Origin of the sequence: Citrobacter sp. ANG330 (genome assembly GCF_047467925.1) — a bacterium.
GTDB lineage: Bacteria > Pseudomonadota > Gammaproteobacteria > Enterobacterales > Enterobacteriaceae > Citrobacter_A > Citrobacter_A amalonaticus_G.
Map to the genome: position 1 here is coordinate 399146 of NZ_JASJUI010000001.1, position 57223 is coordinate 456368.

General features: G+C 54.3%; 56 protein-coding genes (2 of these 56 cut by a window edge). 16 read left to right on the forward strand and 40 right to left on the reverse strand.

Annotated elements, in window-relative coordinates; translation table 11 throughout:
• Together copD and yobA are read right to left on the reverse strand one after the other, a co-directional pair.
• Positions 1-602, reverse strand: partial view of a copper homeostasis membrane protein CopD gene (copD, locus tag QNN88_RS02015; RefSeq protein WP_414238750.1) — the 5' portion only. Its footprint begins 271 nt before the window's first position; the window shows 602 of its 873 coding nt (coding positions 1-602); its start codon is at positions 600-602; the stop codon falls past the left edge of the window.
• 2 nt (positions 603-604) lie between these two features.
• Positions 605-979 carry a CopC domain-containing protein YobA gene (gene yobA, locus QNN88_RS02020; RefSeq protein ID WP_414238751.1) on the reverse strand — a complete coding sequence of 125 codons (375 nt, stop codon included), beginning with the start codon at positions 977-979 and terminating at the stop codon, positions 605-607.
• 137 nt (positions 980-1116) lie between these two features.
• Here yobA and QNN88_RS02025 point away from each other — a divergent pair, with 137 nt between their 5' ends.
• The 3 genes from QNN88_RS02025 (at position 1117) to exoX (ending at position 2799) form a co-directional block, all read left to right on the forward strand.
• A complete protein-coding gene (locus QNN88_RS02025) occupies positions 1117-1347 on the forward strand; it encodes a DNA polymerase III subunit theta (RefSeq protein ID WP_181680746.1) in 231 nt (76 codons plus the stop codon).
• Positions 1348-1456: 109 nt separating this feature from the next.
• Positions 1457-2113 (forward strand): carbon-nitrogen hydrolase family protein, encoded by a 657-nt coding sequence (locus tag QNN88_RS02030; protein WP_414238752.1) that lies wholly within the window; start codon positions 1457-1459, stop codon positions 2111-2113.
• 23 nt (positions 2114-2136) lie between these two features.
• A complete protein-coding gene (gene exoX / locus QNN88_RS02035) occupies positions 2137-2799 on the forward strand; it encodes an exodeoxyribonuclease X (protein WP_414238753.1) in 663 nt (220 codons plus the stop codon).
• On the opposite strand, the gene ptrB is transcribed toward exoX, so the two are convergent.
• The 4 genes from ptrB to yebG form a co-directional block, all read right to left on the reverse strand.
• Positions 2781-4856 carry an oligopeptidase B gene (gene ptrB, locus QNN88_RS02040; protein WP_414238754.1) on the reverse strand — a complete coding sequence of 692 codons (2076 nt, stop codon included), beginning with the start codon at positions 4854-4856 and terminating at the stop codon, positions 2781-2783. The genes exoX and ptrB overlap by 19 nt on opposite strands.
• Positions 4857-4944: 88 nt before the next feature.
• Positions 4945-5604, reverse strand: coding sequence for a tellurite resistance TerB family protein (locus QNN88_RS02045; RefSeq protein WP_414238755.1), 660 nt, complete (start codon positions 5602-5604; stop codon positions 4945-4947).
• Positions 5605-5698: 94 nt separating this feature from the next.
• Positions 5699-6052, reverse strand: coding sequence for a protein YebF (gene yebF / locus QNN88_RS02050; protein ID WP_414238756.1), 354 nt, complete (start codon positions 6050-6052; stop codon positions 5699-5701).
• Between the two features lie 72 nt (positions 6053-6124).
• Positions 6125-6415 carry a DNA damage-inducible protein YebG gene (gene yebG / locus QNN88_RS02055; RefSeq protein ID WP_414238757.1) on the reverse strand — a complete coding sequence of 97 codons (291 nt, stop codon included), beginning with the start codon at positions 6413-6415 and terminating at the stop codon, positions 6125-6127.
• A 131-nt stretch (positions 6416-6546) separates the two neighbouring features.
• Between yebG and purT the strand changes: the two genes are divergently transcribed.
• Positions 6547-7725, forward strand: a complete 1179-nt coding sequence (gene purT, locus QNN88_RS02060; RefSeq protein WP_414238758.1) for a formate-dependent phosphoribosylglycinamide formyltransferase — start codon at positions 6547-6549, stop codon at positions 7723-7725.
• A 105-nt stretch (positions 7726-7830) separates the two neighbouring features.
• Here the strand turns inward: purT and kdgA are convergent, their stop codons facing one another.
• The 3 genes from kdgA to zwf form a co-directional block, all read right to left on the reverse strand.
• Positions 7831-8472, reverse strand: a complete 642-nt coding sequence (gene kdgA, locus QNN88_RS02065) for a bifunctional 4-hydroxy-2-oxoglutarate aldolase/2-dehydro-3-deoxy-phosphogluconate aldolase (protein WP_414238759.1) — start codon at positions 8470-8472, stop codon at positions 7831-7833.
• Between the two features lie 35 nt (positions 8473-8507).
• Complete coding sequence (edd, locus tag QNN88_RS02070; RefSeq protein WP_414238760.1) at positions 8508-10319, reverse strand: phosphogluconate dehydratase; 1812 nt, start codon at positions 10317-10319, stop codon at positions 8508-8510.
• A 234-nt stretch (positions 10320-10553) separates the two neighbouring features.
• On the reverse strand, positions 10554-12029 hold the full coding sequence (zwf, locus tag QNN88_RS02075) for a glucose-6-phosphate dehydrogenase (protein ID WP_414238761.1): 1476 nt from the start codon (positions 12027-12029) through the stop codon (positions 10554-10556).
• Between the two features lie 330 nt (positions 12030-12359).
• Between zwf and QNN88_RS02080 the strand changes: the two genes are divergently transcribed.
• Together QNN88_RS02080 and pyk are read left to right on the forward strand one after the other, a co-directional pair.
• The gene (locus tag QNN88_RS02080) at positions 12360-13229 is read left to right on the forward strand and encodes a MurR/RpiR family transcriptional regulator (RefSeq protein WP_414238762.1); all 870 of its coding nucleotides are present in this window, start codon (positions 12360-12362) and stop codon (positions 13227-13229) included.
• 124 nt (positions 13230-13353) lie between these two features.
• Positions 13354-14796, forward strand: coding sequence for a pyruvate kinase (pyk, locus tag QNN88_RS02085; protein WP_414238763.1), 1443 nt, complete (start codon positions 13354-13356; stop codon positions 14794-14796).
• 43 nt (positions 14797-14839) lie between these two features.
• Here the strand turns inward: pyk and lpxM are convergent, their stop codons facing one another.
• The 3 genes from lpxM to znuA all read right to left on the reverse strand — a co-directional run bounded on the left by lpxM (position 14840) and on the right by znuA (position 18216).
• The gene (lpxM, locus tag QNN88_RS02090) at positions 14840-15811 is read right to left on the reverse strand and encodes a lauroyl-Kdo(2)-lipid IV(A) myristoyltransferase (protein WP_414238764.1); all 972 of its coding nucleotides are present in this window, start codon (positions 15809-15811) and stop codon (positions 14840-14842) included.
• Between the two features lie 122 nt (positions 15812-15933).
• Positions 15934-17256 carry a murein DD-endopeptidase MepM gene (mepM, locus tag QNN88_RS02095; protein WP_414238765.1) on the reverse strand — a complete coding sequence of 441 codons (1323 nt, stop codon included), beginning with the start codon at positions 17254-17256 and terminating at the stop codon, positions 15934-15936.
• Positions 17257-17271: 15 nt separating this feature from the next.
• A complete protein-coding gene (znuA, locus tag QNN88_RS02100; RefSeq protein ID WP_414238766.1) occupies positions 17272-18216 on the reverse strand; it encodes a zinc ABC transporter substrate-binding protein ZnuA in 945 nt (314 codons plus the stop codon).
• A gap of 78 nt (positions 18217-18294) precedes the next feature.
• Here znuA and znuC point away from each other — a divergent pair, with 78 nt between their 5' ends.
• Entirely contained in the window at positions 18295-19050 is a 756-nt protein-coding gene (gene znuC / locus QNN88_RS02105; RefSeq protein WP_414238767.1) for a zinc ABC transporter ATP-binding protein ZnuC, read from the forward strand.
• Complete coding sequence (gene znuB, locus QNN88_RS02110; RefSeq protein WP_414238768.1) at positions 19047-19832, forward strand: zinc ABC transporter permease subunit ZnuB; 786 nt, start codon at positions 19047-19049, stop codon at positions 19830-19832. Before znuC ends, znuB begins: the two co-directional genes overlap by 4 nt.
• A 646-nt stretch (positions 19833-20478) precedes the next feature.
• On the opposite strand, the gene ruvB is transcribed toward znuB, so the two are convergent.
• From ruvB to aspS, 6 genes are all read right to left on the reverse strand, one after another.
• Positions 20479-21489, reverse strand: a complete 1011-nt coding sequence (gene ruvB, locus QNN88_RS02115) for a Holliday junction branch migration DNA helicase RuvB (RefSeq protein WP_414238769.1) — start codon at positions 21487-21489, stop codon at positions 20479-20481.
• A gap of 8 nt (positions 21490-21497) precedes the next feature.
• Positions 21498-22109: a Holliday junction branch migration protein RuvA gene (gene ruvA, locus QNN88_RS02120; RefSeq protein ID WP_042318413.1), complete on the reverse strand. Its 612-nt coding sequence runs from the start codon at positions 22107-22109 to the stop codon at positions 21498-21500.
• A gap of 78 nt (positions 22110-22187) precedes the next feature.
• The gene (gene ruvC / locus QNN88_RS02125; RefSeq protein WP_000022509.1) at positions 22188-22709 is read right to left on the reverse strand and encodes a crossover junction endodeoxyribonuclease RuvC; all 522 of its coding nucleotides are present in this window, start codon (positions 22707-22709) and stop codon (positions 22188-22190) included.
• A gap of 34 nt (positions 22710-22743) precedes the next feature.
• Positions 22744-23487: a YebC/PmpR family DNA-binding transcriptional regulator gene (locus QNN88_RS02130; RefSeq protein ID WP_414238770.1), complete on the reverse strand. Its 744-nt coding sequence runs from the start codon at positions 23485-23487 to the stop codon at positions 22744-22746.
• Between the two features lie 27 nt (positions 23488-23514).
• A complete protein-coding gene (gene nudB / locus QNN88_RS02135; RefSeq protein WP_414238771.1) occupies positions 23515-23958 on the reverse strand; it encodes a dihydroneopterin triphosphate diphosphatase in 444 nt (147 codons plus the stop codon).
• Position 23959: 1 nt separating this feature from the next.
• Entirely contained in the window at positions 23960-25732 is a 1773-nt protein-coding gene (aspS, locus tag QNN88_RS02140) for an aspartate--tRNA ligase (protein ID WP_414238772.1), read from the reverse strand.
• 265 nt (positions 25733-25997) lie between these two features.
• Here aspS and QNN88_RS02145 point away from each other — a divergent pair, with 265 nt between their 5' ends.
• From QNN88_RS02145 to cmoB, 5 genes are read left to right on the forward strand one after another with little or no spacing between them, the layout of a single operon-like run.
• Positions 25998-26564: a hydrolase gene (locus QNN88_RS02145; RefSeq protein ID WP_414239335.1), complete on the forward strand. Its 567-nt coding sequence runs from the start codon at positions 25998-26000 to the stop codon at positions 26562-26564.
• Positions 26561-27379: a DUF72 domain-containing protein gene (locus QNN88_RS02150; RefSeq protein ID WP_414238773.1), complete on the forward strand. Its 819-nt coding sequence runs from the start codon at positions 26561-26563 to the stop codon at positions 27377-27379. The genes QNN88_RS02145 and QNN88_RS02150 overlap by 4 nt, the downstream gene beginning before the upstream one ends.
• Before the next feature lie 51 nt (positions 27380-27430).
• The gene (locus tag QNN88_RS02155; RefSeq protein ID WP_414238774.1) at positions 27431-27826 is read left to right on the forward strand and encodes an MAPEG family protein; all 396 of its coding nucleotides are present in this window, start codon (positions 27431-27433) and stop codon (positions 27824-27826) included.
• 40 nt (positions 27827-27866) lie between these two features.
• Positions 27867-28610, forward strand: a complete 744-nt coding sequence (cmoA, locus tag QNN88_RS02160; RefSeq protein WP_414238775.1) for a carboxy-S-adenosyl-L-methionine synthase CmoA — start codon at positions 27867-27869, stop codon at positions 28608-28610.
• The gene (gene cmoB, locus QNN88_RS02165) at positions 28607-29575 is read left to right on the forward strand and encodes a tRNA 5-methoxyuridine(34)/uridine 5-oxyacetic acid(34) synthase CmoB (RefSeq protein ID WP_414238776.1); all 969 of its coding nucleotides are present in this window, start codon (positions 28607-28609) and stop codon (positions 29573-29575) included. Before cmoA ends, cmoB begins: the two co-directional genes overlap by 4 nt.
• Positions 29576-29757: 182 nt before the next feature.
• Here cmoB and cutC read toward each other — a convergent pair whose 3' ends face one another.
• Complete coding sequence (gene cutC, locus QNN88_RS02170; protein ID WP_414238777.1) at positions 29758-30504, reverse strand: copper homeostasis protein CutC; 747 nt, start codon at positions 30502-30504, stop codon at positions 29758-29760.
• Between the two features lie 2 nt (positions 30505-30506).
• On the reverse strand, positions 30507-31076 hold the full coding sequence (locus tag QNN88_RS02175; RefSeq protein ID WP_414238778.1) for a VOC family protein: 570 nt from the start codon (positions 31074-31076) through the stop codon (positions 30507-30509).
• Between the two features lie 238 nt (positions 31077-31314).
• On the opposite strand from QNN88_RS02175, the gene argS reads away from it, so the two are divergent.
• Positions 31315-33048 carry an arginine--tRNA ligase gene (gene argS / locus QNN88_RS02180; protein ID WP_414238779.1) on the forward strand — a complete coding sequence of 578 codons (1734 nt, stop codon included), beginning with the start codon at positions 31315-31317 and terminating at the stop codon, positions 33046-33048.
• A gap of 166 nt (positions 33049-33214) precedes the next feature.
• On the opposite strand, the gene QNN88_RS02185 is transcribed toward argS, so the two are convergent.
• The 11 genes from QNN88_RS02185 to tar form a co-directional block, all read right to left on the reverse strand.
• The gene (locus QNN88_RS02185; protein ID WP_102601514.1) at positions 33215-34354 is read right to left on the reverse strand and encodes a glycoside hydrolase family 105 protein; all 1140 of its coding nucleotides are present in this window, start codon (positions 34352-34354) and stop codon (positions 33215-33217) included.
• A 4-nt stretch (positions 34355-34358) separates the two neighbouring features.
• Entirely contained in the window at positions 34359-35942 is a 1584-nt protein-coding gene (locus QNN88_RS02190; RefSeq protein ID WP_414238780.1) for an MFS transporter, read from the reverse strand.
• Positions 35943-36203: 261 nt separating this feature from the next.
• Entirely contained in the window at positions 36204-36596 is a 393-nt protein-coding gene (flhE, locus tag QNN88_RS02195; RefSeq protein WP_414238781.1) for a flagellar protein FlhE, read from the reverse strand.
• Positions 36596-38674, reverse strand: a complete 2079-nt coding sequence (gene flhA / locus QNN88_RS02200) for a flagellar biosynthesis protein FlhA (RefSeq protein WP_414238782.1) — start codon at positions 38672-38674, stop codon at positions 36596-36598. Before flhA ends, flhE begins: the two co-directional genes overlap by 1 nt.
• Positions 38667-39815, reverse strand: a complete 1149-nt coding sequence (flhB, locus tag QNN88_RS02205) for a flagellar biosynthesis protein FlhB (protein WP_414238783.1) — start codon at positions 39813-39815, stop codon at positions 38667-38669. The genes flhA and flhB overlap by 8 nt, the downstream gene beginning before the upstream one ends.
• A gap of 191 nt (positions 39816-40006) precedes the next feature.
• Positions 40007-40651, reverse strand: a complete 645-nt coding sequence (gene cheZ, locus QNN88_RS02210) for a protein phosphatase CheZ (RefSeq protein WP_043000339.1) — start codon at positions 40649-40651, stop codon at positions 40007-40009.
• 10 nt (positions 40652-40661) lie between these two features.
• Positions 40662-41051, reverse strand: a complete 390-nt coding sequence (cheY, locus tag QNN88_RS02215) for a chemotaxis response regulator CheY (protein ID WP_414238784.1) — start codon at positions 41049-41051, stop codon at positions 40662-40664.
• Positions 41052-41068: 17 nt separating this feature from the next.
• Positions 41069-42118, reverse strand: coding sequence for a protein-glutamate methylesterase/protein glutamine deamidase (gene cheB, locus QNN88_RS02220; protein ID WP_414238785.1), 1050 nt, complete (start codon positions 42116-42118; stop codon positions 41069-41071).
• Positions 42115-42981: a protein-glutamate O-methyltransferase CheR gene (gene cheR, locus QNN88_RS02225; RefSeq protein ID WP_414238786.1), complete on the reverse strand. Its 867-nt coding sequence runs from the start codon at positions 42979-42981 to the stop codon at positions 42115-42117. Before cheR ends, cheB begins: the two co-directional genes overlap by 4 nt.
• Before the next feature lie 19 nt (positions 42982-43000).
• Positions 43001-44602 carry a methyl-accepting chemotaxis protein IV gene (tap, locus tag QNN88_RS02230; protein ID WP_414238787.1) on the reverse strand — a complete coding sequence of 534 codons (1602 nt, stop codon included), beginning with the start codon at positions 44600-44602 and terminating at the stop codon, positions 43001-43003.
• Between the two features lie 44 nt (positions 44603-44646).
• The gene (tar, locus tag QNN88_RS02235) at positions 44647-46308 is read right to left on the reverse strand and encodes a methyl-accepting chemotaxis protein II (RefSeq protein ID WP_414238788.1); all 1662 of its coding nucleotides are present in this window, start codon (positions 46306-46308) and stop codon (positions 44647-44649) included.
• Between the two features lie 333 nt (positions 46309-46641).
• Here tar and QNN88_RS02240 point away from each other — a divergent pair, with 333 nt between their 5' ends.
• On the forward strand, positions 46642-47910 hold the full coding sequence (locus QNN88_RS02240) for a dicarboxylate/amino acid:cation symporter (RefSeq protein ID WP_414238789.1): 1269 nt from the start codon (positions 46642-46644) through the stop codon (positions 47908-47910).
• Positions 47911-48036: 126 nt separating this feature from the next.
• Here the strand turns inward: QNN88_RS02240 and cheW are convergent, their stop codons facing one another.
• The 6 genes from cheW to flhD form a co-directional block, all read right to left on the reverse strand.
• On the reverse strand, positions 48037-48540 hold the full coding sequence (gene cheW / locus QNN88_RS02245; RefSeq protein WP_414238790.1) for a chemotaxis protein CheW: 504 nt from the start codon (positions 48538-48540) through the stop codon (positions 48037-48039).
• A 21-nt stretch (positions 48541-48561) separates the two neighbouring features.
• Positions 48562-50577, reverse strand: coding sequence for a chemotaxis protein CheA (gene cheA, locus QNN88_RS02250; RefSeq protein ID WP_414239336.1), 2016 nt, complete (start codon positions 50575-50577; stop codon positions 48562-48564).
• A 10-nt stretch (positions 50578-50587) separates the two neighbouring features.
• On the reverse strand, positions 50588-51517 hold the full coding sequence (gene motB, locus QNN88_RS02255) for a flagellar motor protein MotB (protein WP_414238791.1): 930 nt from the start codon (positions 51515-51517) through the stop codon (positions 50588-50590).
• The gene (motA, locus tag QNN88_RS02260; protein WP_414238792.1) at positions 51514-52407 is read right to left on the reverse strand and encodes a flagellar motor stator protein MotA; all 894 of its coding nucleotides are present in this window, start codon (positions 52405-52407) and stop codon (positions 51514-51516) included. The genes motB and motA overlap by 4 nt, the downstream gene beginning before the upstream one ends.
• 125 nt (positions 52408-52532) lie before the next feature.
• Positions 52533-53111, reverse strand: a complete 579-nt coding sequence (gene flhC / locus QNN88_RS02265) for a flagellar transcriptional regulator FlhC (protein WP_414239337.1) — start codon at positions 53109-53111, stop codon at positions 52533-52535.
• 2 nt (positions 53112-53113) lie between these two features.
• Positions 53114-53464: a flagellar transcriptional regulator FlhD gene (gene flhD / locus QNN88_RS02270; protein ID WP_042318359.1), complete on the reverse strand. Its 351-nt coding sequence runs from the start codon at positions 53462-53464 to the stop codon at positions 53114-53116.
• A gap of 793 nt (positions 53465-54257) precedes the next feature.
• On the opposite strand from flhD, the gene uspC reads away from it, so the two are divergent.
• Positions 54258-54686: a universal stress protein UspC gene (gene uspC, locus QNN88_RS02275; RefSeq protein WP_414238793.1), complete on the forward strand. Its 429-nt coding sequence runs from the start codon at positions 54258-54260 to the stop codon at positions 54684-54686.
• Positions 54687-54703: 17 nt separating this feature from the next.
• Here uspC and otsA read toward each other — a convergent pair whose 3' ends face one another.
• From otsA to araH, 3 genes are all read right to left on the reverse strand, one after another.
• Positions 54704-56125 carry an alpha,alpha-trehalose-phosphate synthase gene (otsA, locus tag QNN88_RS02280; protein WP_414238794.1) on the reverse strand — a complete coding sequence of 474 codons (1422 nt, stop codon included), beginning with the start codon at positions 56123-56125 and terminating at the stop codon, positions 54704-54706.
• Positions 56100-56906: a trehalose-phosphatase gene (otsB, locus tag QNN88_RS02285; protein WP_414238795.1), complete on the reverse strand. Its 807-nt coding sequence runs from the start codon at positions 56904-56906 to the stop codon at positions 56100-56102. Before otsB ends, otsA begins: the two co-directional genes overlap by 26 nt.
• A 165-nt stretch (positions 56907-57071) precedes the next feature.
• Positions 57072-57223: the end of an arabinose ABC transporter permease AraH gene (gene araH, locus QNN88_RS02290; protein ID WP_414238796.1), read on the reverse strand. Its footprint extends 841 nt past the window's final position; 152 of the gene's 993 nt are visible here — the last part of the coding sequence; the start codon falls outside the window, past its right edge; it ends in the stop codon at positions 57072-57074.

The window sequence follows — 57223 nt, forward strand, 5'->3', positions numbered from 1 at the left end:
ACACCTGCTACGGCAAGATGCCCATAGCGGGAAAAACGCATCAGGGTGTAAACCGCCTGCTGCTGCCAACGTCCTCTCGCTATGCGCATGCAATAAATCACCGGTAACAGGCCACCAAACCAGGCTGCGGCGCAAATCAGATGCAGCGCATGGTTTGTCTGCTGCAGCGCACCGATAACGCCCGTGTGCAGTGTGGCATGTCCAATCCCCGTCAGCAGCGCAAACTGCGCGAGGGTTAAGAGCACGAAGAGTCGCGATAAATTGCGCGGCATCAGCAGTGCGGCAATTAGTGTCACCAGCGCCAGAACGATCTGCCAGAGCCACACTCCGCCAAATTGAGTTTGTAACACCGCTCTCCAGACAGACATGGAGATAACATCCTGCCAGCCGGAGCCCATGAGCCCCGCCTGGATCGCCAGCATCAGTAACGCACTCAGAAAACTCCATAGCGCAGCATGTTGTTGCAGGCGCAGGAAGCGTCTGCTCATCAAACGGCGGACAGATGCCGGCGCTAACCACGCCCCGTAGAGCGCAGAGCCGAACACCAGCATCAGAGCGGTAAAATGGATGAAACGGAGTGAAACCCAGGTCAGCGTCAGCATGTTTATCTCACGCTAAAGGTGTACTGCCCTTTGGTTTTGTGTCCATCGACGGAAACCACGTGCCAGTTCACCGTGTATTGACCCGGCTTCAGTGCTTCATCAAGCGGAACGATCAGTTGCTTCTTATCCTGCTCGTTACGTTTTGCCGGCCGGGTTTTAATTCCCTCTTGTTTTGGACCAGTAATCGTCGCCCCGCTGAATCCGGGCTCGATACCTTCAGAGAAATTGAGGGTCAGCGCCTGCGGTGCGGCAGACACCTCAGCATCAGCGGCCGGATATTGATGTGTCAAATGCGCATGCGCCCACACCGTCGGGGCTGCCAGAACGGATGCGAGGAGAAGGAGCGTATTGCGAACAGTACGTGCAGGAGAAACCATATTAACTATTCCTTTTTGTTATGCCTTATTTTTAGAGGATAACCTTCTATAATGTTCGAGTCGAGAATCATCAATTGCGGCTTGCCATTATGGCGGACTCTTAGTAACTTTTGCGCGCTAAACAGGAGGAGAAGCCCATGCATAAAAATCTGGCTCAACTTGAGCAAGCGGAGATGGACAAGGTAAACGTGGACCTGGCCGCCGCCGGCGTGGCGTTTAAAGAGCGCTACAACATGCCTGTCGTCGCCGAAGTGGTAGAGCGCGAACAACCTGAACACCTGCGTGAATGGTTTCGCGAACGTCTGATCGCCCATCGACTGGCCTCCGTATCATTGTCACGTCTACCCTACGAGCCAAAACCGAAATAACATCTTTGATGTAAAGTTACATATCCTTACATATTGCCTGCTACAGTATAAGTCGATTCTTATTCTATGATTTAAGGACGATTGTAGACACTATGAAAAGGAAGTCATTATGTCACTCTGGAAAATAGCTGCCGCGCAGTACGAACCACTAAAAGCCTCGTTTGATGCACACATAGCTCACCATCTCAATTTCATAAACGCGGCAGCCCGGCAAAAATGCGAACTCCTGGTTTTTCCCTCACTCTCCTTACTCGGTTGTATCAACGACCCACAATCATTGCCCGCGCCGCCGGATCCGAGCCTGTTACAGCCGTTGTCTTATGCTGCAACGACGCATCGCATGACGATCATTGCGGGTCTGCCGGTCGAACATAACAACCGGTTTGTTAAAGGAATCGCCGTCTTTGCGCCGGGAATGACCGCGCCGCGCATGTTTCATCATAGCCACGGTGCCTGTCTTGGCGAAGATTTGAAAACCATCAGTGTGGTGGATGAACAGCCGGATGCGCTCGATCTGGCTCCTGAGTATTCTCTCTTTACCACCAGCCAGAGTGTGGGAGAACCCGAGTTGCTAAGCTCTACCTCGCGATTACAGCGCTTCTCACATAAATTTGCGATTGCGGTTTTGATGGCCAATGCGCGGGGAAGTAGCGCATTATGGGATGAAAACGGGCAGTTGATTGTCCGCGCCGACTGCGGTTCGCTGTTATTAACGGGACAGCGCACGGCACAGGGTTGGCAAGGTGATATCATTCCATTACGCTAATCGTTTTCGGTCAGGAGTGTTACATGCTGCGCATCATCGATACAGAGACCTGTGGCCTGCAGGGCGGGATTGTGGAGATCGCCTCTGTCGATGTGGTTGACGGTAAAATTGTCAATCCCATGAGTCATCTGGTACGTCCTGATCGCCCTATTTCACCGCAGGCGATGGCCATTCATCGTATTACCGAAGCGATGGTAGCCGATAAGCCGTGGATCGAAGAGGTCATCCCGCATTATTACGGCAGCGAATGGTACGTGGCACACAATGCCAGTTTTGACCGCCGTGTGCTCCCCGACATGCCCGGTGAGTGGATTTGCACCATGAAGCTCTCCCGTCGACTCTGGCCGGGAATTAAATACAGCAACATGGCGCTGTATAAGTCACGTAAGTTGAATGTACAGACCCCAGCGGGACTGCATCACCACCGTGCTTTATATGATTGCTACATCACCGCCGCGCTGCTCATCGATATTATGAACACCTCCGGCTGGTCGGCGGAACAGATGGCCGATATCACCGGCCGCCCGGCGCTATTGTCCACCTTCACCTTCGGGAAATATCGTGGAAAAGCGGTATCGGAAGTGGCTGAACGCGATCCGGGCTACCTGCGCTGGTTATTCAATAATCTGGACAGTATGAGCCCGGAGCTGCGCTTAACGCTGAAACATTATCTGGATAACGCGTAGTGTTGCCCCTGCCCTGGCAATGTTCCCTGCGCCAGGGCAATCAAAAATGCAAATTCCAGCGCGACGCCCTCATACGATTTAAAACGACCCGATTTACCGCCATGCCCGGAATCCATGTCAGTGCAAAGCAACAGCAGGTTGTCATCGGTCTTCAGTTCGCGCAATTTTGCCACCCATTTTGCGGGTTCCCAGTACTGAACCTGTGAGTCATGTAGCCCCGTGGTCACCAGAAGATGCGGGTAGGCCTGCGCGATGACGTTATCGTACGGGCTGTAGCTTTTCATGTAAGTGTAATACTGCGGATCTTTGGGATTCCCCCACTCCTCAAACTCCCCGGTCGTCAGCGGAATCGACTCATCCAGCATGGTCGTCACGACATCAACAAAAGGCACCTGGGCAATCACCCCATGAAACAGGTCGGGACGCTCATTGATGGCCACGCCCATTAACATTCCACCCGCGCTGCCGCCCATGGCGTACAGATGTGAAGGCGAGCCGTACCCCTGCTCGATTAGCGCATCGCAGGCATCAAGAAAATCATTAAAAGTGTTACGTTTTTTGAGGAACTTGCCCTCTTCGTACCAGTGCTGGCCCAATTCTCCACCGCCGCGCACATGAACAATGGCATAGACGAATCCGCGATCCAGCAGACTTAATCGGCTACTGCTGAAATCGGCATCCATGCAGGAACCATAGGAACCATAGCCGTACACCAGCAGTGGATTTTGCCCCTTACGGAAGTATTTCTGGTGATAAACCAGTGATACCGGAACCTCGACGCCATCACGGGCGGTGATCCACAGGTGTTCACTACGATACTGGCTGGCATCAAAGCCCGCCACTTCGGTCTGTTTGATGACGCGTCGCTCGCCAGTGTCCATATCCAGCTCAAACAAAGTATCGGGAGTGGTCATCGACGAATAGCCATAACGCAAACGGGACGTTTCTGGCTCCGGATTGTACGCAAGCCAGGTGACATAGGCGGGATCATCAAACGCAATCCCCACCACTTCCCGCGTTTTGCGATTGATTTGCCGCAGGCTGGTCAGCCCGCGCTGGCGTTCTTCCACCACCAGCCAGTCGGTGAAAAGTGTAAAGCCTTCTAGCATGATGCTTTCTCGCGCCGGAATCAGCGTTTCCCACTTCTTTTCATCACGCACGCGGGTGCGATATAAGCCGAAGTTTTTTCCGTCGCGATTAGAGCGCAGATAAAATTTTTGCTGATAGTGATCCAGGCTGTATTCGTGGTCTTTACGGCGAGGCAGGAAAATGAGCGGTTCAGCATCAGCCATTTCGGCATCCAGCAACAGGACCTCGCTGGTCGTTGCGCTCGACAGATGAATGACGATGTAATGCTGGGAAGTCGTTTTGTGCAGACCGACGTAGAAGGTGTCGTCTTTCTCTTCATAAATCAGCTCGTCCTCGGCTGATGGCGTGCCAACGGTATGACGCCAGACCTGATAAGGTAAGAGCGTCGTGGCATGTTTACGGACGTAGTAAAGGGTCAGGGAATCATTCGCCCAGACAAATTCTGGCGCCACATTATCCAGCATCTCCGGATACCAGTTACCACTCTCCAGGTGACGAAAGCGGATCCCGTACTGGCGGCGCGAGAGATAATCTTCCGCGAGCGCCATAATGCTGTTGTCCGGTGTAATCGCAAACCCGCCCAGCGTATAAAATTCGCTGTGCGCCGCCCGCTTGTTGGCATCAATCAGCGTTTCCCACTCATCCCACTCTTCACTGAGTGCCGACTGGCGCTGATAAATGGCATATTCGCACCCGGGCTCGTAGATATGACGATAGCGATAACCGTTCTTCACGTATGGCGCTGAAATATCACGGGGAGAAATACGATCGATAATTTCCTTTAGCACGCGATCCTGCAATGCCTGCTGCGTAGACATAACCTGATGTCCGTAGCGGTTTTCCTGTTGCAGGTAGTCAAGCACCTCGGGCTGAGAGCGCGTGTCGTCCCGCAGCCAGTAGTAGTTATCAATGCGCGTGTCGCCATGGACCGTCATGGCATAGGGGATACGATTTGCTTTTGGCAGCATGTGTCTGTTTCTTTCGTCTTTATACATCCTCTAAGGGTGGCAAAAGTCACGAATGATGCAAGCGAAACATGCTGCGCGAGGTATTTCGTTAGCCAGGTAATGCCTGTTTTTGCTGTTTCAGATCCTGTTCAATGCCATCACGGACATCCTGGGGGATCTTCAGCGCATCGCCCAGCGCGTTGAGATAACTGCGTTCCATAAAATGGTCGATATCAATCGCCGCACAGCTCAGGAAATACAGCTCCAGCGCTTCTTCCTCGTTGCGGACCCCCTGCGCAAGGCGCTGTGGGTCGAGCGGTTGTTCAATCGCCTGTTCAATGAAAACGCGTCCCTGCTCTTCTACACCGGCTTCACGCAGTTGCTGCTCGATTGCGGCCCGCTCACTGGCATCGATATGTCCGTCGCTTTTCGCCGCAAAGACCAGCGCGAGGATCAGCCGTTCGGTACGCACATCCAGCGGCGTACTCTGTGCGCCGAACTGCGGTTCACCCTGATGCGCCGCACGGATTTTATCTTTATACTTGTTCCACAAGACCGTCCCCGCCACCGCACCGCCGCCGACCAGCAGCGCGCTGGTGCCATATTTGCTGAGCAGTTTGCGTGAGGATTTGTTGGCGACCAGTAATCCCGCCAGACCGCCGAGCGCACCGGGAACCAGCAGTTTACTTAAGCCTTGTTCACCGGAAGCAGATGAAGAGGATCCGTTTTGTCCGAGAAGAGATTGTAATTGATTTAGCCAGTTAGCCATTTTTGCCCCTCAAGTACTGACAATGAATTGTCAAAGCGTACCCGAGGGGGTGTCAGGAAATGTCTGTTACGACAAAAGATGCGCAAATATTACGTCAGGAGGGCTGATACGTTGCGGTACCTGCTTTGCAGTCCACGGTCACCCGATAGTGGATATCCGCACTTTTTCCGCGCACGGTCAGCGGGACCACCCACTTACCCTCCCCACCGGTGATCTCTTTTGGATTAACCCATGCCACCGGGTCGGCCTGCCCCACATGCTTTTGATCGTCGGCCCAACGCGAAATGCGATTCTGCTGATAATCGCGCTTAACGCTCGCTGCAATACCCTCGGTATCCAGACCTTCACAGTTAAGGAACTTAACTGTCTTACTGTCCGTACCTGCCGCCGACACCGATACACTGGTGCATAACAACAGCAAGCAGGCTAACACGCCCGTTCTTTTCATACTTTCCCTTTCTCCATAGCACAGTGATACAGGGAAAAGCATGGTACAAAACGTCAGGAGCGCAAGTCAGCTTCAGGCTGCCTGCGTATCGTCCCCGGAAGAGGCGTCATTCTCAACGGCCTGCGGAGAAGGCAACTTACCGGTTTTGAGGATGGTGCTCAGCACATCTTTTTGTTCCGCCAGCCACAACGACAGGGCTTCACGCTGTTCGTCTTCCAGCGCTAACGGTGACTGTTCAAGCCAGGTATCGAGCAGATCTGCCGTATCCAGCATCTTGTCATACGCATCGGCTTCCTTTTTGCTGGTAAATGACATTTTTTCCTCACCTTCCCGAATGACTACGTATTTAACTTCAACCGCCATGATGCAGCCTCTCAATATTACTGTATTTATGTACAGTATATTCTATTTTACCATTGAAATCAACCTGGCAATAAAGACAGACGCAAACGTTTTCGTATATACTGCGGCCAAATTTGTTGGGGGATATATTCATGACGTTATTAGGCACAGCGCTGCGTCCGGCAGCAACTCGGGTGATGTTATTGGGTTCCGGCGAACTGGGTAAAGAAGTGGCTATAGAGTGCCAGCGTCTCGGTGTCGAAGTGATTGCGGTGGACCGCTATGCCGACGCGCCGGCCATGCATGTCGCGCATCGCTCACACGTCATTAATATGCTGGATGGTGACGCGCTTCGTCGCGTGGTTGAGCAGGAACAACCGCACTATATCGTGCCCGAAATTGAAGCCATCGCTACCGATATGCTGGTAACACTGGAACAGGAAGGATTAAACGTTGTGCCCTGCGCCCGCGCGACAAAGCTGACGATGAACCGTGAAGGTATTCGCCGTCTGGCAGCAGAAGATTTGGCGCTACCCACCTCGACCTTCCGTTTTGCCGATAGCGAAGCCACTTTCCGTGACGCCGTGGCTGAAATTGGTTATCCCTGCATTGTCAAACCGGTGATGAGTTCGTCCGGTAAGGGGCAGAGTTTTATTCGTTCCGAAGCGCAGCTGGCGCAAGCCTGGGACTATGCCCAACAGGGTGGTCGCGCGGGTGCCGGTCGGGTGATCGTTGAAGGCGTGGTAAAGTTTGATTTTGAAATCACCCTGCTCACCGTCAGCGCTGTCGATGGCGTCCATTTCTGTGCTCCGGTGGGTCATCGTCAGGAAGACGGCGATTATCGTGAATCCTGGCAGCCGCAGCAGATGAGCGCGCTGGCGCTGGAACGCGCGCAGGAGATTGCCCGTAAAGTGGTGTTAGCGCTGGGTGGTCACGGTCTGTTTGGCGTAGAGCTGTTTGTTTGCGGGGATGAGGTTATCTTCAGCGAAGTCTCCCCTCGCCCGCATGATACCGGCATGGTTACGCTGATCTCTCAGGATCTGTCCGAATTTGCCCTGCATGTACGCGCTTTTCTCGGACTGCCCGTGGGGGCCATTCGTCAGTATGGTCCGGCCGCTTCTGCGGTGATTTTACCGCGACTGAACAGTCAGGACGTGACGTTTGATAATGTTGAGGCCGCCGTCGGCGCGGGTTTGCAGGTGCGCTTTTTCGGCAAGCCGGAAATCGAGGGAACGCGCCGTCTGGGTGTGGCGCTGGCAACGGCTGACAGCGTTGATGAAGCGATTGAACGCGCGAAGAATGCCGCCGCGCAGGTGAAAGTGACAGGGTAAACAACAGCAGCCGCAGGCCGGTTAAGGCAGTCATGCCACTATCCGGCAAAGCCCGATGGCGGCGCTAGCGCGCCTGATCGGGCCTACGGCTTACACATGGGTAGATTACTGCTTCGCGCCTTCTACCGCTTCGCGCGCCAGTTGGGTGATGCGATCGTAATCACCGGCTTCCAGCGCGTCATTCGGCACCAGCCAGGAACCGCCGATGCACAGCACGCTCTTCAGTGCCAGGTAATCACGGTAGTTAGCCGGAGAGATGCCGCCGGTCGGGCAGAAACGCACCTGAGAGAACGGACCGGCAATGGCCTGCAGCGCTTTGGTGCCGCCATTCGCTTCTGCCGGGAAGAATTTGAATTCTTTCAGACCGTAGTCCATACCCAGCATCAGTTCAGAAACGGTGCTGATGCCCGGAATTAGCGGGATCGTACCTTCGGTTGCCGCTTTCAGCAGCGGCTCGGTCAGACCGGGGCTGATAGCGAATTGCGCACCGGCAGCAGTGACCTCTGCCAGTTGCTGCGCATTAAGCACCGTACCGGCACCCACGATCGCTTCCGGGACTTCTTTGGCGATAGCACGGATAGCATCCATCGCGCAGGCGGTACGTAACGTTACTTCCAGTACGCGCACCCCGCCCGCAACCAGCGCTTTTGCCATCGGCACAGCATGTTCCAGTTTATTCACTACGATCACCGGGACAACCGGGCCGGTGGTCAGGATTGCTTCTGCACTTGTTTTCCAGTTTTTCATCAGAGTTTTTCTCTCGCCTGATTACAAAATATGCCTTAAAAATGAATACAGGTTGCGCCCTGTTCCGCGCCGGATAAATTCTCACGCAGCGCACTAAACATTTCACGCCCCGTTCCGATGCGCGATGCGCTCAGATCCGGGATATGCGGCTGGCGGGCGGCAAGCTCCGCCTCATCCACCAGCAGCGTCAATTCACCTGTCTGTCCGTTCACCCGAATAATGTCGCCATCGCGTACTTTTGCCAGCAGCCCGCCATCATAGGCCTCCGGAGTAACGTGGATAGCTGAAGGCACTTTACCGGACGCACCGGAGAGTCGACCATCAGTAACCAACGCAATTTTGAAACGACGGTCCAATAATACACCAAGTGGCGGCATGAGTTTATGTAATTCTGGCATTCCGTTCGCTTTTGGCCCCTGATGTCGCACAACAACCACGCAGTCACGGTCCAGCAGGCCGGCTTCGAAGGCGGGTAAAACGTCATGCTGACTTTCAAAAACAATGGCTGGCGCTTCAATCACCTGATTCTCGACCGGCACAGCGGACGTTTTCATGACTGCGCGCCCGAGATTACCGCTCAGCACTTTGGTGCCGCCGTGATGGGAGAACGGCTGGTCAAAGGAGGCAATCACACTGTTGTCCAGCGATTGGGTTGCGCCTTCACGCCAGTCGAGTTCGCCATTGTTCAGCCATGGCTCCAGGGTGTAGCGCTTCAGACCGAAGCCAGCCACAGTATTGACATCTTCATGCAGCAGACCCGCCTTCAGCAGTTCACGCATCAGGACCGGAACACCGCCCGCGGCCTGGAAGTGGTTAATATCCGCCGGACCGTTAGGATAGAGACGCGCCATCAGCGGCACGACGTCAGAGAGATCAGAGAAGTCATCCCAGTTGATCTGGATACCCGCCGCGCGGGCCATCGCCACGAGGTGCATAGTGTGGTTCGTGGAACCGCCGGTCGCCAGCAGCGCGACAATCCCATTCACCACCACTTTCTCATCAATCATTTTACCGATCGGCATCCATTCGTTACCGTTACCGGTCAGGCGCGTCACCTGGCGCGCCGCCGCCGCCGTCAGCGCTTCACGCAGCGGCGCATCCGGATGAACAAAAGACGAGCCCGGTAGTTGCATGCCCATGAACTCCACCACCATCTGGTTGGTGTTGGCGGTACCGTAGAACGTGCAGGTGCCAGGCGCATGGTAGGAGGCCGCTTCGGATTCCAGCAGCGCCATGCGATCCACTTTCCCTTCAGCATAGAGTTGACGAATACGGACTTTCTCTTTATTTGCCAGGCCACTCGCCATCGGACCTGACGGCACAAAGACGGAAGGCAAATGACCGAATGACAGTGCTGCCATCGCCAGGCCCGGGACGATTTTGTCGCAGACGCCGAGGAACAACGCGCCGTCAAACATATTATGGGACAACCCTACCGCAGCGGACATTGCGATCACTTCGCGGCTCAGCAGCGAAAGCTCCATACCATCCTGCCCCTGAGTCACGCCGTCGCACATTGCCGGAACGCCGCCCGCAACCTGCCCGACCGCATTGGCTTGATGCAGCGCTTTGCGAATGATGTCCGGATAATGTTCGTAAGGCTGGTGGGCGGAGAGCATATCGTTGTAGGAGGTGATGATCGCGATATTGTTACGCAACATGCTTTTTAGTGAGGCTTTATCCTCTGGCTGGCAGGCCGCGAATCCGTGCGCCAGATTACCGCATGCCAGTTGTGAGCGATGAACGGTCGAGGATTTAGCCTGTTCTATACGAGCGAGGTAGGCGGAACGGGTCTCGCGGGAACGTTCAACAATACGTTGTGTTACGCGTAACAAATTCGGATTCATAGAGGCTCCTGAAATTTATCTGTCAGAGCTGTGGGTTTGGCAAGTTAATTTACTATGGGTATAAACACAGAAAACGCTTGTTCACCGGAGCTCAGGGGCAAAATCGTTTCAGGCAGTGTAATAAAAAAAACCTCGCGGGTGAATCCACGCGAGGCTTAAAAGTGCAAAAATTGTTCAACAATCTGTGTTAGATCATGTTACCGGTAAAATAACACAGAAGTGGTAGCCGATTTTTTACTCAAATTCATTCCATGAACGACCATCACGGGTAATCATTGCCACAGAGGCGACCGGTCCCCAGGTGCCTGCCTGATACGGCTTCGGCGCATCGTTGTCCATCGCCCACGCTTCGGTAATGGAGTCGACCCACTTCCACGCCTCTTCCACTTCATCACGACGCACAAACAGCGCCTGGATGCCACGCATGGTTTCCAACAACAGACGCTCGTAAGCATCCGCCAGATGCGTCTGGTTGAAGGTCTCGGAGTAGCTCAGATCCAGCTTGGTGATTTGCAGGTTATGCTTGTGGTCAAGACCCGGAACTTTGTTCAGAACCTGGATATCCACACCTTCATCCGGCTGCAGACGGATGGTCAGTTTGTTCTGCGGCAGATCCTGCCAGGACTCTTTAAACAGGTTCAGCTCAGGCGTTTTGAAGTAAACCACAACCTCAGAGCATTTTGTTGGCAGACGCTTACCGGTACGCAGGTAGAACGGCACACCCGCCCAGCGCCAGTTATCAATGTCCACGCGGATCGCCACAAACGTTTCGGTGTTACTGCTCTTGTTCGCGCCCTCTTCTTCAAGATAGCCCGGCACTTTTTTGCCCTGCGCGAAGCCGGTGGTGTACTGACCACGAACGGTTTTTTCACGGACATTCGAGCGGTCGATGCGACGCAGCGACTTCAGCACCTTCACTTTTTCATCACGAATGGCATCGGCACTCAGATCGGACGGCGGCGACATCGCAATCATGCACAGAATTTGCAGCAGGTGGTTCTGGATCATGTCACGCATCTGGCCGGCCTGGTCGAAATAGCCCCAGCGACCTTCAATGCCCACCTCTTCCGCCACGGTGATTTCCACATGATCGATCGTGCGGTTATCCCAGTTATTCACAAACAGAGAGTTGGCAAAACGCAGCGCCAGCAGGTTGAGAACCGTCTCTTTCCCCAGATAGTGGTCAATACGGTAAACCTGGCACTCCTCAAAATACTCACCGACCTGATCGTTGATTTCACGGGACGTCGCCAGTGAGGTACCCAACGGTTTTTCCATCACCACGCGCGCCGGTTTGGCATTCAGTTTCGCTTCGCCCAGTCCCTTACAGATGGCGCCAAAGGTGCTTGGCGGCATGGCGAAATAGTTGATCGTGGTGCGATTTTTCTGGTCAAGCATCTCCCCCAGACGGGTAAATGCCGCGGTGTCGTTCACATCCAGATTGCAGAAATCCAGGCGAGCGCTCAGGGTGTCCCACAGCGCTTCATCAATTTTCTCTTTCATGAAGGTTTCGAGCGCTTCGCGCACCACCTTCGTATAGGCTTCTTTGTCCCAGTCGGCACGGCCTACCCCGATAATACGGGTATCCGGGTTAAGCTGACCGGCTTTTTCCAGTTGATACAGGGAAGGCAGCAATTTACGACGCGCAAGGTCGCCTTTCGCGCCGAAAATGACCAGGTCACAGGCCTGGGCTGTTTGCGTTACCGCCATGTCATTCTCCTTAGTTAGCTATCCTGGTACTTTGCCAGGCATTACTTGTAATTTTATTACAGTGCACTGTACTGCTTTTACGAGATTCCGGAAACCGTAAACGCTTAACCCCCCGTGCGATTGGCGCTTAACGGCGCAAAATGGTCAAAATCGTCGTCTGTTTGCGATGCTTGAGGTTGAGTCAAAACACGATGTTGATCATGTTATGAAAAAAAACAACAACTCTTCTGACCATTTTGCCCCCTTCTCAGACGAGCAGGGGTACTATCTACCAAAATTGCCTCTCGATTTCTTGTATCGCTGAAATCGTCATATCCTTGAGTCTACATCATGAATATGCTGGAAAAGATCCAGTCTCAACTGGAACATTTGAGCAAATCTGAACGCAAAGTCGCCGATGTCATCATTGCCTCGCCTGAACGGACCATCCATTGCAGTATTGCCACGCTTGCGCAGGAAGCCAACGTCAGCGAACCGACGGTGAATCGCTTTTGTCGTAGCATGGAAACCCGCGGTTTCCCTGATTTTAAACTGCATCTGGCACAAAGTCTGGCAAATGGTACTCCTTATGTTAATCGTAATGTGGATGAAGATGACAGCGTCGAATCCTATACGGGGAAGATTTTCGAATCGGCGATGGCCAGTCTTGACCACGTTCGCCAGTCGCTGGACAAATCGGCAATCAATCGCGCGGTAGATTTGCTGACGCAGGCAAAGAAAATCGCGTTCTTTGGGCTGGGCTCCTCCGCCGCGGTCGCGCACGACGCCATGAACAAATTTTTCCGTTTCAACGTTCCGGTGATTTACTCAGACGACGTTGTTTTGCAACGGATGAGCTGTATGAATTGTAGCGATGATGACGTGGTGGTACTGATTTCACATACCGGCCGCACCAAAAGTCTGGTCGAGCTGGCGCAGCTCGCACGTGAAAACGATGCCATGGTGATTGCACTCACCTCTGCCGGAACGCCGCTGGCGCGTGAAGCAACGCTGGCAATTACGCTCGATGTGCCGGAAGATACTGACATTTATATGCCCATGGTCTCTCGACTTGCGCAATTGACCGTGATAGATGTGCTGGCAACGGGATTTACTTTGCGCCGTGGGGCAAAATTCAGAGATAACTTGAAGCGTGTCAAAGAAGCGCTCAAGGAATCGCGTTTTGATAAAGAACTGCTCATCAAGAGTAATGACCGCTAACAGCAATAATAAGTTCGACTTAACTTCGTCATCCGGTTTTGTTCGCTATGCTATGAAAAGGTTTTCAGAACTGCCGGATCATTTTTCACGCAACACCTAGTTGTTTCAGTCAACGGAGTATTACATGTCCAGAAGGCTTCGCAGAACCAAAATCGTTACGACATTAGGCCCGGCTACCGACCGCGATAACAATCTTGAGAAGATTATCGCCGCTGGCGCTAACGTCGTGCGAATGAATTTCTCTCACGGTTCGCCAGAAGATCACAAAATGCGTGCGGATAAAGTTCGTGAGATTGCTGCCAGACTGGGACGCCACGTGGCTATTCTGGGAGACCTCCAGGGGCCAAAAATTCGCGTCTCTACCTTTAAAGAAGGCAAAGTATTCCTCAATATCGGCGACAAATTTCTCCTCGATGCCAACCTGGGTAAAGGTGAAGGCGACAAAGAAAAAGTCGGTATTGACTACAAAGGTCTCCCGGCGGATGTCGTACCTGGCGATATCCTGCTGCTCGACGATGGACGCGTACAGCTAAAAGTGCTGGAAGTTCAGGGCATGAAAGTGTTCACGGAAGTGACCGTGGGCGGCCCGCTTTCCAACAACAAAGGCATCAACAAACTGGGCGGCGGACTCTCCGCTGAGGCCCTGACCGAAAAAGATAAAGCCGATATCGTAACCGCCGCCCAGATTGGCGTTGACTATCTGGCCGTCTCCTTCCCGCGCTGCGGAGAAGATCTGAACTACGCTCGCCGTCTGGCACGCGATGCAGGCTGCGACGCCAAAATTGTGGCAAAAGTTGAGCGTGCCGAAGCGGTCTGCGATCAGAATGCGATGGATGACATTATTCTGGCTTCTGACGTGGTGATGGTCGCACGTGGCGACCTCGGGGTTGAGATTGGCGACCCGGAACTGGTCGGCATCCAGAAGACCTTGATTCGTCGTGCACGTAAGTTGAACCGTGCAGTGATTACCGCGACCCAAATGATGGAGTCGATGATCACCAACCCAATGCCAACTCGCGCCGAAGTAATGGACGTCGCGAACGCCGTGCTGGATGGGACCGACGCGGTGATGCTGTCAGCTGAAACAGCCGCAGGCCAGTACCCGGCGGAGACCGTTGCGGCAATGGCTCGCGTCTGCCTGGGCGCAGAAAAAATCCCGAGCATCAATGTTTCTAAACACCGTCTGGACGTGCAGTTCGACAATGTTGAAGAAGCGATTGCGATGTCCGCCATGTATGCGGCAAACCACCTGAAAGGGGTCACCGCCATTATTACCATGACGGAGTCTGGTCGTACCGCGCTGATGACCTCTCGTATCAGTTCCGGTCTGCCGATTTTCGCCATGTCCCGTCATGAACGTACGCTGAACCTGACGTCGCTGTACCGTGGCGTCACGCCAGTGCATTTCGACAGCGCAGCAGAAGGCGTTGTCGCGGCAAGCGAAGCGGTGAACCTGCTGCGTGATAAAGGCTACCTGGTCTCCGGCGACCTGGTTATCGTGACCCAGGGCGATGTGATGAGCACCATCGGTTCGACCAATACCACGCGTATTTTGACCGTCGAGTAATCCTCTGCTGATGTTAAAGGGCCTCTCATGTGAGAGGCCTTTTTTATTTGATGGGATAAAGATCTTTGCGCTTATACGGTTGGATTTCCCCCGGTTTGCGGGTCTTTAACAGTTTCAGGATCCAGGTATATTGCTCGGGATGCGGGCCAACAAAAATTTCTACCTCTTCATTCATTCGGCGAGCAATGGTGTTGTCGTCTGCGGTCAGTAGATCGTCCATTGGCGGGCGCACCTGAATGGTCAGACGGTGGGTTTCACCGTTGTATACCGGAAACAGCGGGATCACACGCGCCCTGCACACTTTCATCAGCCGACCAATGGCTGGCAGCGTTGCCTTATAGGTGGCAAAGAAATCAACAAACTCACTGTGCTCAGGACCATGATCCTGATCGGGCAGATAATATCCCCAGTAACCCTGACGAACGGACTGAATGAACGGCTTGATGCCGTCATTACGCGCATGCAGGCGACCACCAAAGCGACGACGAACCGTGTTCCAGACATAATCAAACACCGGGTTTCCCTGATTATGGAACATTGCCGCCATCTTCTGGCCCTGAGACGCCATTAACATCGCCGGAATATCGACGCCCCAGCCGTGCGGCACCAGAAAGATCACCTTCTCATCGTTACGGCGCATCTCCTCAATGATCTCAAGACCTTCCCAGTCAACGCGCGACTGAATTTTCTCCGGGCCGCGAATCGCCAGTTCCGCCATCATGGCCATCGCCTGCGGCGCGGTCGAAAACATTTCATCGACGATCGCTTCACGTTCGGCTTCGCTACGTTCAGGAAAACATAAAGATAAGTTAATCAGCGCCCGGCGACGCGAGCTTTTACCCAACTTTCCGGCAAAACGGCCCAGTTTCGCCAGCAGTGGATCACGAAAGGATGCAGGCGTTAAGGCAATACCCGCCATCGCCGCGACGCCCAGCCATGCGCCCCAGTAGCGCGGATGGCGAAAGGATTTCTCAAACTCAGGGATGTACTCAATGTTATTTTTTTTTGTTTCCATGCTTATCCAGTGCCTGATGACGCGAAAAGTAAATCTGATGATAGTGTAGCGGCGCACCCTGCCGCGCACAAAATAAAAAAGCCGGCACGCGCGCTGCGTACCGGCTTTATCGTCATGAATGATTAATCGAAGCGTAACTGCGGCAGAACCTCTTTGACCTGCGCCAGGTAATCGGTACGATCTTTACCGGTCAGGCCTTCAGTACGCGGCAGTTTCGCTGTCAATGGGTTAACCGCCTGCTGGTTGATCCACACTTCATAGTGCAGATGTGGGCCGGTAGAACGTCCGGTGTTACCGGAGAGCGCAATGCGATCGCCACGTTTGACCTTCTGCCCTGGTTTCACCAGCAACTTACGCAGGTGCATATAGCGTGTGGTATAGGTACGGCCGTGGCGAACCGCCACGTAATACCCGGCGGCCCCACTGCGCTTCGCCACAACCACTTCACCATCACCCACTGACAGCACCGGCGTGCCCTGCGGCATCGCAAAGTCCACTCCTCGATGCGGTGCAACACGACCGGTGACAGGGTTGGTTCGACGCGGATTAAAGTTAGATGAAATTCGGAACTGTTTCGCCGTCGGGAAACGCAGGAAACCTTTCGCCAGTCCGGTACCGTTACGGTCGTAGAACTTACCGTCTTCGGCGCGGATAGCGTAGTAATCTTTCCCTTCAGAACGCAGACGCACGCCCAACAGCTGGCTCTGCTCGCGCTTGCCGTCCAGCATTTCGCGGGACATCAACACAGAGAACTCATCGCCTTTTTTCAGCTTACGGAAGTCCATCTGCCACTGCATCGCTTTGATCACCGTGCTGATTTCCGCGCTGGTCAGTCCGGCCTCTTTCGCACTGGCCACGAAACTGTTGCCGACGGTGCCTTTCATCAGGCTATTGACCCAGTCGCCCTGCTGCGTTTCCGCACTCATCTTAAAGGCGTTTGTTGCCGTACGGTCATAGGTACGGGTTTCACGTCGCGACATTTCCCACGTCAGACGCTGCAAATCACCGTCCGCAGTCAACGTCCAGGAGAGCTGTTGACCAATTTTCAGATTACGCAATTCTTTGTCGGACGCGGCAAGCTGAGCGATATCACCCATATCAATGCCGTACTGATTCAGGATGCTGCTGAGAGTATCGCCCGTTGAAACAACATATTCATGAACGCCCGCTTCCCCTGAGGTTTTGTCGTCCAGCTCATCCTGAGGAATGGCTTCATCTTCCTGTGCCGCCTGATCGATAGGTTCGCTGGCCTCCGGAAGCAGTGAACGGATTTCGCTCTTCTCCAGTTCGATCGTTTTAACAATGGGGGTAGATTCCGGGTGGTAAACGTAAGGCCGCCATACAGCGACGGCCAGTGTCAGAACAGTCAGCGACCCCAGCATAACGCGATGGGGTCTGGGCAGATTATTAAATGCCAGGGCGACAGAGCGGGCTATCTGTTGCACGTATTCACGTCCTCATTAATCTCCTTTCAGGCAGCTCGCATACTGGTTCGCTAGTTGGTTCAGGAATGCTGAATAGCTCGTTTTACCCAGTTTGATGTTTGTCCCGAGGGGATCCAACGTTCCCATTCGAACGGATGTCCCTCTCGCAACGGCTTCAACGACCGCTGGCCTGAACTGTGGCTCAGCAAAAACGCAGGTTGCTTTTTGCTCAACCAACTGTGTTCTTATTTCATGTAAACGCTGCGCACCAGGTTGTATCTCAGGGTTGACGGTGAAGTGACCCAGCGGAGTGAGTCCGTAATGTTTTTCGTAATAGCCGTAAGCGTCATGAAAAACGAAATAACCTTTACCCTTGAGCGGTGCGAGCTCGTTACCAACCTGCTTATCGGTTGCGGCTAATTGTGCCTCAAAATCCTTCAGGTTGGCGTCAAGTTTGGCTCGACTTTGCGGCATAAGTTCCACTAATTTTTCATGAATTGCAACCGCTGAGGCCCGCGCTATCTCTGGGGAAAGCCAAAGATGCATGTTGTAATCACCATGATGGTGATGCGCGTCACCTTTTTCAGCGTGCCCATGATTGTGGTCGTGATCATCATCATCATCATCTGCCCCTTTCATGAGCAGCGGTTTCACATCTTTGAGTTGCGCAATCGTTACCTGTTTCGTCTCGGGAATATTACTGAGGGACTTTTCCATAAACGCTTCCATTTCCGGACCAATCCAGACAACTAAGTCCGCGCCCTGTAAGCGTTTTACGTCCGATGGACGTAATGAATAGTCATGCTCGGATGCCCCATCCGGCAGGAGAACTTGTGTATCCGTGACGCCATCAGCAATTGCAGAAGCAATAAACCCTACTGGCTTAAGAGATGCCACGATAGCGGCATTTGCCGCCTGTGTTGCACTGCCCCAAAGAGCGGCGGATAATGCAGCGAAAAGAAGCGTATTTTTATGTAACATAATGCGACCAATCATCGTAATGAATATGAGAAATGTGATATTATAACATTCCATGGCATCTGCAAGACTAAAATTAACATGACAAGTTTGGTTTCACTGGAAAATGTCTCGGTCTCCTTCGGTCAGCGCCGCGTCCTTTCTGACGTTTCGCTCGAACTGAGACCCGGAAAAATTTTAACGCTACTCGGCCCAAACGGTGCCGGGAAGTCAACACTGGTTCGGGTAGTTCTCGGGCTGGTAGCCCCCGATGAGGGGGTGATCAAGCGTAACGGCAAACTGCGAATTGGCTACGTTCCGCAGAAATTGTATCTCGATACCACCCTGCCGCTTACCGTCAGCCGTTTTTTACGTTTGCGCCCCGCGACGAAGAAAGATGACATCCTGCCCGCCCTCAAGCGCGTGCAAGCCGGGCATCTGATTGACGCGCCTATGCAAAAGCTTTCCGGTGGCGAGTCCCAGCGCGTCCTGTTAGCGCGCGCGCTTCTCAATCAGCCACAATTGCTGGTGCTGGACGAACCTACCCAGGGTGTCGATGTTAACGGCCAGGTCGCATTGTATGACCTTATCGATCAGCTACGTCGCGAGCTGGATTGCGCCGTGCTGATGGTCTCCCATGACCTGCATCTGGTGATGGCAAAAACCGACGAAGTGCTGTGTCTGAACCACCACATTTGCTGTTCCGGAACCCCTGAAATCGTTTCCATGCACCCGGAGTTTATCTCGATGTTCGGCCCCCGCGGCGCGGAGCAACTGGGAATTTATCGTCATCATCATAATCATCGCCACGACCTGCAGGGTCGTATCGTGCTGCGCCGGGGAAATGGTCACTCATGATTGAATTATTGCTGCCTGGCTGGTTAGCCGGGATCATGCTGGCCTGTGCGGCGGGCCCGCTGGGTTCGTTTGTCGTCTGGCGTCGAATGTCTTATTTTGGCGATACGCTGGCGCATGCGTCACTGCTTGGCGTCGCCTTTGGCCTGTTACTGGATGTGAACCCTTTCTATGCAGTCATTGCGGTGACGCTGATGCTGGCAGCAGGCCTGGTATGGCTGGAGAAGCGCCCTCACCTCGCCATCGACACGTTGCTGGGCATTATGGCACACAGCGCGCTGTCGCTGGGCCTGGTCGTGGTCAGCCTGATGTCAAATATTCGCGTGGATCTAATGGCTTATCTGTTTGGCGATCTGCTGGCGGTTACGCCGGAAGATCTGATTTCTATCGCGACAGGCGTGGTGATCGTGCTGGCAATCCTCGGCTGGCAATGGCGCAATCTGCTGTCAATGACCATCAGCCCCGATTTGGCGTTTGTTGACGGCGTGAAGTTGCAGCGCGTGAAGCTTTTACTGATGCTGGTAACAGCGTTAACCATTGGTGTGGCGATGAAATTTGTCGGGGCGCTGATCATTACCTCATTGCTGATTATCCCGGCAGCCACAGCGCGTCGTTTTGCCCGTACGCCGGAGCAGATGGCGGGCGTTGCGGTAGGGGTTGGGATGATAGCGGTTACAGGCGGACTGACCTTCTCTGCCTTCTATGATACCCCGGCGGGGCCGTCAGTGGTACTGTGCGCGGCAGTGCTGTTTATTTTTAGCATGATGAAGAAGCAGACCCAGTAAGGATGCCGGATGACGCTACGCTTATCCGGCCTACAGTTCGCACGTCTTCGTGGTTTTTGTAGGTCGGATAAGATGCGCCAGCATCGTCATCCGACACACAGCAGTTCGCATGTTTTCGCGGTTTTTGTAGGTCGGATAAGATGCACCAGCATCGTCATCCTACACACAGCAGTTCGCACGTTTTCGTGGTTTTTATAGGTCGGATAAGATGCACCAGCATCGTCATCCTACACACAGCAGTTCGCACGTTTTCGTGGTTTTTGTAGGTCGGATAAGATGCACCAGCATCGTCATCCTACACACAGCAGTTCGCACGTTTTCGTGGTTTTTGTAGGTCGGATAAGATGCGCCAGCATCATCATCCGACACACAGCAGTTCGCATGTTTTCGTGGTTTTTGTAGGCCGGATAAGATGCGCCAGCATCGCCATCCGACACACAGCAGTTCACATGTTTTCGTGGTTTTTGTAGGTCGGATAAGATGCGCCAGCATCGCCATCCGACACACAGCAGTTCGCGCGTTTTCGTGGTTTTTGTAGGTCGGATAAGATGCGCCAGCATCATCATCCGACACACAGCAGTTCGCACATTTTCGTGGTTTTTGTAGGTCGGATAAGATGCGCCAGCATCGCCATCCGACACCCCGCTCAGGGCATTTCCGGCGGCGTAATGCCAAAGTGGTTCCAGGCGCGTACTGTCGCCATTCTTCCTCGCGGCGTGCGCTGCAAAAAGCCTTGCTGAATCAGATACGGTTCCAGTACGTCCTCAATCGTTTCACGCTCTTCGCCGATGGCTGCCGCCAGGTTATCCAGCCCGACCGGCCCGCCAAAGAATTTGTCGATAACCGCCAGCAACAGCTTGCGGTCCATGTAATCAAACCCTTCAGCATCAACGTTCAACATATCCAGCGCCTGAGCGGCTATATCGGCGGAAATGGTGCCATCATGTTTCACTTCGGCAAAATCCCGCACGCGCCTGAGCAGACGGTTAGCGATACGTGGCGTACCCCGCGCGCGACGCGCGACTTCCAGCGCTCCTTCATCGCTCATTTCCAGCCCCATAAAGCGCGCACTGCGCCCAACGATGTACTGCAGATCCGGCACCTGATAAAACTCCAGACGCTGCACAATGCCGAAGCGATCGCGAAGCGGTGAGGTCAGTGACCCCGCGCGAGTCGTTGCGCCAATCAACGTAAACGGCGGCAGATCGATTTTAATCGATCGCGCCGCCGGCCCTTCACCAATCATAATATCCAGTTGATAATCTTCCATCGCCGGATAGAGTACCTCTTCCACTACCGGCGACAGTCGATGGATCTCATCGATAAACAGCACATCGTGCGGCTCAAGGTTGGTCAGCATCGCGGCCAGATCGCCCGCTTTTTCCAGCACCGGACCAGACGTCGTGCGCAGATTGACGCCCATTTCATTGGCAACGATGTTGGCAAGCGTGGTTTTCCCCAGTCCGGGAGGACCAAAAATCAGCAGGTGATCGAGCGCATCGCCACGCAGTTTTGCCGCCTGGATGAATATCTCCATTTGCGAGCGCACCTGCGGTTGACCGATGTACTCTTCGAGTAATTTCGGGCGAATGGCGCGATCGGCGACCTCTTCTGTGAGAGTAGCACCTGCCGAAATCAGGCGATCTGCTTCTATCATCCTTTACCTCATAACGCGGCGCGCAGGGCTTCGCGGATCAGTGTTTCACTGCTGGCATCCGGGCGAGCGATTTTACTCACCATACGGCTGGCTTCCTGTGGTTTATAGCCCAGCGCTACCAGCGCCGCAACCGCTTCCTGTTCGGCATCGTCCGTGGCCGGGCTTGCTGGCGAAGTCAGGACCAGATCGGCGGCTGGGGTAAAGAGATCGCCATGCAGACCTTTAAAGCGGTCTTTCATTTCGACAATCAGTCGCTCAGCGGTTTTTTTGCCGATGCCCGGCAGTTTCACCAGCGCGGCCGGGTCTTCTCGCTCAACGGCGTTAACAAACTGCTGCGCGGACATCCCGGAGAGGATCGCCAGCGCCAGTTTTGGCCCCACGCCATTGGTTTTAATCAACTCTTTAAACAGCGTGCGCTCTTGTTTATTGTTAAAGCCGTAAAGCAACTGCGCGTCTTCACGCACCACGAAATGGGTGAAGACAACGGCTTCTTTTCCGGATTCCGGGAGCTCATAAAAACAGGTCATGGGCATATGTACTTCATAGCCGACGCCGCCTACTTCGAGTAACACCAGCGGGGGTTGTTTTTCCAGAATGATGCCTCTGAGTCTGCCAATCACGTTACGCTCCTGCGTTGGGGCCGAAAATAAAGCTGTATCATAAAAAAAGGCTGGATAGATATCCAGCCTCATTTGTCATTATCGCAAGCGACCTCGCGCAAGATTGAGACGCGACTCGCTCATTTGCATCGCGTTCTGGCTGACGTGGCAGTGGGTAATGGCGATGGCCAACGCATCTGCCGCATCCGCCTGCGGATTGGCCGGCAGTTTCAGCAAGGTTCGCACCATGTGCTGCACCTGACTTTTCTCTGCACTACCAATGCCAACCACCGTCTGCTTCACCTGTCGTGCCGCGTACTCAAATACAGGGAGTTCCTGGTTGACCGCCGCCACAATCGCCACCCCGCGCGCCTGCCCCAGTTTGAGCGCAGAATCGGCGTTCTTCGCCATAAATACCTGCTCGATGGCAAAGTAGTCGGGCTGAAACTGGGTGATAATTTCCGTCACGCCGGCATAAATCAGCTTAAGGCGCGACGGAAGATCGTCAACTTTGGTACGAATGCAGCCGCTGCCAAGATACGTCAGTTGTCTGCCGACCTGACGTATCACGCCGTAACCGGTGATGCGAGAGCCCGGATCAATACCGAGAATGATGGACATCACGCGCCTCCGGTTGTAACGGGATTAAGCCAGGTCATTCTAATGTCGCGGCAACCTCATCAGAGATTTCACCGTTGTGATAAACTTCCTGCACGTCGTCACAGTCTTCCAGTAAGTCGATCAGACGCAACAGTTTTGGCGCGGTTTCCGCATCCATTTCCGCTTTGGTCGATGGGATCATCGAGACTTCAGAGCTGTCGGCTTTCAGACCGGCGGCTTCCAGTGCGTCACGCACTTTACCCATCTCTTCCCATGCCGTGTAGACATCAATCGCGCCATCATCAAAGGTCACAACGTCTTCCGCACCCGCTTCCAGCGCCGCTTCCATAATGGCGTCTTCGTCCCCTTTCTCGAAAGAGATAACGCCTTTTTTGCTGAACAGATAGGAAACAGAACCATCCGTCCCCAGGTTACCCCCGGTTTTGCTGAAGGCGTGACGCACTTCGGCAACGGTACGGTTACGGTTGTCAGACAGACACTCAATCATCACTGCCGTGCCGCCAGGACCATAACCTTCATAGATGATGGTTTCCATGTTCGCATCATCATCACCACCCACACCGCGGGCGATTGCACGGTTCAGCGTGTCACGGGTCATGTTGTTCGCCAGCGCTTTGTCGACAGCCGCACGCAGACGCGGGTTCGCATCCGGATCGCCGCCGCCCAGTTTGGCCGCCGTCACCAGCTCACGAATGATCTTGGTGAAGATTTTGCCGCGCTTCGCATCCTGCGCCGCTTTACGGTGTCTGGTGTTGGCCCATTTACTATGACCTGCCATAAATATTTCCTCAAAAAGCACGCCCTCTCAGGCGATGTTAATCACAAATTCTTCAATCGCCTGCCGGTTGCTCCATGACTTGGTGAGCGCCGCCGCAGCTGGCGCATCAAGCCACTGGTAGGCCAGATGTTCACTAAAAATGATCTGACGCTCGTGCGGCAACGCAAGGCAGAACCAGGATTCTGTATTGCGCAACACACCCGGTGCATAGCGATGACGTAAATGAGAAAAAATCTCAAACTCCACCGTGCGCTGACAGTCAATTAAGGTCAGTTGCTCAACCGCAACGTCAATGGCGACCTCTTCCTTTACTTCGCGCATGGCGGCCTGCGACGCAGTCTCTCCCTCTTCCACACTGCCGGTAACCGACTGCCAGAATTCAGGATCGTCGCGTCGCTGCAACATCAGCACCCGTTTCGAGTCCTGCGCGTAGATAACGACCAGAACCGAAACGGGACGCTTATAAGCCATATCAGTTTTTCTCTTCCTTTTTCACCACGTCGATACCCAGTTCAGCCAGTGCTGCCGGGTTAGCGATGCTCGGCGCTTCGGTCATCAGACACGCCGCAGCGGTGGTTTTCGGGAAGGCGATAACATCACGAATATTATCGGTGCCGGTCAGCAGCATGGTCAAACGGTCAAGACCGAAGGCCAGACCCGCGTGCGGCGGCGTACCGTATTTCAACGCGTCGAGCAGGAAGCCAAACTTCTCACGCTGTTCCTGTTCATTAATGCCCAGAATGCCAAACACGGTCTGCTGCATTTCACCGCTGTGAATACGCACGGAACCACCACCGACTTCGTAGCCGTTGATAACCATATCGTAGGCATTCGCCACCGCGCCTTCTGGCGCCGCTTTCAGTTCTGCAGCCGTCATGTCTTTCGGTGAGGTGAACGGGTGGTGCATCGCGGTCAGGCCGCCTTCGCCGTCGTCTTCGAACATTGGGAAGTCGATGACCCACAGCGGCGCCCATTTCGTTTCGTCAGTCAGAGCCAGGTCTTTACCCAGTTTCAGACGCAGCGCGCCCAGCGCGTCGGCCACCACTTTCTTGTTGTCCGCGCCGAAGAAAATCATATCGCCATCTTGTGCGCCTGTGCGCTCAAGGATGGCTTCCACGATTTCCGCGTTGAGGAACTTCGCCACCGGGCTGTTGATGCCTTCCAGGCCTTTCGCTCGCTCGGTAACTTTGATATAAGCCAGACCTTTTGCACCGTAGATCTTAATGAAGTTACCGTAGTCGTCGATCTGCTTACGGCTTAAACTCGCCCCGCCCGGTACACGCAGCGCAGCAACACGGCCTTTCGGATCGTTCGCCGGTCCGGAGAACACAGCAAACTCTACGGCCTTCAGCAGGTCGGCCACATCCACCAGTTCCATCGGATTACGCAGGTCCGGTTTGTCGGAGCCGTAACGACGCTCGGCTTCGGCAAAGGTCATGACCGGGAAGTCGCCCAGGTCCACGCCTTTTACGTCCTGCCACAGACTGCGCACCAGCGCTTCCATCACTTCACGCACCTGTTCGGCAGTCATGAAGGAGGTTTCCACATCGATCTGGGTGAATTCAGGCTGACGGTCAGCACGGAGGTCTTCGTCGCGGAAGCATTTAACAATCTGATAATAGCGGTCAAAGCCGGACATCATCAGCAGCTGTTTGAACAACTGTGGAGACTGCGGCAGCGCGTAGAATTTACCTTTGTGTACACGCGAAGGAACCAGATAGTCACGCGCGCCTTCCGGTGTGGCTTTGGTCAGCATCGGGGTTTCGATATCGAGGAAACCGTGGTCGTCCATAAAGCGACGTACCAGGCTTGTGATCTTCGCGCGGGTTTTCAGGCGCTGAGCCATTTCCGGGCGACGCAGATCCAGATAGCGGTACTTCAGACGCGCTTCTTCGGTGTTCACGTGGTTAGAGTCAAGCGGCAGTGATTCTGCACGGTTGATGATCGTCAGCGAAGAGGCCAGCACTTCAATTTCGCCGGTGGCCATCTCACCGTTGACGTTTTTCTCGTCACGCGCACGCACGGTGCCCGTCACCTGGATGCAGAACTCATTACGCAGTTCAGAGGCCAGCTTTAACGCGTCCGCACGATCCGGATCGAAAAACACCTGCACGATACCTTCACGATCGCGCATGTCGATGAAGATCAGGCTACCAAGATCACGACGACGGTTGACCCAACCACACAGAGTCACCTGCTGCCCCACGTGGGACAAACGGAGCTGTCCGCAATATTCTGTACGCATGAGATATCCCTTAATTAGCCGCAGGCGGATTGTCGCCTGTCTTGCAGGCCACGATGTCGCAGCTTTAACTGTATGTCACAACTGAATGAAAAAAGGCGGCTATTATACTGGAAATTCAGCCGCACGATAAGCCCGGTACTGACTGTACGCCTGTTTCCTGGACGGGCATTGCGTATTCTCACAAAAAATAACAAAAATTGTCGCTCCTTACACACCCAATCGCGATTAAGGTGTATCGGAACTTTGATTTATGACGGGAGTTATGATGTTACAACTGAACGCTAAAACAACAGCCCTGGTCATTATTGACCTGCAGGAAGGGATCCTGCCCTTTGCCGGCGGCCCTCATGGCGCCAGTGACGTGGTCGCGCGCGCCGCCCGTCTGGCACAGACGTTTCGTGCTAACGGCTCCCCGGTGGTGATGGTCCGTGTGGGCTGGTCTGATGATTACGCCGAAGCGCTTAAACAACCCGTTGATGCACAGGCACCAGCCAAAACGTTGCCGGAAAACTGGTGGGCCTATCCGCCAGCGCTGGGCAAAGCCGACAGCGATCTGGAAGTCACCAAGCGCCAGTGGGGCGCATTCTATGGCACGGATCTTGAGCTTCAGTTACGCCGCCGCGGTATCGACACCATCGTACTGTGCGGGATTTCGACCAACATCGGCGTCGAGTCCACCGCACGTAACGCCTGGGAACTGGGCTTTAGCCTGGTGATTGCCGAAGACGCCTGTAGCGCCGCCAGCGCCGACCAGCATCAGAACAGCCTGACGCATATCTTCCCTCGTATTGCGCGTGTGCGCAGCACAGAAGAGATCGTCAACGCCTTATGATCTACATTGGTCTGCCGCAATGGTCGCACCCAAAATGGGTGCGTCTTGGGATCACCGGTCTTGAAGAGTATGCCCGCCACTTCAACTGTGTGGAGGGCAATACAACGCTGTACGCGCTGCCAAAAGCGGAGATTGTGGCACGCTGGTACGCCCAGACCACGGATGCGTTTCGTTTCTGTTTTAAATTCCCGGCGACCATTTCCCATCAGGCGGCTCTGCGCAATTGCGATGATCTGCTCCACGAATTCCTGACCCGGATGTCGCCGCTGGAAAGCCGCATCGGTCAGTACTGGCTGCAATTGCCCGCCACCTTTGGCCCACGCGATCTCCCTGCTCTCTGGCATTTTCTTGATGCCTTACCACAGGCGTTTACCTACGGCGTCGAAGTCCGCCATCCTGAATTTTTCGCTAAAGGTGACGCTGAACAGCAGCTCAATAGCGGATTGCATCAGCGCGGGGTGAATCGGGTTATCCTCGACAGCCGTCCGGTACACGCGGCCCGTCCACATAATGAAGCCATCCGCGACGCCCAGCGCAAGAAACCGAAACTGCCGGTTCATGCGGTAGTGACCGCGAACCATCCGCTGGTGCGCTTTATCGGCAGCGATGATATGCAGCAAAACCGGGAATTCTTTGCCGACTGGCTAAAAAAATTACCGCTCTGGGAACAGGCCACCACGCCGTATCTCTTTTTGCATACCCCGGATATCGCACAGGCTCCGGAACTGGTCGATACCCTGTGGCAGGACTTGCAAGACGTCTTACCGGATATCGGAACTGCTCCGTCCATTCCACAGCAATCTTCTCTTTTCTGAAATTGCCACCTATCATAGACAGTGCCATCAGCCATTTTAAAGGGAGTTTGTATGGTAAGCGCGCTGTATGCCGTTTTGGGTGCGTTGTTGTTGATGAAGTTTTCTTTTGACGTTGTCCGCCTGCGGATGCAATACCGCGTTGCCTATGGTGACGGCGGCTTCAGTGAACTCCAGACTGCTATTCGCATTCATGGTAATGCGGTGGAATATATTCCCGTCGCGTTAGTGCTGCTGCTGTTTATGGAAATGAACGGCGCTGAAACCTGGATGGTGCATATCTGCGGCACTATTCTGCTCGTGGGTCGGCTGATGCATTATTACGGTTTCCATCACCGTCTGTTCCGCTGGCGTCGCTCCGGCATCAGCGCCACCTGGTGCGCCTTGTTGCTGATGGTGCTGGCAAACCTTTGGTATATGCCCTGGGAGTTGGTTTTCTCCCTGCATTAGCGCACAATACGCCACTTTATTTTTCCCGGATTTTTACGTTATGTCTCACCGCGACACGCTTTTTTCTGCGCCTATCGCCAGCCTGGGCGACTGGACCTTTGATGAACGGGTAGCCGAAGTCTTCCCGGATATGATCCAGCGTTCTGTTCCCGGCTATTCCAATATCATTTCGATGATTGGCATGCTTGCCGAGCGCTTTGTACAGCCAGATACGCAGGTCTACGACCTGGGCTGTTCGTTGGGTGCGGCGACGCTCTCGGTGCGTCGCAATATCCATCATGAAAACTGCAAAATTATCGCCGTTGATAACTCCCCGGCGATGATCGAACGCTGCCGCCGTCATATTGATGCTTACAAGGCACCCACGCCAGTTGAGGTGGTGGAAGGCGACATTCGCACTATCGACATCGAAAACGCTTCAATGGTGGTACTGAATTTTACCCTGCAATTCCTTGAGCCACCGGAGCGCCAGGCGTTGTTGGATAAGATTTATCAGGGGCTGAATCCGGGCGGCGCGCTGGTGCTGTCGGAAAAATTCAGCTTCGAAGATGCGAAAGTGGGCGAATTGCTGTTCAACATGCACCACGACTTTAAGCGAGCCAACGGCTACAGCGAACTGGAGATCAGCCAGAAGCGCAGCATGCTGGAAAACGTGATGCTGACCGATTCCGTCGAAACCCATAAAGCGCGCCTGCATCAGGCCGGTTTTGAGCACAGCGAACTGTGGTTCCAGTGCTTTAACTTTGGCTCACTGGTGGCATTAAAAGCTGAGGCGAGCGCATGATCGACTTTGGTAACTTCTATCAGCTGATTGCCAAAAATCACCTTTCCCACTGGCTGGAAACGCTACCCGCGCAGATTGCCGCCTGGCAGCGCGATCAGCATGGCCTGTTTAAGCAGTGGTCAAACGCGGTGGAGTTTCTGCCGGAACTGACGCCATACCGTCTGGATTTATTGCACAGCGTGACGGCGGAAAGTGAAGCGCCGCTGAGCCCGGGGCAGATCAAGCGTATCGACACCCTGATGCGAAATCTGATGCCATGGCGTAAAGGGCCATACTCGCTGTATGGCGTAAACATTGATACCGAATGGCGCTCTGACTGGAAATGGGATCGCGTACTGCCGCATCTGTCGGATCTGACCGGTCGCACGATTCTGGATGTGGGTTGCGGCAGCGGCTACCATATGTGGCGCATGATTGGCGCGGGTGCGCATCTGGCTGTCGGCATTGACCCGACGCAACTGTTTCTGTGCCAGTTTGAAGCGGTGCGTAAACTGTTGGGCAGCGATCAGCGGGCGCATCTGCTGCCGCTGGGGATAGAACAACTTCCGGCTCTGAATGCGTTTGATACCGTCTTTTCGATGGGCGTGCTGTATCATCGTCGTTCGCCACTGGAGCATCTCTGGCAACTGAAAGATCAACTGGTGAAAGACGGCGAACTGGTGCTGGAAACGCTGGTCGTTGAAGGCGATGAGAACACTGTGCTGGTGCCGGGTGATCGCTACGCGCAGATGCGCAACGTCTATTTCATTCCTTCCGCGCTGGCGTTGAAAAACTGGCTGGAAAAATGCGGCTTCGTTGATGTTCGCATCGCGGATGTCTGCGTGACGACGACCGAAGAGCAGCGTCGTACCGAGTGGATGGTCACCGAGTCGCTGGCCGATTTCCTCGACCCGAACGATCACAGCAAAACTGTTGAAGGCTACCCCGCCCCGTTACGTGCCGTATTAATTGCGCGTAAGCCGTGATGTTAAGAGTCATAGGCCGAATAAGACATTAGCCGCATCCGGCATTTTGCCGGGGCGCTTCGCTTGCCCGGCCTACAACGTCATTCATCAGGCAAATTTAGCGTAAAAAAAGGCCCCTGTTGAATGGGCAGGGGCCTGGTACGAGCAAGCATCATATTGGGCGACATGATGCAACGGTAAAATCATTTGGCCTGATGGCGAACAATGATTCCTTTCATCTCAGCAACCGACTTGCCGTCTACCGCATAGCGGGAATATTCATCCGCTTGCTTGTCTGTCGACATCGACAGCCCCTGATTGCGATAGCGCATGGGTGAAACCAGCAAGGTTCCGGCGGAGCTGTGTACTTCCCGTACTCCGGCATCCAGGAAACGCGGCAGATTTTCTGCGCGAACCCCCGCTCCGGCCATAATGATTGGAGCACCGGGTTGAGCGATAAGTTCAATAATATTTGCTAAACCTTGCACCGCATCGGATTTTTGCCCTGACGTCAGCACTCTGGCGACACCCAGCTCCGCAAGATTATTCAGCGCATTTAACGGATTAGCGCACATATCGAACGCGCGATGGAAGGTCACAGCCAGAGGACCCGCCTCGTCCATAATCTGCCGCATGCGTGGCATGTCGACATGACCGTCAGGATCAAGAATACCTGTCACCAGTCCGGGAAAACCCAGTTCACGCACGGTTCGTACATCATCCAGCATCGCCGCGAACTCACCGTCGGTATAACAAAAATCGCCACCGCGTGGCCGGATGATCGGATGCACCGGAATCGTCACCGCCTGACGAACCGAGCGCAGCACGCCCAGTGATGGCGTTAAGCCTCCTTCTTTTGGCGCGGCGCACAGTTCAATGCGGTCCGCGCCGTTTTGCTGCGCCGTAAGCGCGCACTCCATGCTGTAACAACAGATTTCCAGCAATGTCATATTCACTCCTGTTGCTGTTCACTGGCGACAATTGCCTCAATCGACCACGGATGGAACTTGACGGTGACCTTCCCGTCAGTGACCGCCAGCGTCGGGTTCGGCAGACGTTCGTGTTCCCCTTTCGGTGAACTGGTTTTGACAAAAATGCCCGGCTGGCTCAGCCCGTCATCGGAAAGCAGTGCCAGTGCGCGTGCATTCAGGGTTTCAGGAGAGCCTGGCAGGACAATCTCAATGTGTTCCCACCCTTCATGAGGATACCGCTTTTCGCCTGGCCACGGCAGTTCCACAATGCTTAAACGCCAGTGCGCAACGCACACCGGCTCATGCAGTCTGAACAGACAAATCGGTCTGCCGTTAATGGTATTTTCCGACAGCAACTCGCCACATTGTTCAAATCCTCGACGCCAGCGTTCAGCAGTGGCGTTCTGATGACAGCGCAAAGAAATGTGATCGGCCTCAAGCGGTGCAACATCCAGACCGAGGCGAGTGGAAAGTTCTGTGAACGCCTGAGTGAATCGCGGTAAATCTGCGGAAATATCATGCAGTTCGTCAATGGTCTGCCAGTTCGCCATAATAAGAGCTCTTATCGGTGTTCAAAGCCGCTAATTTACTCCGTTGACCTCTCGCAACCAACCGCAGATTGCAGGATTTGCGGTATGCATGCTTATGCACTCCTTTAACGCTTATTTTCTGTACGTGCTTACGGCTGCGCGGTGCTGACGCAGTGCGGCATTTGCAGTATACTCCCGCCCTTAATTCTTAAACTGGTGCGGTCAACATCAACCCGCTTCATCAACGTAAGGTATTCCGGTGAATATTCAGGCTCTTCTCTCAGAAAAAGTCAGTCAGGCCATGATTGCTGCAGGCGCGCCTGCAGATTGCGAACCGCAGGTTCGTCAGTCAGCAAAAGTACAGTTCGGCGACTATCAGGCCAATGGCATGATGGCAGTTGCTAAAAAACTGGGTATGGCGCCGCGACAACTGGCTGAGCAGGTGCTGACTCATCTGGATCTGAACGGTATCGCCAGCAAAGTTGAAATCGCGGGCCCTGGCTTTATCAATATCTTCCTCGACCCGGCATTCCTGGCGGAACACGTAGAACAGGCGCTGACCTCCGATCGTCTCGGCGTGGCAAAACCGGCGAAGCAGACGGTGGTTGTCGATTACTCCGCGCCAAACGTGGCGAAAGAGATGCACGTCGGTCACCTGCGTTCCACCATTATCGGTGATGCCGCCGTGCGTACCCTGGAATTCCTCGGCCACCATGTTATTCGCGCCAACCACGTCGGCGACTGGGGCACTCAGTTCGGCATGCTGATCGCGTATCTGGAAAAACAGCAGCAGGAAAACGCCGGTGAAATGGCGCTGGCGGACCTCGAAGGTTTCTATCGTGAAGCCAAAAAACATTACGACGAAGATGAAGCCTTCGCCGAGCGCGCCCGTAGCTACGTGGTAAAACTGCAGGGCGGCGACGAGTACTTCCTGCAGATGTGGCGCAAGCTGGTCGACATCACCATGTCCCAGAACCAGATCACCTATGACCGTCTGAACGTGACCCTGACCCGCGACGATGTGATGGGCGAAAGCCTGTACAACCCAATGCTGCCGGGGATCGTGGCCGATCTGAAAGCCAAAGGTCTGGCCGTCGAAAGCGAAGGCGCCACCGTCGTATTCCTTGATGAGTATAAAAACAAGGAAGGCGAACCGATGGGCGTCATCATTCAGAAGAAAGATGGCGGCTATCTGTACACCACCACCGATATTGCCTGCGCCAAGTACCGTTATGAAACGCTGCATGCCGATCGCGTGCTCTACTACATCGACTCCCGTCAGCATCAGCACCTGATGCAGGCGTGGACCATCGTGCGTAAAGCCGGTTACGTTCCGGACTCCGTGCCGCTGGAACACCACATGTTCGGCATGATGCTGGGCAAAGACGGTAAACCGTTCAAAACCCGCGCCGGCGGCACAGTGAAGCTGGCTGATCTGCTGGACGAAGCGCTGGAACGCGCCCGTCGTCTGGTAAGTGAGAAGAACCCGGATATGCCGGCAGACGAACTGGAAAAACTGGCCAACGCCGTCGGGATTGGCGCGGTGAAATACGCCGATCTCTCCAAAAACCGTACCACCGACTACATCTTCGACTGGGACAACATGCTCGCCTTCGAAGGCAATACCGCGCCTTACATGCAGTACGCCTACACTCGTGTGCTGTCGGTATTCCGTAAGTCCGGTCTGGATGAAAATGATCTGGCGAACGCGAAGGTGCAGCTCAGCGAAGATCGCGAAGCGCAACTGGCTGCCCGTCTGCTGCAGTTCGAAGAGACGCTGACCGTTGTTGCGCGTGAAGGGACGCCGCACGTAATGTGTGCCTACCTGTATGACGTCGCCGGTCTGTTCTCAGGCTTCTACGAACACTGCCCAATCCTGAGCGCAGAAAACGAAGAAGTCCGTAACAGCCGCCTGAAACTGGCGCTGTTGACGGCAAAAACGTTGAAGCTGGGTCTGGATACCTTGGGTATCGAAACCGTAGAGCGGATGTAAAGGGTAAAAATCAGCGTACGTCGGGTTGAGGATGATGACACACCTCTGCCTGATGGCGCTTCGCTTATCAGGCCTACGGACCACTGGTTGATGTCGTGTAGTTTGTAGGCCGGGTAAGGCATAGCCGTCACCCGGCCTAAACGCGAATCCGTACGTATTCAGGCTATCAGAAATACTTCCGTAAATACTCCGTCAGACACAGCATCGCCATCGCCTGGCCGTAGGGCATGGACGTCAGCGGAATCGCCCGATAGAAGTCGAGATCGTGGCCCATTCCCGTACCGAAAGACGTTTGCAGCAGCTCCCCTTGCGGGGAAATGTTGCGCACAATTCCACGAATCGCTTTTTCCGCCACGTCGGCATAGTCCGCACTGACATAACGCTTGCGTACCGCTTTTAAAATTCCGTAAGCGAACCCTGCAGTGGCGGAGGCTTCCAGGTAGGAGTGCGGATCGTCAAGCAGCGTATGCCACAGCCCGCTCTCATCCTGGCAGTTTGCCAGCGCGGCAATCTGCGCATTCAGCACCTGCACCAGATAACGGCGCACGGCGTTATTTTCCGGCAGATCCACCAGTTCGAGGAAGTCCGGGATCACAATGGTCAGCCAGCTATTGCCGCGTGCCCAGCGGGCGCTGGCAAAGTTATGATGCCCGTCGTAATTCCAGCCGTGGAACCACAGGCCGGTCTCCCGATCCATCAGATTCTGTACGTGCAGCAAAAACTGATAGGTCGCCTCTTCCACATATTCAGGACGCTTAAGCAACTTACCGATTTTCGCCAGCGGCAGTACCGTCATCATCAGGGTGTCATCCCACATTTGCTGATGGTTCTCTTCCGCCAGCGTGATGTGCTGCATACCACCGTGATCGGTGCGTGGCATCTCATACATCGCCCATTCCGCCCATGCGTCGAGCCACGGCAGATACGCCGGATTACGCGTCTCCTCGTAGCGATACGCCAGCGTCAGGAACGGCGCCATCGTGTTGACGTTTTTGGTGGTGGTCCCTTCGGCGAAACGGTCAGCAAACCAGTTGTCGATGATGTCGCGCATCGTTTCGTCGCCGGTTTGCTGGTAGTACTGATACATCCCGTACAGCCCGACGCCGTGCGTCCATTCCCACCCTGCCCAGCCTTTGGTGTCTATCACACGTCCGTCGTCCAGGCGCAGCAGAAATTGACCCGTCTCGTCCTTGATATTCACCAGATTGGTCGTCACCGTCTGAATTAACGCTTTCAGCGCTTCCCGTGAGATAAACCGTTCCGGCTGACGCAGTAACGAGCTATGTTTGACAGGCCAAACCTTCATATTTTTAACCTCTGTGATAAGTCGAATTCCATATCGCGGCCTGCTTCAGCGAAGGAGCCGCGGGTTTATTACGATTCAGGTAACCAATGTTGTTGTTACCCCAAAGTGATTCATACGGCAGTCCGGCAAGCATCTCGACGGTGGCGCGTGCCTGCGGAGTAATACTTTCCGGCATTGCGCGACCGGATTCGCGCATTTTCACCGTCTCTTCGCGCAGCGTGCAGTGAGTCTGCAAATTCAGTTTAAAGCGCAGGGAGACCAGGAAGCCGCAGGCCAGCACCAGCAGCGTACCGCAGCTGAGGATCAGCAAAATGGTATGACTGACCGATTCGGGTTGCGTATGTTGCCCGGAGACAAAACCCGACATCTGCATGACAATCCCGACCAGCATCACCGCTCCTGCCTGCGATGCTTTACGCGTCAGAGTCATGATACCGGCGAAAATCCCTTCGCGACGCTGGCCGGTAATGACTTCATCCACATCCGCAATGTAGGTGTAGGTGTTCCACGGAACATAGTTGATACCGCCGCGGCCCAGACCGGCTACCGCAGAAACCAGCAGCAACAGAGAGTAGATGTCGCTCAATCCGGCGTAGTAAAGCACCGCGTAAGAGAGCGAGCTCAGACCGAACAACACCACAACCATTCGATAGGACGGCGCGGGCCCAAAACGGATGCACAGCGGGATCATGGCGATAACCGCAATGAACTGGAAAATCGCCATCGTGCCGAGCAAATTCGACGCCATTGACGCTTCCTGCATCAGGACAAACACCACATAGTAGGTAAAGACGGCGTTGAACACGTCCTGCGCGATGTAACCACCGAGATACATCCCCAGATGTTGACGGAAAATCTTAATCCGCAGTGTAGAACTTAACTCTACGAACAGGCGGTTCATGCTCTGGCCGAAGGTGAGACTTTTTTTCTCTTCTTCCGCCCGCAGCGCCGCTTCCGTCCACTCTTCACGCGGGCGTTCCCAGGTAAAGAACCAGACAAAGGTCAGCATCAGTGCGCACAGCACCGAAAACACCAGGCTGGCATAAAAGAAAGAGATTGGGTTGTCCTTCCCGAACGCCGTTAACAAAATACCGGGCAGGAAAGAGGCCAGAATAGCGGACATTTGCGCCATACCGATACGCGCGCCGGAAAACTTGGTTTTCTGTTTGAAATCATCGGTCATCTCCGGCACCAGCGTCTCGTAAGGCACCAGAATCATGGTATAGACGATATCAAACAGCAGATAGGTCAGCAGGTAATACCAAAAGCTCATATCCCCTACCCACATCAGCGAGTAGCTGAATACGCATGGGATCCCCAGCAAGATAAAGAACTTACGCCGACCAAAGCGTTTACCGAACCAGGTGGAACCGAAGTTATCAGTCAAAAAGCCCATCAGTGGACTGACGATAGCATCAAGCACCCTTGCAGCCGCAAAGATGAAGGTCGCTTCAATAGGAGAAAGCCCACAGAACGTCGTATAGAAATAGAGCAGCCAGGCCGCCGTGAGCGCCGTCGTGCCTGCTCCCAGAAAATCACCTGAACCATAGGCGAAATAATTCACCAATCCAATTTTACGTGTTTTCATTGCCGTTAACCCTGCAAATGGTTGGGGGACTCCCGGCCGGTTGGCTGCGCCAAAGGAGTTCTTACACGGCTACAGTAGAAGCTTACAAAGTGGGATACCTTTTCGTTTTTGCCACCTGCGGGAGTGAAATGGCAAAAACACAAAGAGACCGGCAACACGTGTCACCGATTTATAAAACAGCGTTTCTTTTCAATCAAAAGACAAGGTCAAAAATGCGAGTCAGGCAGCAGTTTCACCCCTGCCTGATGAGGAAAACAACCGTCAACGATAGTTCACAATCACCTGATTGCTCTGGACTTTTAATGCAGGAATTAAGCGACCACCGCCGGGGACTTCCCAGATAAAACGTAGTGGTTCAACGGCGGGTACGTTGCTGAAAGCCAGCGTGGTGCCGCTCTGCCCTTCTATCTCTACACAGCGCGATTGTGAACATAAGCGCACGCGTAAACCGGCAGGCGTCGGGCCATTAAGTTCATATCGCCAGGCGACCAGCGTCATCAGACCGGAGACGGGCTGGCTGGATGAAAGCGGTGCCGACGAGGCCGCCACACCGCGATGATTCAGGGTTATGCCGATACTACTGGCCTGCCACGCCCCTTCCCCGGCAGCCTGTACCGCCAGCGGAAAAAGTAACAGCCAAAGCAGTTTGCGCATTATTTACCTCCAATCGTTGCCGTCATGCGGATGTTACGGTTATCGGACAGTTCCATATTCGACAGCACCACCAGTTGCGGCAGGCTGCGACGCAGGAAGCGCGACAGCAGTGGACGCAACGCATGGTTAACCAGCAGCACCGGCGGCGCCCCCAGCATTTCCTGGCGGGACAGCGCCTCCTGAGTTTGCGCCAACAGACGATCGGCAAGGCCCGGCTCCAGTCCACCGCCACCCTGTAGCGCCTGCAGCAGCAGACGTTCGAGCGCGGTATCGAGGCCAATCACATTAACTTCATGATTACCCGGGAACCACTGCTGGGTGATGGCGCGCCCCAGCGCCACGCGGACCACCGCCGTAAGTTCATGCGGATCGCTCTGCAATGGCGCATGTTCCGCCAGCGTCTCCAGAATGGTACGCATATCGCGAATCGGCACTTTTTCATCCAGCAGGTTCTGCAACACTTTATGCAGCGTGGTCAGGGTCACCACGCCCGGCACTAAATCTTCGGTCAGCTTCGGCATCTCCTGCGATACGCGATCCAGCAGTTGCTGCGCTTCCTGGCGACCGAACAGTTCAGCCGCATACTGACCAATCAGATGGTTGAGATGGGTGGCGACCACGGTACTGGCCTCCACCACGGTAAAGCCCTGGATCTGCGCCTGCTCTTTTAAGGCGCTTTCGATCCAGATAGCGTCCAGACCAAATGCCGGATCCACCGTCTGTTCGCCGGGTAATGTCCCCGCCGCTGTGCCTGGGTTTATCGCCAGCCAGCGTCCCGGGTAGGCGTCGCCGCTGCCAATCTCCACCCCTTTCATCAGGATGCGATAATGCGCGGGTTGCAGATCCATGTTGTCGCGGATGTGCACCACCGGCGGCAGAAAGCCCATATCCTGGGCGAACTTTTTACGAATACTGCGGATACGCCCCAGCAGTTCGCCGTCCTGCTGAAAATCGACCATCGGGATCAGGCGATAGCCCACTTCCATACCGAGAGAATCTTCCAGTTGCACATCGTTCCAGGTGGCTTCCACCACCGAGTTGTTTTCCGGAACTTTAGTCGGTTGCGACTCGACAGGCGCCTTCTGCTCACGTCCCCGGATCCACCAGGCCAGCCCCAACAGCGCGGCGGTAAACATCAGGAACACCAGGTTTGGCATGCCCGGCACCAGCCCCAGCAACCCCAGTACGGCGGCGCTGAGCAACATTACGCTGGGATTACTGAACAGTTGCCCGACCATCTGCTCGCCGACATCCTGATCGGTACTGACGCGGGTGACGATGACACCCGCCGCGGTTGAGATCACCAGCGCCGGGATCTGCGCAACCAGACCATCACCGATGGTCAGCAGGGTATAGCTTTCCGCAGCGTGCCCCATGGTCATCCCGTGTTGCAGCACGCCCACCAGCAGACCGCCCACGACGTTAATCACCATAATCAGAATACCGGCGATGGCGTCGCCACGAACGAACTTACTCGCACCGTCCATCGAGCCATAGAAATCAGCTTCCTGGGTCACTTCAGAACGACGCTTTTTCGCCTCATCTTCACCGATAAGACCGGCGTTCAGGTCGGCGTCAATCGCCATCTGTTTACCCGGCATCCCGTCAAGGACGAAGCGCGCGCCCACTTCAGCGATACGCCCGGCACCTTTGGTGATAACCATGAAGTTGATAATGACGAGAATAACGAACACCACGATACCGATAGCAAAGTTACCGCCAACCAGGAAGTGGCCGAACGCTTCAACGACCTTGCCTGCCGCCGCCGCGCCGGTGTGCCCTTCCATCAGAATGATACGCGTGGAGGCTACGTTCAGCGCCAGACGCAACAGCGTGGTGAACAGCAGGATGGTCGGAAACGCGGCAAACTCCAGCGTGCGCTGAGTGAACATCGCCACCAGCAGCACCATAATCGACAGCGCGATGTTAAAGGTAAACAACAGGTCAAGGATGAACGCCGGCAATGGCAGAACCATCATCGACAGGATCAGCAGGATAAGGATCGGCCCGGCAAGGATCTGCCACTGCGTGGTTTTCATGTTGTTGGGCAGGCGCAGCATCGCGACCAGATTAGCCATCGGTAGTCTTCTCGTTCATAAAATCCAGAGCCTCAGGCACCGGAAGATTTGCAGGTTGTGGTGGACGTTCCCCACCGGCGAGTCGCCAGCGTTTAAGCTGCCACACCCAGGCCAGCACTTCCGCGACGGCGGCGTAGAGTTGACCAGGGATCTGCTGACCAATCTCAGCATGGCGATAAAGCGCACGTGCCAGCGGCGGCGCTTCAAGGGTGGGAATTTTGTTCTCGGCGCCGATCTCACGAATGCGCAGGGCCACGAGTCCGGCCCCTTTCGCCACGACTTTCGGCGCGCTCATCTTATTCTCGTCGTATTGCAGCGCCACCGAGTAGTGAGTCGGGTTGGTGACGATGACATCGGCATTCGGGACATCACTCATCATGCGTCGACTCGCCGCCTGGCGCTGCATCTGTCGGATACGCCCCTTCACATGCGGGTCGCCTTCGTTCTGTTTAAATTCGTCACGGATATCCTGGCGTGACATACGCAATTTTTTCAGATGGCTCATGATCTGGAAAATCACGTCGAATCCGACCATCGGGATCACTCCCAGCACCACCAGCAGCGCACACAGGCCAACAAGATCCAACGCATTGCCCATCGCCGTGCGTGGAGACTCCGCCATCAGGCGCATCATCTCCGGCCAGTTATGCCACAGGTAGAGTGCCGTCACGCTGCCCACCAGCGTGGATTTCAGAATCGCCTTCAGCAGTTCCGCCCCGGTCTGCGCGGAAAACATGCGTTTGATGCCGGGTAGTGGATTGAGCTTGGAAAATTTGGGTTGTAGCGATTTACCGCTAAAAACAAGACCGCCGAGCAGGACCGGCGAGATCAGCGCCACCAGCACCACGCCGGTGATCAGCGGCAGCAACGCGATCATCGCTTCTTTAATCAGCAGAATAATTTGCCCGAGGATCAGGTTGGGGTCATTGACCATGCTGTGGTCAAAGCGCAATCCCGCCGACAGCATGCCCGATAACCGTCTGGCCAACGACTCGCCGCCAATCCAGATAATGCAGACGCCCACCAGCAAAATCAGCAGTGAGGTCAATTCTCTGGAACGGGGGATCTGCCCCTCTTCCCGCGCTTTCTCAAGTCGGTGGGGAGTGGGGGCTTCTGTTTTGTCGTCGTTCTCTTCGGACACGCATCAGATCCTGGATGGGCTTATGAGCGAAAATGATGCCAGAACAGCATTGAGTTAATGGCAAGAGTAAGCAGCAAAAAAGGCGGGGTTTATGGCCTTAATGGTGAATGCCGGAGGCGATGCGGCGCATCTTATCGGGCCTACATGAGGTGTGTAGGCCCGATAAGCAAAGTGCCACCGGGCAATGAGAGCTAAAACCCGAGGCTGTCCAGCAGGTCGTCCACCTGGTCCTGGCTTGCGACAACGCCCGCTTTGGTCGCATCGACCTGCGGGCCATTCAGCAGGCTTTCACTTTCGCGTTTGGGTCGGGAACTCTGCTCCGGAATGTTTTCCAGTAGCACCATCAGCAACTGACGTTCGATCTCCTGAATCACATCCATCATGCGCTTGATAACCTGACCGGTCAGATCCTGGAAGTCCTGCGCCATCATGATGTCGAGCAGTTGCGCGTTGGTGAAACTGGTATGTCCGGGCACATCACCGAGGTATTTGCGCGTATCCGTCACCAGTTCGCGGGCGTCAGAGAGCTCAATCGGGTTTTCAAACCACTCGTCCCAGCGCTTGCTCAGCGCCTTCGCCCCTTTCTCCATTTCGTCCTGATGCGGCTGAGAGGCTTCAACGCTGTTCAGCGCTCGCTCAGCGGCCTGCGCGGTCATCTGCACCACGTAGTCCAGACGATCGCGGGCATCGGGAATGGCTTCTGCCGCTTCGGCGATGGCCTGGTCCAGCCCCAGTTCGCGCAGGCTATCACGCAGCATACGGGTCAGGCTACCAATGCGGGCAATGATATCCCCGGCAGAATGTTCATCTACGGGTTTAATCTGTGGTTGCATCATGGTCAGCCCCTTACATGCCCAGTTTCTCAAAGATTTTATTGAGTTTTTCTTCCAGCGTCGCCGCGGTGAACGGTTTCACCACGTAGCCGCTGGCTCCGGCCTGCGCCGCCGCGATGATGTTCTCTTTCTTCGCTTCTGCCGTTACCATCAGCACCGGCAAGGATGACATTCCACTGTCCGCGCGAATAGTTTTCAGCAATTCGAGACCATCCATATTCGGCATGTTCCAGTCGGAAATGACAAAGCCAAACCCACCTGCCTGCAGTTTATTCAACGCATCGGCGCCATCTTCAGCCTCTTCCACGTTGTTAAATCCCAACTCCTTAAGCAGGTTACGCACAATGCGACGCATGGTGGAAAAGTCATCCACAACCAAAAACTTAAGCTCTTTATCCGCCATAAAAAATTACTCCTGATTCAAATACGTATTGCCTGTCCGGCACTGATTTTCGCCAGCATCTGCTGGCTTACCTGACTAAGATCGACCACTTCGCTGACACCACCCATATTGATGGCTTCGCGCGGCATGCCGAACACCACACAACTTGCTTCATTTTGCGCAATCGTCCAGGCGCCCGCCTGGTGCATCGCTAACATTCCGGCGGCTCCGTCGTTGCCCATCCCCGTCAGGATCACCCCGACGGCGTTGCGCCCCGCATATTTCGCAACCGAATGAAACAGCACATCCACCGACGGTCGGTGCCGGTTAACCGGTGGACCGTCATGAATTTTTATTTGATAGTTTGCCCCGCTGCGCGCCAGCTCCATATGCTTGTCGCCCGGCGCAATGTAGGCATGACCTGGCAGAACGCGCTCGCCGTCCTCCGCCTCTTTCACACTGATCTGACACAGCTTGTTCAGACGCTCGGCGAACGAGCGGGTAAAGCCCGGCGGCATATGCTGCGTAATAATGACCGCCGGGCTGGAGAGCGGCAGCGGTTGCAGCACATGGCGAATCGCCTCGGTACCGCCTGTCGAGGCGCCAATCGCTATCAATTTTTCCGAACTGAGCAGCGGTCCCGCCTTTAGGGTGACCGGCGCCGCAAGTGGTTTATGGGCCGTCAGGCTTGCACGTGACGCCGTGCGCACTTTCTCCGCGATCATCTCGCTGTAGGCCAGCATCCCTTCGCGGATCCCCAACTGCGGCTTGGTGACAAAATCGATCGCCCCCAGTTCCAGCGCCCGCAACGTGACTTCCGACCCTTTCCCGGTCAGTGACGACACCATCACCACCGGCATCGGACGCAGCCGCATCAGCTTTTCGAGAAAATCGAGACCATCCATCCGCGGCATTTCGACGTCCAGCGTCAACACGTCAGGGTTATATTTTTTGATTAAGTCACGAGCGACAAGCGGATCGGGTGCGGTTGCCACCATCTCCATATCGCTATGGCTATTAATAATTTCAGTCATGATTTGACGCATCAATGCAGAATCATCGACCGACAACACCCTGATTTTACTCATGCTTTACCCTTACTTAGCGCATAAACCGTTTGTCCGCGCAGGCTAAAGTCGCGCACGAGGTTACTAAAGTTTTCTGAATGCCCGGCAAACAGCAGACCATCAGGCTTAAGGAGAGGAACAAAACGGCGCAAAATGTCCTGCTGCGTCGTTTTGTCGAAATAAATCATCACATTACGACAGAAGATAGCGTCGAACGGCCCCGGCACGTTGTACTGCTTATCGAGCAGGTTAATCCCGGCGAACTCGACGTGGCTTGCCAGCTCCTGACGCACGCGAACCAGTCCGTCATGCGGGCCCGTTCCGCGCATGAAATAGCGCTGTAACTGCTGTGGCGACAACGTTTTCAGTTCGTCCAGGCGATAGATCCCGCTGCGGGCCTTTTCCAGCACTTCGGTATCGATATCGCTGGCAAAAACCTTCCAGCGCCCAGGCGCCATACCCAGCGTATCAGCCAGCGTAATGGCGATACTGTACGGTTCTTCACCGGTCGATGCCGCCGCGCTCCAGACCCGGTATTCGCCGCTGTGGCGACGGGCGCTTTCAGCCAGCACCGGAAAGTGGTGTCCTTCGCGGAAAAAAGCGGTCAGGTTAGTGGTCAACGAGTTGATAAAAGCCTGCCATTCTGCGCTGCTTTGATTCGCCTCCAGCACGCTGAGATAGTGACCAAAATCATCCATTCCCAGCGTGCGCAGTCGACGAACCAGGCGGTTGTAGACCATATCCCGCTTGTGGTCCGCCAGCACGATCCCCGCACGCTGATAGATTAATTGACATATCCGACGAAAGTGCGCGTCGGACAGCGCAAGGCGCTGGGTCATCTGTAACAATAATGACGTTTGCCCGTTGGGCAGAGATGATGTCATAGCGCCTTCTCAATCACATTCAGGATACAACGGGCACAGCCTGCGGCGGTGCCGATTCTTGGTGTGTTACCACATGCTCTTCAAGTTTGAATACCGCTACTCGGGCGGACAGCGTGTCGGCCTGATGCGCGAGTTGTCCGGTCGCGGCGGCGGCTTCTTCCACCAGCGCGGCGTTTTGTTGCGTCACCTGATCCATCTGGGTGACGGCCTGCGCCACCTGCTCGATTCCTCTGCGCTGTTCATCTGACGCCGAGGCGATCTCGCCCATGATGTCGTTCACACGCGTGACCGACCTGACGATTTCCGTCATGGTGTGGGCAGCCGTATCGACGAGTTGCGATCCCTGCTGGACGCGGTTCACCGACTCTTCAATCAAGCCTTTAATCTCTTTCGCCGCCTGGGCGCTGCGGCTCGCCAGGTTACGTACTTCGCCGGCAACCACGGCAAACCCGCGCCCCTGCTCGCCGGCACGCGCCGCTTCAACCGCCGCGTTGAGCGCCAGAATATTGGTCTGAAAGGCAATGCCGTCGATCACCCCAATAATGTCGCCAATTTTTTGCGAACTGGCGGCAATGGCCTGCATCGTGCTGGCGACTTTCGTGGTCTGATCGCCGCCCGTTTTCGCGGTGTCAGCCGCACTTTTTGCCAGACCGGAAGCCTGACGCGCGTTATCGGCGTTCTGACTGACGGTTGCGGTTAACTGCTCCATACTGGCCGCCGTCTGCGCCAGCGAAGCCGCCTGCTGTTCGGTGCGGGAGGAGAGATCGTTATTGCCCATCGCGATTTCAGAAATCCCGCTGTGCATCGCCAGACTGCCCTGACGCACGTCACTCACGGTTTCCCGCAGCGCCTGTTGCATCGCCTTCAGGCTGGCAAAAATCGCCGAAATCTCATTACGTCCGTAAACCGCAATCGGACGCGCCAGATTCCCCTCGGCAATACTGTCAAAATGGCTGCCGATAATCGCCAGCGGCTGGACGATCATTTTGCGTGACCAGAACAGCGCGCCGGTGGTTAGCAGCGCGGCAATAATGACCATGCTGATAAAGATCGCCGCCGACATGTGATAGTTGTTTTTGCTCTGTTGCCCCGCCACCAGCAGCACATGATTAATGTTCTGCTGCCAGGCGTTGAAGTTCACATCAAAGGCATCCTGCGACGCCTGCACTGGCGCGGTCAGAAAGTCTGACAGCTGGTTGTTTTCAAGCCAGGTGGCCTGATGCTCCAGATCGCTGTGCCACTGAGTGAAGCTTTTCTCCGTTGCGTCCTGCAGCGCTTTGCCTGATTCCGTATTCGCCTCGATAGCCCTGAAGCTACTGAACAGCGTGGCGGACTGCGCCAGACTTTCGCGCGCGATAACCATCAGGCTTTTGATGTCATCGGGCGGATAGCTCAGCGCCGTTAATGTCCCGGCCTTGTTGAGGGCGGTACTCGCCTGTAATAAAACGGCGCGCGTTTGTGCCAGCGCCGCACGTTGCTGATTACTCTGCTCGACCTGATTCAGGCTTTGAAAACCGTCCCGAAATGCCCAGAAAGACAAGCCATTACTGCCAATCTGCAATACACCGCAGAGGATCAAAATTAAAAACAGCGTGGTCGAGATTCGAATACGATTAAACATCAACGCTCCCATCAGGCGGCAACGGCCGCAGTATTAAATATCAGTCAAAATGTTTCCCAGTGAGTATCGTGCTCCATGCTTAACGTGGGCTTCTGCGCGGTGCGGGGCACGTCAGCAGAAGTCCGTTCTTCTTTGGTTTTTACCGCATAAGGACGTGCGGCAAGGCGAAATGCGGATACCGCCATCGTCAGGCGGCTGGCCTGTTCTTCCAGCGCGGCAGCGGCGGCGGCGGATTCCTGCACCAGCGCGGCGTTTTGCTGCGTCACGCGGTCCATTTCAGAAACCGCCAGCGCCACCTGATCGATGCCGCGGCTTTGCTCATCCGAAGCTGAGGCAATTTCGCCCATAATGTCGGTCACCCGGGTCACCGCATTAACGATATCGTTCATGGTCTCGCCCGCGCTCTCTACCAGCACCGAGCCGGTATCCACACGCGAGACGGAGTCTTCAATCAGCGCTTTGATCTCTTTTGCCGCATTGGCACTGCGGCTGGCCAGGTTTCGAACCTCACCCGCTACCACGGCAAAGCCACGGCCCTGCTCGCCCGCCCGTGCAGCTTCCACCGCTGCGTTCAGTGCGAGGATATTGGTCTGGAAGGCAATCCCGTCGATGACGCTGATAATGTCGGCAATTTTCTTCGAACTGCCGGCGATTTCGTGCATCGTTTTGACGACGTTATCCACTACTTTTCCGCCGTGCTGTGCGGTTTCCGACGCGCTCTGCGCCAGTTGCGATGCCTGCCGTGCGTTATCGGCGTTCTGTTTCACCGTCGCGGTCAACTCTTCCATGCTGGCCGCCGTCTCTTCCAGCGCCGACGCCTGCTGTTCGGTCCGCGATGAAAGATCGGTGTTACCGGTGGCGATTTCCGTAGTACCGGAGTAGATGGCATCAGAGCCTTCACGCACCTGGGTGACGGTTTCCACCAGCGAGCGCTGCATGTGATCGACACTACCGGCCAGTTCGCCAATCTCATTACGTCCGGCAACGGTCAGGGTGTTAGTGAGGTTGCCGCCAGCTATCTCACGAATATGCGCGATGACTCTTGAGAGCGGGTTGAGCAAGGTGTGACGAATGCCGTACCACACCACCACCAGAATCAGGACCAGCACCACCGCGAGGATGCCAAGCTGCCACTGCGCAAACTGGTAATCACGAGCGCTTTCATCAAATGCCTGGCGATAGAGTTTTTCGCTGACGCTGGCATATTTGCTCTTCGCTTCGCCGAGACCGTTTTGCATCCCTTGCGTGGGCTGCGCGAAAAAGGCATCCATGTTGCCGTTTTCGAGGAACTGCACCAGTTCCGTTAACCCCGCGAAATATTTCTGGTATTTCTCGTCCACATTACTGCTGACTTCCGCCATCTCCGGCAGAGGATCGATAGATTTAAACCTGGTGTAATGCTCCGCCGCCTGCGCGAGCGATGCTTTCGCACTCTTCAGGAGGTCATTTTTTGCGCTACTCTGCTGATTGTTCGCGTCCATCATCATGCGAGCGGAGGAGCGGCTGAGGTTAATACGCGTTTGCAGCATCAGATCCCATGTCGAGGTCAGTTCACTTTGCTGTTGGCGTAGATCGTTGGAAATAACAAAACTTTTTTGATTCTGCTGTAAAGACGAAAACAGCAGACCACCAGAGACAAGCTGTAGCAGTGCGAAAACCCCCAGCACCATCATCAGCATTGTGACAACGCGGATACGGTTAAACATAAGGCACCTTCCTGAAAACGAGTTATCAACGTTATCGGCACCCTTGATAAGAACTTTACGTTTGCGAAAGGGAAATCCCGCGCAGAAGGCGATATCCACTCAACCCTGTCACTGAGATAGCAGACGCATGGCTGCCAGTCACAGACGTTTTATGCCACCCCGTGGATAAAAATACGCGGTCATGAGTGCAACAAAACAAGCAAATAATAAAAAATAGTTGTAACCCGCGGCGGAATACTCCAGGTTAGGTAGGAAATGATTCAGCGCTGTTATATACATAAAAAATATGGATCGCTGATAAGAAATTGTTAAATTCAGCCCGAGGGACTTTTAGTGGCAAATGCAAATAAGCTCACGATATTCATCGTGATTTTCATGCTGGCAGGTATTGTGTCTGGTGCGGTTATTCACTCTTATACATCCGAAAGCGTTATTGCCGCCTGGTCGGATAACATCACCCTTCTCACCGACATCTTCTTACGTCTGATTAAGATGGTTATCGCTCCGCTGGTGTTCAGCACCCTGACCGTGGGCATTATGCGTCTTGGCGAGACGTCCACCATCGGGCGTGTGGGGGGCAAAGCGATGATCTGGTTCATCAGTTCCTCTATTCTCTCCATTCTGGTGGGTCTGTTTATTGTCACTCTGGAACAACCCGGCAGCGGGCTCAATCTGGCTATCCCTAAAGAAGCGGTCGATACCGGTCTCGCCGTCGGCGGGATGAGCCTGAAAGGCTTTCTGTCGCATACCATTCCCACCAGCATTGCCGGTGCGATGGCCGATAACGAAATTTTGCAAATCGTGGTGTTCTCGATGTTCTTCGGGATTGGCGGCGCGTCGTTGGGCGAAAAATTCAATGCCCCGCTGGTGACGGCGCTGGACGTGGTTTCCCACATTATGCTGAAAGTAACCGGCTACGTGATGTACGTCGCCCCGCTGGCGATTTTTGCCGCCATCTCCTCGGTGATCGCCACCGAAGGATTGGGCATTTTGCTTAATTACGCTTCATTCATTGGCGGCTATTACGTCGCGATTTTGCTGACCTGTCTGGTGCTGCTGGCGATAGGCTATCTGGTGTTGAAGAAAGAAATCTTTCGTCTCGTCAGCCTGCTGAAAGATCCGGTGCTGGTCGCCTTTACCACCAGCAGTTCTGAAGCAGCCTATCCGAAAACCCTGGAGCAACTGACGAAGTTTGGCTGCTCGCGCAACATCGTCTCTTTCGTGCTGCCGATTGGCTATTCCTTCAACCTGGTCGGCTCGATGGTCTACTGCTCATTCGCGTCGATGTTTATCGCGCAGGCTTACAATATCCCTCTGTCATTTGCCGAGATTAGCGTCCTGATGCTCACGCTGATGCTGGCATCAAAAGGTATTGCCGGCGTCCCGCGTTCCGCGTTAGTGGTATTGGCGGCAACGATTCCGAGCTTTAACATTCCCGTCGCCGGCATTTTGCTACTGATGGGCATCGACCATTTTCTCGACATGGGCCGTTCCGCCATTAATGTGTTGGGCAACGGTATTGCGACGGCGATGCTGGCTCAAAACGAAGGCTTGCTGGAAGAGAGTAATGAGGAAGATGGGTCACAGCAGGTTGAAGCATAACGGTTCCGGTGATTGCCGGATGGCGGTGTAAACACCTTATCCGGCCTACAACCACCTTCAGCCGTAGGCCGGATAAGCACAGCGTCATCCGGCATTAAAGCATGGTAACCACATCCGGCAAGAGAATCAGGCGACGTGAGTGGCTGCCATATCCAGCAGTGCCATTTCGTCGCTGTTCAGCAGTTTCTCAATGTTGACCAGGATCAGCATCCGATCGCCCAGCGCGCCGAGTCCGGTCAGGTATTCCGTTGACAACGTCACGGCAAATTCCGGTGCCGGGCGAATCTGCTCCGCGGTCAGCGACAGCACATCAGAGACACCATCCACAACAATCCCCACGACGCGCTGTCCCAGGTTCAGCACAATCACTACGGTGTTATCGTTATAGTCAACATCGCCCTGGCAGAACTTCACACGCAGATCGACAATCGGCACAATCACGCCGCGCAGGTTCGTTACCCCTTTGATAAACGCAGGCGTGTTGGCAATGCGCGTGACCTGATCGTAGCCACGGATCTCCTGTACTTTCAGAATGTCGATGCCGTACTCTTCCTCTCCCAGCGTAAACACCAGGAATTCCTGACCTGACGGCTCGCCAGCCAGTTTGCTCACATTAGTCATACCGGTCATATTTTACCCTTTCTCACTCAATCAGGCGGCGGTGATCGCCATACGTTGTTCGCGATTTAAACCCTGCAGGGCGGAGACATCCACAATCAGCGCGACGCTGCCATCGCCCAGAATGGTGGCGGCTGAGATACCCGGCACTTTGCGATAATTACTCTCCAGGTTTTTAACCACCACCTGGTGCTGACCAATGAGCTGATCGACCAGCAGTGCGTAACGGCGTCCGCCGCTTTGCAGGATCACTACGATGCCCTGGGTGGCTTCGGTCTTCGCCCCTTCTACTTCAAAGACTTTCCACAACTCAACCAGCGGCAGATACTCACCGCGCACTTCCAGCACGCGCTCGCCTCCGGCTAATGGATGCAGGTCATCGTCACGCGGTTGCAGGGATTCCATCACCGCATTGAGCGGCAGAATGAATACTTCGTCGGCGACACGCACCGACATGCCGTCGAGGATCGCCAGCGTCAGCGGCAGCAAAATGCGGATCGTTGTGCCAGAGCCCTGCTTTGACTGGATTTCAACGTGCCCCCCCATCTCCTGGATATTCCGTTTCACCACGTCCATGCCCACACCGCGCCCGGAAACGTCGGTCACCTGCTCAGCGGTCGAGAAGCCAGGCGCGAAAATCAGCATTCCCACTTCGTCATCGGTCATGTTTTCGTTGACCGCCATCCCCTGGGAGATTGCCTTCGCCAGGATACGTTCGCGGTTCAGCCCTGCCCCGTCATCCGTGACCTCGATGCAAATGTTGCCGCCCTGATGCTCGGCGGAGAGAATCAGATTACCGACGGCGTTTTTACCGGACTCCATGCGTTTTTCCGGTAGTTCGATACCGTGGTCGAGGCTGTTACGCACCAGATGGGTCAACGGGTCGATAATGCGCTCAATCAGGCTCTTATCGAGTTCCGTCGAGCTGCCGACCAACGTCAGTTCGACCTGCTTGCCAAGTTTGCCCGCCAGGTCGCGGACCAGACGCGGGAAGCGACTGAAGACGTATTCCATCGGCATCATACGAATCGACATTACCGATTCCTGCAGATCGCGGGCGTTACGTTGTAACTGCCCCATACTGGTGATGAGATCGCCATGATTGACCGGGTCCAGTTCATTTGAACGCTGTGCCAACATAGACTGCGTGATCACCAGTTCACCGACCAGGTTGATAAGCTGATCGACCTTCTCCACCGCCACACGAATACTGGTGGATTCACTGACGCGCGCCGGTTTTTCCCGCTCAGCACGGGCAGATTGCGCTTCGCTGGCAACGGGTTTTACCGCTGGCACTGCGGCAACGGGTTGTTCGATGGCTACCACCTCGGCCGTCTCTGGCTGAACCGCGGGCACCGCCGTCGAAACGACTTTCTCAAAGGCAATTTGATCAGCTTCAATCACAAAGCACAGGACGGCAATGACGTCATCCTCGGCAATGTCGCCATCAAGCGTTGCCGCAAGGCTGTCTTCACCTTTGACCACATCCGATAAGGGGGTCAGATTGCCCAGTTCTTCTTCCAGCAGGGCCACTTCACTGGCCTTCAGACGCGAAAGGACAATGCGCAACTTTTCTTCTTCCGCCGCAACCCCTTCTTCAGGCATCGTATTGTCGACCACGCTCAGTCGGGCATTCGTCACCACGGCTGGCGCGGTTTCGCCTTTCGCTTCCAGCGCTAACTGGCGTAATGCCGTGCAGATGTATTCGAAGCTGTCGGCATCCGGCTCCTGCGAACTTTTATAGGCATCGAGCTGTTCCTGCATAATATCTTTCGTTTCCAAAAACAGGTTGATAATGGCGGTATTGAGCTGCATCTCACCGCGACGTGCATCATCCAGCAGGTTCTCCATCAGATGGGTCGTTTCCTGCAAAACGGTGAAGCCAAATGTGCCGGCACCCCCTTTGATGGAGTGCGCTGCACGAAATATGGCATTCAGTTGCTCGGAATCCGGCGCTTCGGGCACCAGATCAAGCAGATGTTGCTCCATGTCGGCCAACAACTCGTCAGCTTCATCAAAAAAGGTCTGATAAAAATCGCTTATATCCATGCTCACGCTATCACCTCGGATTGGCTGGTGGCGATGTGGGAACGCTTACCTGCGGACTGGCCGCAGGCTGTTGTAATACACTTACCGGCTCGTTCTGGCTTTCAGCGTTTTCATGCAAAATGGCCTGCTCGGTCTGTTTGTTCAGCACCAACAGACTGATTCGGCGGTTGATGGCGTCATCAGGACCGCGATCGCTCATGCGCATCGTGGCGGCCATGCCGACCACCCGTAATACTTTCCCGTCGTCCAGACCGCCCTGCACCAGTTCGCGCCGCGATGCATTGGCGCGTTCGGCAGAAAGTTCCCAGTTGCTGTAACCCTTTTCACCGTTCGCATAGGGGAAATCGTCCGTGTGCCCGGACAGGCTGATACGGTTTGGAATGCCGTTCAGCACCGGGGCGATCGCCCGCAGGATGTCACGCATGTAGGGTTCAACCTCGGCGCTGCCGGTCTTGAACATGGGGCGATTCTGACTGTCGATAATCTGAATACGTAACCCTTCCTGCACCAGGTCAATCTTCAGGTGCGGGCGCAGCGCCCGCAGTTTTGGATCGGATTCAATAAGCTGATCGAGATCGCCGCGCAGTTTGCTCAGGCGATTTTGCTCCATGCGCTTTTTCAGTTCATCGATGTTCGGCTGCTTGTTCACTTCGCCCTGTTGCTGGGTGAAATCGTCACCACCACCGGGAATCGGACTCTGACTGTTGGAAATTCGATTTCCTCCCGTCACCGCCGTCGCCAGCGGCGTACGGAAGTATTCGGCAATCTGAATCAGTTCTTTAGGGCTGGAGATGGAAATGAGCCACATCACCAGAAAAAAGGCCATCATGGCGGTCATAAAGTCAGCGTAAGCAATCTTCCACGATCCGTGTGCTCCGCCACCGTGCCCCTTATGTTTGCGCCGTTTAACCACGACGATAGGATGAGACCGATTCTTCATGCGCCCTCGGTCGTCGTCTGCTGCTGTTGGTTCGGGTTTTTCACGGCGCGAACATGTTCTTCCAGTTCGATGAACGACGGACGTTCGCTGGAATACAGCGTTTTACGCCCAAACTCGACGGCAATCGGCGGCGCGTAACCGTTCAGATTTGACAACAAGGTTATCTTCACGCACTGCATCATCTTGCTGGTTTCCGCACTCTTCTGGCGCAGAACGCTGGCGAGCGGCGAAATAAAACCGTAAGCGAGCAAAATGCCGAGGAACGTACCGACCATCGCATGGGCAATCAGTGAACCCAGTTCAGCGGCGGGTCGGTCAGCGGATGCGAGCGCGTGTACGACCCCCATCACCGCGGCAACGATACCAAATGCCGGTAGCGAATCCCCCATCAGCGCCAGACTGTTGGCCGGCACTTCCGATTCGCTTTCGTGCGTTTCAATCTCTTCATCCATCAGCGCTTCTATCTCGAAGGTATTCATGTTGCCGCTGATGATCAGGCGCAGGTAGTCGACGATGAACTCCAGCATCACTGCGTCGGCCAGAATACGCGGGTAACTGGCGAAAATTTCGCTCTCTTTCGGGTTCTCAATATCACGCTCAAGCGAGAACATCCCCTGCTGGCGAGACTTGGCCATCAGGCGATAGAGCAGCGCGAGCAGATCCATATACATCGCTTTGGTGTATTTCGAGCGGCGAAACAGTAGCGGCAGCGCTTTCAACGTCCCCTTGATGGCTTTACCGTTGTTACCCACGATAAATGCCCCTATTCCCGCGCCACCTATGATGACAAATTCAGCCGGTTGATAGAGTGCCCCCAGGTTTCCGCCGGTCATCATATAACCGCCAAAAACTGTACCAATAACCACCAGGTAACCTAATAAGATAAGCACGACATCATCCTTCTGCTGTTGACTATGACAGGATGTGCAGTCGGGGCGTTAACGCGTTGGCGAGGCAAAAAAAAGCAGCGGTAATCGCTTACCGCTGCTGGAGTGTTTCGTCCACACCGTATCGGTTAAACAGCCTGTTCGATCTGTTCATCCAGCAGTTGTGGAATAATATCGGCAGCATCCTGGGAAAGTTTACGTCTTTTTACCGCACGGGAAGGCGGCTGACATAAACTGCAGGCAAAACTGCCCACAGGTTGGTGAGCGTGGGTAATGAAATTGCCGCCACAGCAGTTACAACTGGATAACTGAAGCAGTCCACTTTCGACAAAACGCACCAGTGTCCATGCGCGAGTCAGCGCCAACAGCGGCCCTTCGTCGCCCTGTGGACACTGCTCGAGGTACAGCCGATACGCCTTAATGACGGCATCAACGCCACTGCACAAGCCCGTTTTCAGTAAGAACTGCCAGGCATTGCAGAACATGGAAGCATGAATATTTTGCTCCCAGGTCATAAACCAGTCCGTCGAAAACGGCAACATACCTTTTGGCGGCGGGCTACCACGAAGTTCTTTGTACAGCTTGATGAGGCGACCGCGACTTAACTGCGTTTCGCTTTCCAGCATTTGCAAACGGGCACCCAGTGTGATCAGTTCCATCGCTAACTGGATATCACGAGCTTCCTGAACAATGCTTTTTTCACTCATCATCAGGCCCTTTTCTTACGCGCGGTTTCATCAGCCTGATTGACATCACTTAACAGTCGAGTGGACAGCATGATACCGGTGTGAATTTGCTGGAGATCGTCTACTCTTGAATCCTGAGTCAGACGCGTAATGGTTTGATGGCTGTCAAAACGGAAATGACACACAAGCTGATTCGTTTCTGCCAGTTTTACCATTTGTGGAAGGGTCAGCGCCCCTAGTGAGACCGCCATTTCCTCATTGATCCCGAGACGAAACATAGCGGACGCTTTGTCCTGAACGATTAGACGCTGTGCAAGGAGTAAATATGACAAATTGATGTCATAAATGTGTTTCAGCAACTCGGATGTATGCATTATTCCCATCCAGAATAACCAACTTTTATTTTTATGCGGTAAAACCGCACCCCGTGATGTCGCCGGGAATTCCCGGTAAAAAAAGCAAATAGGTCAAACACATACCCTAACTCAGGCGCAGAAACATAGACGTACGCGCTACACTGGTCCCCTGCCAGGTTGTAACGCGAGCACATGATTTCTTACAAATGCCTAAGATTTTTCCTAATTCGACGCAACTGTACTCGTGAGAACCTGGACATACAACAAAGCCACGCTGCGAATTTGGAAAATATGTGATGCTCATCACACAAATTAACTTAATCGTTAACATAAATCCATCAGTTGAGCTTTTATTTTGCTGGTAAATTAACCAGTGAAACTCCATTTTATTCTCATGGGTATAAGATCGGGTGACTGATATGCAGAATATTTTTACGCAACATGCGTTAAAATCACCTCTTGAAAATAATCAAAATGCAGTTATCTTGCGCCGAAACAAATTTATTTTTTATCGATTTAAAACAACAACTTAATTGTTTCTTATTTTTTATCAATGCAAGGCATTGATGATTATGCTGTTATTAATAACGAATGCGAATTTGTTAAACCAAATTTTGATTGACTCCACGATTTAATTTAAGTCAACCCATTTGGTTAGTACTTTTGGTTATTCCTTAGATTCACATATAAGGAATATTAATGAATAATTATGATAGTCTTCACATTATTGTCATATTGAAGCATTGCAGTTATCAGCGAATCGGAGTAATGCTGAAGAACCACCTCATATCCTTGCAATAAGGAGCGAGTTATGAGTTACAAACACATTCTTGTCGCCGTGGCGGTAACCCCGGAAAGTCAGCAACTCCTGGCAAAAGCCGTCTCCATTGCCCGCCCTGTCAACGCGCAAATTAGCCTTATCACCCTCGCCTCAGATCCTGAGTTATACAATCAGTTTGCCGCCCCGATGCTGGAAGATTTACGCGCGGTGATGCATGAGGAGACCACTGATTTTCTTGAAAAACTGGGGAAAGATGCGGGCTATCCGATTGCGCAGACCTTCATTACCTACGGTGAGTTAAGCGAGCATATTCTTGACGTGTGTCGCAAACACGATATCGATCTGGTCATCTGCGGCAACCACAACCATAGCTTCTTTTCGCGAGCCTCCTGCTCAGCGAAAAGTGTGGTGAGTTCAAGCCTGGTGGACGTTCTGCTGGTTCCACTTGAGGGTGATTGACCCTTTCAGAACACCGTTCAGGCTAGCTTTGGAAACGTCGCGACTTTGCGTTGCTGAAGAGTTTCAGCGCTGCGAGGGGAAATCGTCTTTAGGTCGCAGATGAATTGCTCCTGCCAGTGATTGATGTCGTTTTTCTCAATCACTTCCAGCATCTCAGCATGACGTGAAATGCGCTCGGCCAGCGGCATCGTGAGGGCGCGATCCAGCGCAGCCGCCACTTCATCACGATCGTAGGGATTGACGATCAGCGCGGAGGTTAACTCATTTGCCGCACCGGCAAACTGCGACAGCACCAGAACGCCTGGATTGGCGGGATCCTGAGCAGCAACAAATTCCTTCGCCACCAGATTCATACCATCACGCAGCGGCGTGACCAGACCCACATCTGAATAGCGAAACACCTTCATCAGTAATTTGCGGTCGAAATGTTGGTTGAGATAGAACAGGGGCGTCCAGCCCAGTTGTCCGTATTTGCCGTTGATGCGACCGGCTTCCGTCTCAAGTTGATGACGAATATCCTGATACGCCTGCACATCGCCACGGGAAGTGGGCGCAATTTGCGTATAACGGATTTTTCCGTGATGCTGAGGGAATTTCTCCAGCAGCGCCTCGTAGGCCTGAAAACGCTCTGGCAACCCTTTTGAGTAATCCAGTCGCTCAACAGAAAAGATGTTCTTTAAATTCTTCAGCTCCGCTTTCAGTTGCGCCAGTTTCGGCGGCAGCGGACCAGAAGCCTGCTGAGCAATCTCCTGCGGCTCGATGCCGATGGGATACACCTCGGTGCTGAAGGTCTTTCCCCAGGCCGTGTGGCTGCGCGTATCGTGAGTCGTAACTCTCGTCAGGCTGGAGAGACAGTCAAGGAAGGCCAGCCTGTCGTTTTCAGTCTGGAATCCCAGCAGGTCAAAATCGCATAACTGCTCAAGCAGTTCTTCCGATGACGGCAACGCGTTAAAGATTTCCGGCGTCGGGAAAGGAATGTGTAAGAAGAAACCAATACGATTATTCACGCCACGTTTACGCAGTTCGCTGGCAAACGGCAGCAGGTGATAATCATGAATCCAGAGGATGTCATCTTTTTTCAGCAACGGCAGCAGCTTATCTGCCAGTAACGCGTTCACCCGTAGATAGCCTTCCCAGGCGGTGCGCTGAAAATTCACCAGATCTAAGCGATAGTGAAAGGCGGGCCACAACACGGCATTAGAGAACTGGTTGTAATACTCCTCGTGGTCTTTTTCGCTCAGGTTAAACGATGCCCAGATGATATTGCCCCGGGTGACTTTTTTTAATGGCTGATCCTCGTTACCCAGCTCGCCACTCCAACCGAACCAAAGTCCCCCCGCCGCTTTCAGCGCGCCCAGCACACCAACGGCCAGGCCGCCTGCACTGGTTTTGTTATCGGGGGGCGCAATTCGATTAGATACTACGACTAAACGACTCATGGCCATTTCTCCTGTCATTCATGGTTGTTTCTTGTTGTTGTTCTTTCGTGTGAATAGATTCCAGCCAACGCCAGACGTCAGGCACACCCGCTAATCGCCATTTCGCCTGCGTTTCACCGTTACCGACTTTAACGGATATGCCACCCGCGTTGTTTACCACGGCAAATCCCGTCTCATCGGTTAAATCGTCTCCCAAAAAAACCGGGATCCGCCCGGCAAACGGCGCTTCCTGCATAAACGCGGCGATGGCTTCGCCTTTGTTGGTCCCTTTCGGTTTAATTTCGACCACACACTTCCCCTGCTGGAGCGCAAGCTGCGGCCAGATTTGGGTGATCCGCAACGCCAGCGCCTGCAGCGCCGCTTCATGCTCCGGCGCCTGACGGTAATGCAGCGCGAAGGCCATCCCTTTGGTTTCAAGCTCGGCGCCAGGCAACTTCGCCAGCGCCGTATGCAACTGCACGCTGATATCGCGCTCTATGGCCTGCGGAAGGTGCACAATATGGGTTTTACCATTGATATCACGGCGTTCAGCCCCATGTACGCCTGCCAGCGGAAAGCGAAAGGGTTTTGCCAGCGCGTCAAGTTCGACCATTGAGCGCCCTGAAATCAATGCCAGCGCCCCTGCATTACGCTCTGCAAGACGGTGGAGAATCTGAAGGATCGTGGGGGGTATCACCACCTGGTCCGGATGCGGTTTTATTTCCGCAAGGGTCCCATCAAGATCGAAGAAATACGCGTAGTGTCTGGATTGTTCAGGGGTTTCGGTTAACGGTTCTGCCACCCGGTCTTCCTCCTTTTCATTATCTCTGGGCACGTGGATCGCACCTCAATAGCAACGATAAGTATAGACAGTGTGACGGTGCTCGCCATTTGCAAACACCATTGCCAGCCGGGTTAACGGCTGGCATAGAGGAAAAACCAGGCTAAAACGTTCGGCTTTTTGTTATCAAACCGTACGCTTCGCTTTTTGTTTATAACGGTCGAAGATCACCGCCGCCAGCAGGATCAAGCCACGGACAACGTACTGGGCAAACGGCGAGATATTCAGCAGATTCATCGCATTCTCAACGGTACCCAGGATCAGGACACCGGCCACCA

Excerpts from the sequence above, each read along its gene's own strand:
- yobA (WP_414238751.1), bottom strand. The coding sequence starts at position 979 with ATGGTTTCTCCTGCACGTACTGTTCGCAATACGCTCCTTCTCCTCGCA.
- QNN88_RS02025 (WP_181680746.1), top strand. The coding sequence starts at position 1,117 with ATGCATAAAAATCTGGCTCAACTTGAGCAAGCGGAGATGGACAAGGTA.
- QNN88_RS02030 (WP_414238752.1), top strand. The coding sequence starts at position 1,457 with ATGTCACTCTGGAAAATAGCTGCCGCGCAGTACGAACCACTAAAAGCC.
- exoX (WP_414238753.1), top strand. The coding sequence starts at position 2,137 with ATGCTGCGCATCATCGATACAGAGACCTGTGGCCTGCAGGGCGGGATT.
- ptrB (WP_414238754.1), bottom strand. The coding sequence starts at position 4,856 with ATGCTGCCAAAAGCAAATCGTATCCCCTATGCCATGACGGTCCATGGC.
- QNN88_RS02045 (WP_414238755.1), bottom strand. The coding sequence starts at position 5,604 with ATGGCTAACTGGCTAAATCAATTACAATCTCTTCTCGGACAAAACGGA.
- yebF (WP_414238756.1), bottom strand. The coding sequence starts at position 6,052 with ATGAAAAGAACGGGCGTGTTAGCCTGCTTGCTGTTGTTATGCACCAGT.
- yebG (WP_414238757.1), bottom strand. The coding sequence starts at position 6,415 with ATGGCGGTTGAAGTTAAATACGTAGTCATTCGGGAAGGTGAGGAAAAA.
- purT (WP_414238758.1), top strand. The coding sequence starts at position 6,547 with ATGACGTTATTAGGCACAGCGCTGCGTCCGGCAGCAACTCGGGTGATG.
- kdgA (WP_414238759.1), bottom strand. The coding sequence starts at position 8,472 with ATGAAAAACTGGAAAACAAGTGCAGAAGCAATCCTGACCACCGGCCCG.
- edd (WP_414238760.1), bottom strand. The coding sequence starts at position 10,319 with ATGAATCCGAATTTGTTACGCGTAACACAACGTATTGTTGAACGTTCC.
- zwf (WP_414238761.1), bottom strand. The coding sequence starts at position 12,029 with ATGGCGGTAACGCAAACAGCCCAGGCCTGTGACCTGGTCATTTTCGGC.
- QNN88_RS02080 (WP_414238762.1), top strand. The coding sequence starts at position 12,360 with ATGAATATGCTGGAAAAGATCCAGTCTCAACTGGAACATTTGAGCAAA.
- pyk (WP_414238763.1), top strand. The coding sequence starts at position 13,354 with ATGTCCAGAAGGCTTCGCAGAACCAAAATCGTTACGACATTAGGCCCG.
- lpxM (WP_414238764.1), bottom strand. The coding sequence starts at position 15,811 with ATGGAAACAAAAAAAAATAACATTGAGTACATCCCTGAGTTTGAGAAA.
- znuA (WP_414238766.1), bottom strand. The coding sequence starts at position 18,216 with ATGTTACATAAAAATACGCTTCTTTTCGCTGCATTATCCGCCGCTCTT.
- znuC (WP_414238767.1), top strand. The coding sequence starts at position 18,295 with ATGACAAGTTTGGTTTCACTGGAAAATGTCTCGGTCTCCTTCGGTCAG.
- znuB (WP_414238768.1), top strand. The coding sequence starts at position 19,047 with ATGATTGAATTATTGCTGCCTGGCTGGTTAGCCGGGATCATGCTGGCC.
- ruvB (WP_414238769.1), bottom strand. The coding sequence starts at position 21,489 with ATGATAGAAGCAGATCGCCTGATTTCGGCAGGTGCTACTCTCACAGAA.
- ruvC (WP_000022509.1), bottom strand. The coding sequence starts at position 22,709 with ATGTCCATCATTCTCGGTATTGATCCGGGCTCTCGCATCACCGGTTAC.
- QNN88_RS02130 (WP_414238770.1), bottom strand. The coding sequence starts at position 23,487 with ATGGCAGGTCATAGTAAATGGGCCAACACCAGACACCGTAAAGCGGCG.
- nudB (WP_414238771.1), bottom strand. The coding sequence starts at position 23,958 with ATGGCTTATAAGCGTCCCGTTTCGGTTCTGGTCGTTATCTACGCGCAG.
- aspS (WP_414238772.1), bottom strand. The coding sequence starts at position 25,732 with ATGCGTACAGAATATTGCGGACAGCTCCGTTTGTCCCACGTGGGGCAG.
- QNN88_RS02145 (WP_414239335.1), top strand. The coding sequence starts at position 25,998 with ATGTTACAACTGAACGCTAAAACAACAGCCCTGGTCATTATTGACCTG.
- QNN88_RS02150 (WP_414238773.1), top strand. The coding sequence starts at position 26,561 with ATGATCTACATTGGTCTGCCGCAATGGTCGCACCCAAAATGGGTGCGT.
- QNN88_RS02155 (WP_414238774.1), top strand. The coding sequence starts at position 27,431 with ATGGTAAGCGCGCTGTATGCCGTTTTGGGTGCGTTGTTGTTGATGAAG.
- cmoA (WP_414238775.1), top strand. The coding sequence starts at position 27,867 with ATGTCTCACCGCGACACGCTTTTTTCTGCGCCTATCGCCAGCCTGGGC.
- cmoB (WP_414238776.1), top strand. The coding sequence starts at position 28,607 with ATGATCGACTTTGGTAACTTCTATCAGCTGATTGCCAAAAATCACCTT.
- cutC (WP_414238777.1), bottom strand. The coding sequence starts at position 30,504 with ATGACATTGCTGGAAATCTGTTGTTACAGCATGGAGTGCGCGCTTACG.
- QNN88_RS02175 (WP_414238778.1), bottom strand. The coding sequence starts at position 31,076 with ATGGCGAACTGGCAGACCATTGACGAACTGCATGATATTTCCGCAGAT.
- QNN88_RS02185 (WP_102601514.1), bottom strand. The coding sequence starts at position 34,354 with ATGAAGGTTTGGCCTGTCAAACATAGCTCGTTACTGCGTCAGCCGGAA.
- QNN88_RS02190 (WP_414238780.1), bottom strand. The coding sequence starts at position 35,942 with ATGAAAACACGTAAAATTGGATTGGTGAATTATTTCGCCTATGGTTCA.
- flhE (WP_414238781.1), bottom strand. The coding sequence starts at position 36,596 with ATGCGCAAACTGCTTTGGCTGTTACTTTTTCCGCTGGCGGTACAGGCT.
- flhA (WP_414238782.1), bottom strand. The coding sequence starts at position 38,674 with ATGGCTAATCTGGTCGCGATGCTGCGCCTGCCCAACAACATGAAAACC.
- cheZ (WP_043000339.1), bottom strand. The coding sequence starts at position 40,651 with ATGATGCAACCACAGATTAAACCCGTAGATGAACATTCTGCCGGGGAT.
- cheY (WP_414238784.1), bottom strand. The coding sequence starts at position 41,051 with ATGGCGGATAAAGAGCTTAAGTTTTTGGTTGTGGATGACTTTTCCACC.
- cheB (WP_414238785.1), bottom strand. The coding sequence starts at position 42,118 with ATGAGTAAAATCAGGGTGTTGTCGGTCGATGATTCTGCATTGATGCGT.
- cheR (WP_414238786.1), bottom strand. The coding sequence starts at position 42,981 with ATGACATCATCTCTGCCCAACGGGCAAACGTCATTATTGTTACAGATG.
- tap (WP_414238787.1), bottom strand. The coding sequence starts at position 44,602 with ATGTTTAATCGTATTCGAATCTCGACCACGCTGTTTTTAATTTTGATC.
- tar (WP_414238788.1), bottom strand. The coding sequence starts at position 46,308 with ATGTTTAACCGTATCCGCGTTGTCACAATGCTGATGATGGTGCTGGGG.
- cheW (WP_414238790.1), bottom strand. The coding sequence starts at position 48,540 with ATGACCGGTATGACTAATGTGAGCAAACTGGCTGGCGAGCCGTCAGGT.
- cheA (WP_414239336.1), bottom strand. The coding sequence starts at position 50,577 with ATGGATATAAGCGATTTTTATCAGACCTTTTTTGATGAAGCTGACGAG.
- motB (WP_414238791.1), bottom strand. The coding sequence starts at position 51,517 with ATGAAGAATCGGTCTCATCCTATCGTCGTGGTTAAACGGCGCAAACAT.
- flhC (WP_414239337.1), bottom strand. The coding sequence starts at position 53,111 with ATGAGTGAAAAAAGCATTGTTCAGGAAGCTCGTGATATCCAGTTAGCG.
- flhD (WP_042318359.1), bottom strand. The coding sequence starts at position 53,464 with ATGCATACATCCGAGTTGCTGAAACACATTTATGACATCAATTTGTCA.
- uspC (WP_414238793.1), top strand. The coding sequence starts at position 54,258 with ATGAGTTACAAACACATTCTTGTCGCCGTGGCGGTAACCCCGGAAAGT.
- otsA (WP_414238794.1), bottom strand. The coding sequence starts at position 56,125 with ATGAGTCGTTTAGTCGTAGTATCTAATCGAATTGCGCCCCCCGATAAC.